Below are 57,671 nucleotides of genomic sequence, written 5' to 3'. Positions count from 1 at the left end.
TTTCGGAGCTTGGATCGCTGTCGCGACGTGGTGAATAAACCAGATTAACATTCCCATACAGATCAGCCCCAAGGCTAAACCAACTGCGGTACCGACATGTGGAGTAAACGGGGTCGATGAATAATCCGGATCACGCACAGTTCGTAATATCAAGAGACAGTAAAGACTTGTCCCTACGTATTGTCCAATGACGATATCAGCAATGCTGTCTGTCATCACATTACGAACCAGCCGTGAACCATATTGGGATGATGCGATAGAAAGTGTGACAACTGTGATTGAAAACACAACGCCAGCCAGGGCAATTGTGGCTCCGGCTACTGACGAGAGTGTGGAACGTGCTGCTAGTGCAGTTGTTGAGAGAAATTCAATCGTATGATGTGACGAAGCCAGCAACTGATCAATCTGGTTTGTTCCTTCAGCGAGAGCAATTGCCAGTAAAGCCATCAGAGTCGGTATAAACCAGAAACTACTGCGAAACGAATCCCAGATATTGATGAGCCGTGCTTTCATGTTTTGCCCTGGTTCTGCATGAAGTTAGAAATCATAGTCTCAATTTCAGGCAACCTTCTGCATGAAAGTGAAAGGCCGCACAGGTTATCGAGATTCATTTATGAGGAGATATCTTTTCTATCACTCTTTAGAATGAATCACAATGCACTGGTATGAAGCGAATTATTTGAAACTTTATCTTAACGATAAACATAAAAAAACGCTACGAGTTGCCCACATAGCAACCCGCAGCGCCCAGAACCCGAACTCTTTCGAGCTGGCCTTCTAGTTCTGGTTTCCTAGTTATTGTTGTTTTTAGTGTCAACTTCTACATCAATTCCACCTACATTTATCTTTACTCCATACCGTTCAAAGAGTTCTTTATTAAAATCGGGGTCAGCGAAGTTGGGCCAGTGTTTTTCGTCGAAACCTTTTGCCCCTTCAAGTTGTTTTTCTGTGACATTCAGTACTAACAAATACTTGTCCTGGTCTTTTTTACTTCGTTGAACCTTGAAAGCTTTGAACGGAACAGCAAACATTTTGTTGCCAACGCCCAAAAATCCTCCATATGTGACGGCAGCGTAGTTAATCTTACCAGTCGAAGCGTTGAGTACGATGTCGTTAATTTCACCAACATTTTTTCCTTTTGAGTTATAGATATTCATACCAGTCATCTGACTGAAACGAATGTTGGCTCCGGTCGTTTTATCGTCCAATTGACCTGCTTTTGACCGGCTCAGATCATGAGCTTTTTTGTTTCGCTTCACTCCATACCGGTGGTCCAGTTCGTGAGTGAATTTTGAATCAGCAAAGTTGGGCCAATGTTGATCATCAAAGCCTTTGGCTCCTTCAAGTTGTTTTTGAGTTACATTGAGCATTAACGCGTATTCGTTCTTATCGTTTGGGTTTTGCCTGTATTGGAAGGCTTTGTATGGAATAGCGAACATTTTACTGCCAACACCCAGAAGTCCTCCGTATGTCACAGCAACGTAGTTAACTTTACCTGTGGTAGCATTGAGCAAAATGTCATTGATTTCACCAACGTTTTTCCCTTTTGAATTCAGGATATTCATACCTAACAATTTGCTTGCGCGAATATTAGCTCCGGTCGTTTTATCATCCAGGTTACCAGCTTGAGTTACACCGTAATTGATAGCTACTAACCGATTCTGACTATAATTATTATCAGCAAGAGAATTTCTTGCGATAATCACTGTAGAAATTCCAAATGCTATTGTCATAGCAAATACAGCATAATGGTTCATGAATTCTTTCCTCATTTAAAATGGGACTCGATTTATGTGAATCGAGTCCCTTGGATTTCTGCTTGATCAATTCTCACTATCAACTGACAGCTACAATACTACTTCATAATTGCGGTTTCATTACCATTGCGATGCGTCGCGAGTAGTCGTACCGATTTCATTATTGACGGAGTTATGGAATTATTTGGCCAAGACTGTAGTTAATTGCTAGTCAGCTACTAGCATCCACAGGAACTTTCAAATTGGCGAACCTGCTTTTCTGCTTCTTCTTTTGCGATTCCATATCGCTCCTGAATTTTACCGACAAGCTGTTCACGCTTTCCGTCAATTTGGTCCACCTCATCGTCTGTCAGGTCGCCCCATTTTTCCTTGACTTGGCCTTTAATCTGTTTCCATTTTCCTTCGAATTGATCTTTGTTCATTTTTTGTTACCTCTTAATTGAGTATTGTGAATATAGACTGAAACGATTCTTGTTTTCTGCCGAATTTTTCAGAAATTGCTTGGCATGTATTTTGGATGAGAGTTCTCTACTTCTTGAACTTATTCCTTCTTATCAACTTCCACATCTACTGCACCGGTGTCGCGGTTGCGTTCGATTTCGATCTCACCACCCGGAGTTTCAACATCGAGTACTTTTTCTTTGTTATCACAGCCTACAAGAGTAAGAGCTACTGTAGACATAAGCATGAGAGCCCCCGCATGTATCAATGACATTCGAATTTTCTTTTTCATTGGATCTTCCTTATAAAATAGATCTAATTGTGTTCGTGTCAGCGCACCGCTATCCCAAGAACGAGAACGCCTTAAATAACCTCGACTTCACATATTATGCATTGGCGAAGGAGTTTAGTTTTGAACTACCAATAGGATGGTCGTCCATAGAAATCATAAAGCTGCGTTTCATACGCGCGATTAACGGGTAATCGTGGATCATAAGTAGGTGCGTTTTTCACTTGATTTTGCGTTAAATCAATATGAACCTTGCGGTCTTCCCACGTAATATGTGTGATCCAGTCAAACGCAATAATCACTTTTTTACTTGGCAGCCAATCACGTGTATCAATGATTAAATAACGCAAACACCAGCTTTCTGTGTCGATAATCAAATCTTCTACATGGCCGACTGCTCCTTCCATACACTGGATATGGTACCCAGTAATTTCAGAAACGCTTCTCAAGTGTGGATCACCCTCAATCTGTTTCGGTTCCACAGTAACACTAGTATTTGTAGATGAATTAATTGAATCCCAATACATGGGCCAGTTGTAGTATAAAGCCATATTATGTTCATGCTGCCGAGAGACCGGAAGATCGCTCTGGATGGCTGGTGAATCCTCGATGTTTTTTTTCGATAGAACTGTTGGAAGTACATAAGAATCAAAATCTGGCTGACTAACGGCGACAGGAGAGATCAGTACTTGACGTTCTATTAACCAGCCACCAGTGTTAACAACAATGTAGCGTGTAATGTTTAAAACATCATCAAACAAAAAATCCTTTACTTTTCCACACTCACCGTCAGTAGCATCGATATGAAATCTACATAATTTATTAGCACTAAAAAACATTGCTGTCTCCTTTCCATCTTCTATTTGAAGACGAAAAGCAGATCGCGTGCCACTAGTAGAGGATTCATTTTTATTTCTGATGAAATTTCGCTTTTTCATACTTATTACAGTTGTTTTCATACGATTTTTCTACGATCGAGTTTTAAACTCAATCGTATTTTTGCTCGGGATTTCAATGAAAAATATTCACCTGGCGAGCGTTAATAAACCAGTTTGCTTGACAATCAACCAATTGGAAGAAAGCAATAAAAAAAGCCCTGCAGCGCATGAAAAAAATGCGCTGCAGGGCTTTCATAGACCTATTGGGGACCTAGCCTTCACGGGTAGGTCACTAAATTAGTTTAACGACAAGTAGTCAACAGTCAATCGATCAAAGAGGAATTTTAAAATTATATATTCGTTCTATAAGATCAATTTCGTCTTCGCTGATTTATTTTCAAATTGATATACTATTATTTGAATTTACTATGTTAGAAATCTAGTAGATATCCGTCTTTAACAACTTATATCAAATCACAAATCAATCTGACTCAGGACAAATTGAATTACTTTTGGTAGGTATTTCGACCAGGAATCCATATGCAGGTTCTCGTGATAACTGTTTCTTTCTATGCGAGAGCCACCTTACTAAAGCGAGCCAGCCTGTTCTAAGCAGATCATGATATCAATTTTATAAAAAAGGATAGGGCCTCTGAATTATGTCGAAAGCGTTGGTTGTAGATGATGACCGCACTGTTCAAGAAATGGTGAGGCGGTCATTGGAAAAAATGAGCATTGACGTCATTTCTGTTGATACAGCAGAAAAAGGAGTCAGTGAAATTGAGGAGCAGTCTCCAGAAGTAATCTTACTCGATATCATGCTTCCCGGAATTTCAGGATTAGACGTTTTTCATCAGATCCAGGAAGCGGATCGACGATTACCAGTCATTTTCATTACTTCATCCAATGATAGCGATATGGCCATCAAAGCCATGCAGTTAGGGGCTTTTGATTATCTCGCAAAACCACTTAACCTTCCCAAATTGAATGAATTAGTCCAGAAAGCAATTGAAACTCGACGGTTAATGAATATACCTGTTGCGTTGCCGGTAGGAGATACGAAACCAAAAAGCGGGGATCAATTTGTTGGGCGTAGTCCGCAGATGCTAGAGGTATTTAAGTCTATCGGACGCGTCGCAGCGGAAAATGTGAACGTACTCATTCGTGGAGAAAGTGGAACTGGAAAAGAACTCGTTGCTCGGGCAATCTATCAGCACAGCCCGCGATCAGATGACTGTTTTATGGCCGTTAATTGTGCTGCACTTACCGAAACCTTACTCGAAAGTGAGCTCTTTGGCTATGAAAAAGGGGCTTTCACCGGGGCAGATAAGCAGCGCATCGGAAAGTTCGAACAGTGTAATGGTGGTACGATTTTTTTAGACGAAGTCGGTGATATGTCACAATTGACGCAAGGCAAAGTCTTGCGTTTGTTGCAAGAGCAAAAATTTGAACGAGTGGGTGGCAACAAGACTATCGAAACAGACGTACGCATTGTTGCTGCTACAAATCGAAATCTTGAAGAGATGGTCAAGGATGGTTCGTTTCGAGAAGATTTATTCTATCGACTTAATGGAATGACTATCTCGCTACCACCATTACGTGAGCGAGGCAATGACATCGCACTCTTAGTCGAACATTATCTGAACGAAGCTTGTCATGAGATGGGACGTTCAGAACTTGAAGGTGTCTCTTCGGAAGCGCTGGATCTCTTAAACAAATACGACTGGCCGGGAAATGTGCGAGAGCTTCAAAGCGTTATTCGACAATCCTTGTTGAATAGTACCAGTCCAATCATTGTGCCATCATTCCTGCCAGACGAAATAAGCAGTCATTCGCAGATAGCCTCCGCAGAGTCAGATGTTGGGAGGGCATCAGCTAATGATGTGCTTTCACTTTCAGATTTACGCCAATTCGTGAATCAACGTTTGTCAGAACAGTCGACTGATCTCTATAGCGAAACTCTCGAAATGATGGAGCGTTATCTTCTCACACGTATTTTGAATGAAACAGGAGGAAACCAAACGCGCGCCGCTGAAATTCTAGGGATTACACGTGGAAAAATTCGCGATCGCATAGCACAGTTTGGTATCTCAATGGATAAAACGGTGAGTATTGATGATGATGTCAGCTAACTGAATTAATGTCTTCTTTTCGTGCTCAAGCAGCGGTCGTTGATCGATCAGGAAGCGATTGCTAATCGACCAGTGCGCGCCTGGCAGATTCATTAACTTGTCATTGCCATGCTTAAAGAACAGCTATAAGCATATGCCAAATAGTACCTTACGTTCTTGCGATCTTTTGATCCTCTTGTTTGGCACAGTACTTGCAAATGTTAATTTTTCATCGCAGTAAAGCAAAAAAGCGAACTGAACGAGCCGGAGTTTTAGTCCGGTTGGCTGAAATTAGCTGACACAGTCGTTGGCGCAGTCAAGTCAGCAATGGAAATCCTGAATTCGGAAATAAACATTCCAAGTTTTGAAAGGGGAGTATCATGTTAAGGTGGGCATTATTATTTTTGGTGATTGCGTTAGTCGCTGGTCTTTTTGGTTTTGGTATGGTCGGTGGTATGGCCTATGGAGCCGCAAAAATCTTATTCTTCGTCTTTCTAGTCCTGGCTATTATTGGTCTGGTCACGGGGCGCCGAGTTACAGTTGACTAATCTCTTGTCAAATAAAAATCAGCTAGTCCCCTGAAATATGCAGTTGAAATGCACATCGGCGGTACACGTTTCGTGTTCCGCCGGTTTCAGTTATGTGTTTTCTCAATTGTATAATTATCGAACTATATAAAGGAGAATTCTGATGCAGTCTTTTACGGTCATATTATTAATTATAGTGGCCATGCTGGCAATGGCGATTGTGGGCTGGATCTCATTTGCTACATTTGAAGATGGTGCGACTATCACAATTAACACCAAAGAAATGCAGGAAGATACTGAAGCTGCCATTGATAAAAGCGAAGAGTTCGTTGAGAAAGCGGCTAGAAAAGGTCGTAAATTGATCAACCAATCCAATCATCCCGAATCATCACAAACAGAATCAGATACATCAATTCATTAGGAAACGATTTAGAAGCTATGAGACATAAAATTTTTTGGCATCGACTCAGGGAGCCTGTATGAAAGATTCATGGAATCTTCCACATTATATGGTTATGATTATAAAACTCTGAATCCCAGTTCATTATTGATGTCAGTCTACTAATTTTAATCAATTACTAGTTAGGTTCTATCAAGGGATGGCTAACTCATCGAATGATAATTTCATGAAGCCTGCATTATGGGCATCGGATGATCGGTTGCAGATAATCATAGACTCAGCACCCGATGCTGTTATCACAATGGATATTGAAGGCCATGTGATTGATTGGAATCGAAGCGCCGAAAAAATATTCGGTTGGTCACGTGAAGAGGTGACTGGTAAAGCTATTAGCACACTGATTGTTCCCCCTCAATATCGAGCCCAACACATCAATGGGCTGCGTTTGTTCAAAGAAACTGGAAAAGGATGTGTGCTGAATCAACAAATGGAATTCTCGGCACTTCGACGCAATGGTCAAGAATTCCCAGTCGAATTGACAGTAACACAAGTTGAGTGGGACGGGCATATTATTTTTAACGCGTTTATCCGTGACATTTCGGCAGCAAAAGAGGCTGAGCAACTCATTGCACGTGAAAAGCTCGAGGCGGCATTGCTGGAACAAGCCAGTTTTTCTTCCTCAATGAACGACGCACTCGAAAATGCATTACGCCTCTGTGTTAACAATCTTTGTGAAATATCCGGTTGGCCTGTAAGTCATGTTTTTGTGAGCAATAATGATGATACTCGGCTGATCTCTTCTCGAATTTGGTATACCACAAATGACAACAATTTTCGCGCGCTCCGCTCAGTCTCAGAAAAAGTATCAATAATACAGGGCGAAGATCTTCCAGGACAGGTCTGGCAAAGTGGTGAGGCAGTTTGGATCACAGACATCGAAAATGATGATACCATTACTCACAAACGTGATTTTACAAAGTTTGGAATTCGATCAGCCTTTGGATTTCCAGTAAAACTAGACGGCAAAATCATTGCTGTGGTGGAATTTTTCAATAACAAACTGACTACCCCGGATCCAAATCTTTTGTCATTAGCTAGTGGAGTTGCCAATAAAATCAGTCAAATGGTTGAACGGATGCAATGGCAGGAAGAACGAACGCGCCTGGCAGCAATTGTCGATTCTTCAGCAGATGCAATTATTAGTAAAGCTCTCGACGGGACCATCACTTCCTGGAATAGCGGAGCCGAAATCATCTATGGCTGGCCGGCTGACGAAGCGATTGGAGAAACCATTACGATTATTCTGCCTCCGGGCATGGCGCGCGAGGAATCGGAAATTCTCGAAGCGATGAAAACCGGTCGACGGCTCGAACAGTTCCAAACTCGACGAATGCGAAAAGACGGCACTATCATCGATGTTTCAATCACCGTCTCTCCAATTCGTGGTCTTGACGGAAAAATAATGGGTTCCTCGATTATCGAGCGTGATACCACAGCCCGACGCAGGCGAGAAGAGGAGCTCCTTAAAGCACGTGATGAAGCGGAACAGGCCAGTCGTGTACAAGGGGAATTTTTAGCTACGGTAAGTCATGAATTGCGAACACCAATGAATGCCATCCTTGGTATGTTGGAACTCACATTGCAAGAAGATTTAACACCAATGAAGCGTGATTACCTTCAAACTGCCAAAGATTCTGCGGATTCATTGCTACTGCTTGTCAACGATATTTTAGACTTCTCCCGATTGGAAGCGGGTCGTTTCGAGCTCGAACCCATTTCATTCAATCTCAGAGATTTGCTAGATGAAGTCGTGAAAACACTGTCATTAAGAGCGCATGAAAAAGGTCTGGAGTTAGCACTTCATATTAAAAAGGGAGTTCCAGAGCGTGTGATTAGTGATCCCGTAAGGTTTCGACAGATTTTGATCAACCTGATTGGTAATGCCATCAAATTCACTGAGCAAGGTGAAGTTGTCATTGATGCAAAATTGTCTGAACCGCCGAGGGATTCTACGACGGAGACAAAGCAAGCGTCTCTCGATATATTACCTGGCGAAACAGTCGCATTAGAATTTCAGGTATCTGATACAGGAATTGGTATAGCACCTGCAGACCAGGAACGGATTTTTGCTCCCTTTGCTCAGGCTGATGCCTCAACAACGCGGCAATATTCTGGATCAGGGCTGGGGTTGGCGATCTGTCAGGAGATTGTTGGTCTGATGGACGGACAAATTTGGCTTGAGAGTGAATTGGGACGTGGAAGCCAGTTTTGTTTCAGGGTCTCTCTAAGGGTCGCAGAGCCAGACGAGATGGACATGAAGCGAGAGCAGGTTACTGTAGACGATCTACGTGAGCTTCCCGTGCTTGTTGTGGATGATAACCAGACTAACCGTGTCATTCTTGAAGAGATGTTGAGCAATTGGTCAATGTCTCCTACCCCTGTCTCTTCGGCGGAAAGAGCCTTGCAGCAACTTTCTGAAGCCAGAAGAGAGAAAAAAGAATATCCACTGGTTATTGTAGATGCATTAATGCCAGAAACGGATGGTTTCATGTTATTGGAACAAGCTCAAGAACAAGGACTTCTCGAATCTGCAACGATTCTGATGCTGTCTTCTACTGACCGTCAGATATTCAATGATCGTTGCGAAGGGCTTGAAATCTCTGCCTTTCTGGAAAAACCCGTTTCGCAATCCGATTTACTTGACGCAATCATGACAGCATTCAAAAGCCCCCAATTAGAACGTGATAGTGTAATGAAAATAGAAGAGACACCACAGTCGCTCAATATTCTCATTGCTGAAGATACTCCCGCGAATCAAAAAGTAATCACAGCAATCCTTAATAAGCGGGGGCACGACTGCACAATTGCCAATAATGGCCGTGAAGCAATTGATTATCTAAGAAGTGATTCATTTGATCTTATGTTAATGGACGTTCAGATGCCGACAATGGATGGTTTGCAGGCAACCACGCTCATTCGTGAACAGGAAGCAGAATCGAATGATCATATTCCGATCATTGCTATGACAGCATACGCGATGCGTGGCGACCGTGATCGATGTCTTAAAGCTGGCATGGACGATTATATCTCCAAACCAATCGATGCGAAGAAGCTGATACGTCTTGTAGAACGTTATGGAAACGAATATTCACAAAATCGAACTCCCATCGATAAAAGTAATACCGAGTCGCGTATCAAAGACGAACAGTTTCCCTCACATTCAAAGCAGCGATCTACAACTCATAGTGATTCTGCTTCCAAGCAATCGGTCATTAATATGCAGACTGCACTCTCGCGTGTTGGTGATGATAAAGAAATTCTCAACGATATGGTGAATTATTTCTTTGAAGATTCTCCCAGCTTGTTAGATGAGATTCGCAAACGGGTCCAAAGTGGTGATATTGATGAAATGGTTCGTGCTGCCCATAGTTTGAAAGGACTCTGTGCAAACTTTGAAGCACATGCAGCAGTACAGTCGGCGAAAACAATCGAGGATATGAAAAATGCGACTGACCTTTCTTCTGTCACTAAGATCATTGATGAGCTTGAGGTAGAGTTGAATCTACTTTCTGAAGAGTTGACTCGCTGGCAGTCGGAAAATTCTGAAAACCAGCGAGATTTATGAGTTTCATGTTATTTATGATCTTGATGTTTCTACACATGAGAGTTTGTTGAGAGTATTTCAATCTCATAAACGAAACGTTTTATCGAACTTGAAAACCTAACCTGATCGATCATCAATCATATTGATCGACTATCAATCAAGTTTTGGAGCCGATCGAAGACTTGCTTAAATAAAAACTTATTGAAGGCTGTTTTCTGGCCTCTAAATAACTGAAAATAATTCCAGCCTGATTTGGTACGCAATATGCTTAATATTTCATAGTTTTACTATAGACTATTGAACCAAAAGGCGTATCACATGTATCCGAACGACGAGAAAGTTTTTCAGCGACTTAATGAGCAAATCCATCTTGAGCTAGATGCCTGGTATGGTTATTTGGCCATGTCAACATGGTGTAGCAAGAATTACTTTCCTGGGTTTGCGAAATGGCTGAATTCACAGGCGCAAGAAGAATATACTCACGCTATGAAACTGCGCTGGTTTCTAATCGATCGTGGTAAATCGGTAATCTTAAAGCAAATTGAAAAACCGAAAATCGAATTTACAACCGTTATTGACATATTTGAAGCGGCTCTCGATCAGGAAAAAGAGAATACTCGTAGTATCAATTCAATTTTACAATTTGCGTTTGAAGAAAAAGCGTATGCTACTTCAGCAGAACTGCAGTGGTTCATCACAGAACAGGTTGAAGAAGAGAGATCAGCACAAATGAATCTGGCACACATAAAAATGGTTGCCGATGATCCTGCGGCCTTGCTCGATCTTGATAAAGCATTCGGAGAGCGTGAAGCGATTTTTCCTGTTCCTGCTGAATAATTATTTTAGATGAATCTTTGACATAAAATCCAATTGCGTTTTCATGGTAGCAGTACTCTGAACATGTAACCGAAAGGACTGAGACGATGCCTTCAAGTCAACCTTCATCCACGGTAGCCGATATCTTGCGTATTATTTTGGCAATCATTCTACCCCCTGTTGGGGTTCTCTTGCAGGTGGGACTGGGAATGCATTTCTGGTTAAACATTCTGCTTACTTTGTGTGGATATGTTCCGGGCTTGGTCCATGCCGTATGGGTTATTGCAAAAAAATAATTTGTTTGGCTGTAATCTTGGATGAAAACCTGACTGGAGAGTTCCATGCCTTATCTGAACGGCCTGCTTATTATCTTTGTAGTCATTGGTGGTATAGCAACAGATTCTACCGCACAAGATGATGTCCCTTCAGAACCTCAGAAAGTAAAGCCCCTTGATGATAATGAAACACTCGAAGCACCAAAATCCGTTAATGTGACGCCGGCCGCTGAGGACTCAGACATTTCTCTACGATTAACGCGAATCCTTGAGGTAACGGAATGGTACTATCAGCCCTCTGTCCGCGTTGATGAAGGTGTGGCCTTTCTTTCGGGATCGACGGATGACATCAAGTATTACACCTGGGCAGGGGATCTCGCACGCAGTACACAAGATGTGGTCGCTGTTGTAAATCGTATCGAGGTTAAAGAACCTGATATATGGGATTTCAGTTCTTCATTTCTCTCTCTGCAAAAGCTGGGACGTAATTTAGCTCAGTCAATCCCGATGATTCTCATTGCAGGCGTGATTTTATTATTAACATTGTTTGGCATGTTTCTTACCGGACTCATTGCCGATCTCACGCTACTCAAACGTATCAAAAATCGACTGTTGCGAAGCGTTCTTCGAAAAGGATTGCTTATGATTGTTTTGCTGTTCGGAGTCTATTTAATTTTGCAGGTTTCGGGACTCACACGCTTGGCTGCAACGGTGATTGGAGGGACTGGGTTATTAGGATTGATCATTGGAATTGCATTCCGTGATATTGCTGAAAACTTTCTAGCCAGCGTACTTATCAGTATGCAGAACCCGTTTCGGTATGGTGATCTGATTGAAGTAGAAGGGATCCAAGGGTTTGTCCAGCGAGTCAATACACGTGGTACATTACTCATGTCGCTCGAAGGTAATCACATTCAGATTCCCAATGCCACAATTTATAAGAGTGTGATTCATAATTACACCTCGAATCCCAAAGTACGTCTCGATTTCATGATTGGCGTGGGTTACGATGTTGCATTAAGCGAAGCTCAATCGATTGCGAAGGATATTATGCTGGACCATCCAGCAGTGCTCAACGATCCTGAACCAACGGTGTTGATTGAAGAGCTCGCTTCATCGACTGTTAATCTCCGAATGTTCTGTTGGATTGATGGAAGTAAATATAGTCACCTCAAAGTGAATTCTGCATTGATGCGTCAAGTAAAAGCAACATTTGAAGAACAGGGAATCTCCATGCCCGACGATGCCCGAGAAGTTGTTTTCCCTGATGCGGTGCCCGTTCGAATGCTTGATGCAAATGACGAGGTTGAGCACCAAGAGGTTTCAAGGCAAAAAGCGGTTACGGAGCAAACGTCAAAGAGTCAAACCGATATATTAGATTCAAGTGGAGAAGGTGACCTCATGAATGAGTATGTCGACATAAAACGCCAAAGCCAACAGGCACGAGATCCTGAAGAAGATTCGACAGATCTACTATCACCTGCATTGACTTGAAAAAATCCTGATAAGAAACTTTTGAATGCCTAAAAAATATATTTTAATTCAGATCAACTGACTGTAATTGCGAGGGATTATGTTTGCTATTGTTTCGCTGATTGTGATTGTCATTATCTCGATGATTGTCGTGCGTGTGGCTACAGTTGCTTTGTCATTGACTGGTCTTTCTACACAACTAGCCCGGTTTCAGGCCCGTTCTGCATTCACCAGCACGGGATTTACGACGAGCGAAACCGAGAAAGTAATGCGACACCCAGTCCGTCGTCGGATCATTATGACTCTGATGATTTTTGGTAATGCCGGGTTTGTTACAGCAATTTCGTCACTCATCCTGTCATTCATGGGAACTGAGTCGAGTAGTGGGCTGTGGTTACGGATCGGAATACTCGCCATCTGTTTGTCAGCACTTTGGGCTATTGCTTACAGCGATTGGGTGGATAAGCACATGTCACGATTGATTCAACGCGCGCTCAAACGCTGGACAGACCTTGAACTAAGAGACTATGCCGGTCTATTACGTCTGACCGATGACTACATCGTTAGTGAACTTAATGTCAATCGTGATGATTGGCTAGCTAACCGTCATCTCACTGACTTAAAGTTAGATGATGAAGGAGTGTTAGTGCTTGGTATCGAAAAGCCTGACACGACTTATATTGGTGCTCCACGTGGGAATACCAGGCTTGAGGTCAATGACACGATTTTGCTATACGGTAAAGCTGACATTCTCAAAAATCTTGATGAACGACGAACTGGCGCATCCGGAAACTGGGAGCATCATAAAGCCGTCGATGAACAAAAACAAAATGATGTAAAAACGCAGTAAGAATCTTCTGATTACATAAAATTGCTCCTGGGATAAAGAAGTCTTGTTACTCATGACTTTATAAATGCTTACAAAATTAACTAGCGAACTATGACTCGAATCAACCAGAGTCGAACTGGTAGTCTCTGGTTATGTTCTCTCCGAAATGTGCACAGGCGATTACAGTCATCAATCTCAAAGGGGCCCCCGGTTCCGAAGATCGTAGTAGCTTTACAATGCTCTATGCTTATGCTTCACAAAGGCCTGTTTTTCAGGGCCATTTAGTTTGATTACGCTTTAATCTAGATTTGCTTTTCCTTGTACAACGTGTATTTGTGGGGGATAAATAGGGGGAATTTTCGAACAGACTGACTAAAGGTTCGAGCGTTCAAAGGTTTCTCCAAAGTTCTGATCAGGTAATCTATTGAATTTGAATGCGTCATCTGGGTGTGATTTCAAATCTCACGGTCTCCGGCTAATTAATTGTTTTCTCTCAGCTGTCCAGCGGGATAAAACGAATGTGTAACCGCTTCCACATTTAGCACACTTTGAACCGAACGGGTGTGTTATAGTAGAGAATCGATTTTTGTGGAATGATTGTTGTGATGTTCTGCTTGACATTAATTCAAAATCGACGGTTGCAATCCTGGAATATTCAGGTCCGCTGGAAAATAGGGACGTTGGAGCTTTTTGAAGCGAACGTGTTTCAATGTTGCCGGTGTTGGTCCTGGTTTATCCAGGACAAATATTGCTTTAGCAATCGTTCCATAAGCAAAACGGTAGTTCATCGGATTTTTAGCAACAATGAATTTAGCATCCAGCGGGGCCAAACCAACAGTACGAATTTGCTCATCAGACCAATCATAAGTGGCTCGACTCATGATGATGACGCGTATCGATCCGATGCAAAATACAGCCGTTGGTCCCCCGGTTCCGAAGACCGGAGTAGCTTTAACCATGCTTTGCTTATGCTTCACAAACGCCTGTTTTTCAAGGCAATTTACTTCAACCACGATTTGACAATACTTTGCTTTTGCTTTGATAACGCGTATTAGTGGGGGGATAAGTGGGGGGAATTCTCGAGCGAACTGACTAAAGGTTCGAGGGTTCGAATGCTTCTCCAAAGCTCTGACTAGGTAATCTATGGTATTTGAACAGGTCATTTGAAGGTGGTTTGAAATTTCACATTCGCGTATCGAATTTTTGTTTTTTATCAGCCATCCAGTGGGGTAAAACGAATGTGTAACCGCTTCCACAATTACCGCATACCGACAATACACTCATGAGCAGAATTTTACACCCACTATTGGCATTAATCGCTTCCGCAACTGATAACGAATTGGCTAAATATGTCGAATACCTCAAACACGAGAATGCGATTCTGCGTTCCAGACTGCCGAAGCAAATCCATACAACTTACGAAGAACGCCAAACTCTGTTGAAGTATGGAAAGGTTCTTGGTCGAGCCATTGAGGAACTGATTTCGATTGTCAGTCCAGCGACATTTGCCCGGTGGGTTAGAGACAAGAAGATTGGCAGACCCAAGCTCAAAAATCCTAAAGGTGGTAAACGAAAGCCTCAGGAGATTCGTGAGTTAGTCATCAGAATTGCCATTGAAACTGGTTTTGGCTACACCCGCATCATAGGAGAGCTTCGAAAACTGGGTATCAAAAAGATTAGCCGACAGACTGTACGAAATATATTGAAGGAAGAAGGTATTGAACCCGGTCCGGATCGCACTTCCGACTCGTGGAATGAATTTCTCAAGCGGCATGGTGAAACACTCTGGGGTTGCGATTTTTTCTCAGTCAAATCAGTGACAACAAAAGGGATGCGTAACTTGTATGTGCTGGTGTTTCTCTGCTTACAAACTCGGGAAGCGATTGTTTCTGAATCCACGGAGCATCCCAACTCAGCCTGGGCTTGTGAACAAACTCAGAAGTTCATAGAGCAGAGCAGGGGGCGAGAAGTCAAACCGTCAATGATCATTCATGACCGTGATGGGAAATATACGAAGGAATTCACAGAGACTTTGCAGCAATCCGACATCAAGGCAAATCCACTTCCGATAGCATCTCCGAATCTTAATGGAAAATGTGAGCGATTCATTGAAATGATTAAGTTGGAATGCCTGGCGAAGTTTATCATCTTCGGTAAACAGCATCTCGACCATCTAGTCTCTGAGTTTACGGAGTACTACAACACATGCCGCTCGCATACAGCGCGAGACCATCTACCACCGATTCGAGAACTTCCAGATGACGTTGAGAAATTATCGTTGGATGAAGTCCAAGTGGTTTCACACATCGGTGGTTTGGTAAAATCGTTTGAGCGGAAAGCGGCTTAAAGTAGTCGGGGGCAAGATATCAATTGTTAAACCACATGCTTTGTAGTGCGCGATTGGTTGATATTTTAGTGTCCCAAACACAATGAATCACAATGTGCATCAGTCTTAGGTATTTGGAATTCGGTGCAATGTGCCTTTCTAAAACAACTTTTTGTTTGGACACTTTTTGAACCGAACGCTATTTAACAGTTCTGCTGTTGATCTGACAAATGTATTTCTGAAAAGAAATATCTCAAGGAGTATTGGAGGAAATAATGAGTGTATTAGCAAGTTTCAACGATTTTTGGAGAACAATAGATCTCAACGAAGAATATTTGCAAATTTATGGTCAAAACGCAGTACCTGACTGGGAAAATCTTAGTTATCGAGATCTGGAAGAAGCATACGAAAATGTAAAGCCATCTCTAGAGCAAGTAAAGAGTGGACAATTAGTACACTTTTTGCCTAAAGGTATGAATTCTTTTACTGCGGAAAATTTTCATAAAGCTTTGGTTATTTTTCTAAACCCTCCGGAAAGGTGGTTTGGAAAATTATGGGTACTAGACTGTGAAGAATATTTGAATTTAAAAAATCTAGTTGTTAAAGAAGAGCGGCGAGTACTTCAGATAATTACGAATTCGGAGAATCGGAGTCCCAAGCAAACTCCACAACATCAATCCAGAAAAAGAAAGATCATAGCAGCGAAGGATGAAGAGTTTTACAAATTTATCAGTCCTGAAAAACTATATACACTTAAGACATTTAAAAAACGACTAGGAGTTTCTGATGCTACATTACGTTCTGCCAGGCGGGCAGGGCTTAGAGTTACCTATTTACATAAACAGGGCTATGTCTATGGACGCGATTGGATTGAATATGTATTGAACTCAAATCCCGAAGATGCCCGTCATCCCACCTCTGAAAGCTAGTACTCACATAATTGGGTATTAAAGATAGCTTGTCGAAGTCAAGGGTTCAGGGAATATGTCAGCAAAAAAACGAGACAAAAAAACTAAAGTCAAACCACTCAAGGTTCGAATTGCGAAACCTGCGAATCGACCATTCCAGGTCAGGTATACTTGCCCCATCGAAAAAAAAGAGATACGGATTTCAGCTGGAAGTCGCGATATTGATGATGCAGAACAATTGAAGTCTGAGATCGAAGCCAAACTATTACTCGGTCTTGAAGTTCAACCTGAAAAAGAAAAAGTATTCGGCCCTGGAATGGATTGGGATAGTTTTCGTGAAGAGTATCGAGTTCTTCATTTGACGTCAGTAAGAAAACGAACGGCTTTGGATATTGAGAATCGGTTAGATATTGCCCAGCGTATAATGAAGCCAAAGACGCTGGGTGACTTTGCTCAGCCATCTTCACTTCAAAAATTACAGGCGAAGCTTCTCGCGGGAGAACTGAGCATTAAAAAGAAGCCTCGTTCACCTCACACAGTGCGAGGTTACATGAAAAGCATTTTAGCTGCGCTCAATTGGGCCTATTTACAGGATTGGCTTTCCAATAAGCCTAAGCTGCCTCGTATTAAAACTTCAAGAATAAAGTCAATGAGAGGTAGACCAATTACAGAGAGCGAATTTCAGGAAATGCTCAATGTCGTTGAAAAGGTTGTTGGTGCGGAAGCGGCAACCTCGTGGGACTATGTGATTCGAGGACTTTGGGAATCTGCGTTCAGAATTGAGGAACTGATGCATATTTCCTGGGATCAACCTGGGACTATTCGGCCCATTTGGCAACAAGGTCAACACCCGATACTTGAAATACCAGCGGCCATGCAGAAGAACGTCACACATGAAACTATTCCAATGCTATCTGGCTTTGAATCTGTTTTATTGGAAACTCCTGAGAGTCAGCGAAAAGATTGGGTGTTTAATCCAAAGTCGCTCCAATTGCGCCTTGGAAGAAAGATAGCTCATAGACGTCCTGATGCTGATTGGGTTGCAAAGGTCATTGGCCGAATCGGGAAAGAAGCTCAAATCATTGTTGAAGAAGCTGATAAAAAAACGGGACGGGATGTCAAATTTGCTTCGGCTCACGATCTAAGACGTTCCTGTGGAGAGCGTCTGAGAAATGCGGGTGTACCACCTCTAGTAATCTGTAGAGTTATGAGACATTCTTCGTGGGAGACCACACGCAAACACTATGCTCCAGGCAATGTTCAAAAAGATACTGAAGTCCTAAAACGCATTATTGGGGAAAGATAATTTCTCTTTCGACTCAGTGATTTTGAGGCCCCAAATGAAAAAAACTCTCGTGCGTACCTAGGTACACTCGAGAGCCTTATTTGACGTAAGTTAAGTACACCCGAAGGGATTCGAACCCCTAACCCCCGGTTCCGAAGACCGGTGCTCTATCCAGTTGAGCTACGGGTGCTTATTTTTTAATAGACAGTTTTACGATTATCTGGTTACTAAGAAAACTCAGAATTGGTTTTCTCAGTATCCATATATTTTAGTTTTGCTGGTGCAACTTGTTGTTATTCCTTATGTTACTGGAATAGAATCAGGATGCAACTGTTGCAATGAGGGATTCTAGCAATCCCTGTCTAAAAAACAAGCCGTGTGGGGCTATGTGGGATTGATACCCCTTTATATGCATCGAATTTAGGCTTAAAACGATATAAAATTGATTTGGACGAGAACGTCTTTTCTGACACTCATTTCTTTTAAATCACCTTCACTGTCGGATCGAAATCGGTTGCCGCTTGACTCTCTAAACAGATTTGGTTGTTATAGTATCTAATTAAGTAAGAAAGTTAAATTGTTGTGTTTCAGTATCATTTTCTTCAAATTTGATTGTGAATGCTGAGGCATTCCAGTGTGCACTTAATTCCTTCAACTGCATCTGCTTCAAATTAACGAGAGGTCCTGCCTGCTATGAAACGTTCTCAAATTGCTTTTGCGTTTTCCTTCTTTTTTGTCACTCTGCTGATCAATTTCAATTTGAGCTTCATTGCTGCTGGTCAGGAAAATTCAAACTCTCCCATTAAATCAAAACTGGCTGGTTCCCGTCCTGTGATTCATGCGATCAATTATGCATCAATTCAAGAGGCCATCGATGCGATTCCTGCTGAAGGGGGAGTCGTGCAATTACCGCCTGGCAAGTTTGAGATCGAAGAACCTCTGGTCATTACTAAAGGGGATGTCCTGTTAATCGGTTCCGGCTCGGCAACACACATTCATAATAAAAATGAAGCTGGTAATGATGCGATTGCTATTCATCCGCCGCAAGATGCCAAGCTGCCGAATGGTAAGAAAGATCCGAAGCCTCGAATCTGGCGTGTGCAGTTACAAAATTTTCGACTGACGGGAAATGAAAAAAGTGGACGTGGTATCAATGCAAAATGGGTTCAGGAAATCTACATCCATGGAGTAACCTGCAGCTATCACGGTAACGATGGAATTTTTCTCGATTTCTGTTTTGAAGATCCGCGTGTTTCTGATTGTCTGATTACCTATAACAAAGCCACGGGACTAAATACTATCGGTTGTCACGATATCGTTGTATCGGCAAATCATTTTGAGGAAAACCTGGACGCACTGCGTTGTGCCGATGGTTTTAATCTATGTATGAGTGGTAATAACCTGGATGACCATTTACGCGATGGTGTGATTATTGAAAATACTTATGGCTCTATAGTCTGCGCCAACATGATTGAAGAGTGTAAGGGCAGGGCAGTGGTTTTGGATAAGGAATGTTATGGTATCACACTGTCTGCGAATGTGATTGCCCATAATGGGAGTGGAATTATACTTGACGATGCACATGGCTGTGCTGTGAGCGCGAACACATTTACTTTGCTAGCGGCAGATGCACTTAAGATAGGGCCGAAATCGGGAAGGATTACCGTGACAGGTAATAATTTCTCGAATAGTTATATTGGCAATGGAAAGGTCAAGCGTCGTACTAATGACCTGAAAGCTGCCGGGCTGATTCTAGATAAAACACGCGGTGTGACAGTTTCTGGAAATCTATTTTCTTCGGTGCGTCCTAAGGCTGTCGAAGTGATTGAACCGACGACACATGTTATCTTTGGAAATAACTTGCTGATTGATGTTGAGTCAGATCACGAAAAACTGAAGGAATCAATTATTAAAAATACATTGGTCGCACCTGCAGAGCCTGTGAAAGAGGAACAGAAACAGGCAAAAGTTAAATAGAGCTTTTCCGAGAGACTGCCTGAACTGTATTTGTTTCCTGACCGAAAGGCGAGCCCAGGATGTTGAGATTCTTTGGACTAGTGATTTGTTTTTTGGCGAGTGTATCCTGGCTCATGGCTTCGGGGCAAAAGCAGGTGGAGAGTAAAAGGACTCCTGTTTATCAAGAGCACCTTGATCTATCTTATTATCTGGATCAAAAAGGGGGAAAACAGCCGATCAAAACGTGGAACGATTGGGAAAAACGCAGGAGCCATATACTAGCGAATATGCAAACCGTTATGGGAGAATTACCTCATCCTGTGAAGCCAATCCCATTAGATATGAAAGTACTCGAAGAAAACACGATTGGTTCCACCAAACGATTCAAGATTTCCTATCATACGGATGACCCCAAACAAAGAGTGCACGCTTATTTGTTTGTTCCTCAATCCGCCACGAAACAACATCCGGTGCCGTCAGTATTGTGTCTGCATCAGACCAATTCAAAAATTGGCAAAGAAGAACCATCTGGCATTCGAGGTTTTCCCAATCTGAAATATGCACTTGAATTAGCCAAGCGTGGCTATGTCTCGCTGGCTCCCGATTATCCTTCATTTGGTGAATACTCATATGATTTCAAGGCACATCCTGAATATCGGAGCGGAACGATGAAGGCGATCTACGACAACATGCGATCGATAGACCTTTTGCAGTCGTTAGATTATGTTAATCGAGACAAGATCGGTTGCATCGGGCACTCGTTGGGTGGGCATAATACGATGTTTACGGCTGCCTTTGATGAGCGGATCAAGGCATTGGTTTCCAGTTGTGGTTTCACGCGTTTTCACAAATATTATGGAGGAAAGCTGAAAGGCTGGACCAGTGACCGTTATATGCCTTTGATTAATAGTCGATATCAGAATGATCCCGATTTGGTACCTTTTGATTTTACGGAAATCGTGGCAGGTTTTGCACCACGGGCCTTCCTGGCTTGTTCGCCGATTAGCGACAGTAACTTCGAAGTGTCTGGTGTGAGAGATGTCATTCAAATCGCAAAACCAATTTATAAGCTAGCTGGAAAAGAAGAAAACTTACAGGCGGTTTACCCTAAAGCAGGACACGACTTTCCTGTTGAAACACGTGAAACTGCCTACCAGTTTTTTGATACGCATTTGAAGTAGTTAGTGTAATCACTGATCGAACTGACTTTACTCGTCTATTGTGAATTGATCTTTTTCAGGCCAGTGTTCGATTTGATCAATCCATTCATGCATCGGACCATCAATCAGCGAGGAGAGACGCTTCTGGTCTTTGCCATTTCGTGTGTTAAATAAGATGGCCCAGTTGATCCGGTCGAGACGTCTCACCAGCAGAGTGGATGTTCCTGAAAGAGATCCCGCGTGCCAATGGTTTGCATTGCCTGCACTATCAATGGGTCTCACCATCCACCCACAAGCATAGTAGGCCGCTTTAGGATTACCATTTGCATCATAACCGGCAAGTCCAGAGGGGCGTTCAAACATTTGTGAAATGGTTGGTGCTTTCAAAATCGGACATTGATCAGTTCTGTCAAAAGCAGCAGCAAATCGTACTAAATCGGGGGCCGATGCAATCCAGGCACCGTGAGAATCCATTGCTTCCAGATACCATGCGCCATAGGGAGATGGTACCCGCTTTGGGTTGTTCTGATCAAATACGGAAGTACCAAGCGAGGGGCTATAATACTTAACTTCATTTTGCTTGCGGTGTTTCAAAAGCGTTTTTCCCATTTTCGTATTTGTTATGTGTAGTGGTGTGAACACGGCCTCTTCAACATACTGTTGATAGGGGTGCTTCGTTACGGCTTCGATGATTCGACCTAGTAAACAATAACCAAAATTTGAGTAGGCGTAACGCTCTCCGGGATTAAAATCGAGAGGCTGCTTGATCATCATTTGAATAATGTCTTCGATTTCCGCAGGAGGCGTTTTGCCAAGTTGCTTTGCGAAATAAACAGAGCGGAACATAGGGTCAAATGAAACACTTCGGTCCCAGCCAGCTGTATGATGTAATAAATGACGAACCGTAATCTCTTTCAGTCTCGAATCAACACCTTGTTTGGCGAGCTGTTTCTGATAATCTTTCAAAATGTCAAAGACTTTCGAGTCCAATGACAGTTTTTTTTGCTCGATGAGTTTCATAGTAGCAACCGCAGTAATGGGCTTTGAGATGCTGGCAATTCGGAACATGTTGTCGGGCTGCACAACCTGTTTCAGTTCCTTGTCCGCATACCCAAAACCACGGGCATAGACGAGTCGACCACGATAACTGACTGCGATGGAGGCTCCTGGAGGATGGTGTTCCAGAAGAAATTCCTTGATGGAAGTATCGAGGGAAGAGAGTTCTTTCTGATCTAATCCTGAGATCGGAATTTCGTCTGCTGTGTTCCAGGTTGGGAGGGAAAGTTCCTGGTTTGGCTCAGGCTGTTCCCAGATTGTAGTGAAATAAGGCTTGTTGTTAACGCGATATCCATCGATGTTAGCTAATTGGTATTTGTCGGCTTTCATTTTTTTTACCGTCTTATGAAAGTCAGCTAACGATAAATGGAATTGCGCAATCCAGGCAGGGTCAGTCTCTTTTAGCCAGAGCGCGTGATAAAACGGTTTCTCGTTGACTGTGAATCCACAGAGATCTGAGAGACGAAATCCGCGAGAAGCAAAATCTGACAGTACCTTGGGAAAATCAGTGATGGGAATATTGCAGGTTGCTTCCCAGGCTGTTTTTGTTTGTTTGGTCCAGATACCTGCATGCATGGGTTGGTTTTTCAGCGTGTAGCCATCCATTTTGACGGGGGCGTAACCTTGCTGTTTTAATTCTTCTAATGTTGTCTGTAGTTTTTGATCTGTTAAGGAATGCCTCAGAATGTGATCAGCTTGATATAACTTTTCCCATATTACGGCGAATCGAGATGTCCCTTTTTTTTCATAGCCACTGATGGCAACAGGTTGAAATCCCTCTGCGGCGTATTGTCTTACTTTTTCATCAAGTTTCTGTTTGGTCAAACCATGATGTGATTTTCTCTCTCTCTGGTTTCGTCGTCTGATGCTGAGGGCAGCAAAGCGATCTCCTTTTTTACCAGGGTATACGCTGGCATCTAATAGAGAGTAGCCCTGTTTGGCTGATCGTGTGATGTGGTTCTGATAATTATTTGCTGTTAAGTTCAACTGAATTTCAACCTCTTCAGCAAATAAAGAGTTTGTCATGAATGTCAGAGCCAGAAGCAGCGATGTTTTGTATTTCATGGTGTTTTCCAAAGTTGGTGTCATGATCAAGATGAACCGTTAATAAGATGATAGATGGGACTTGAGTGTGACATCAAGGATAATCTTTGATCAAGTGACCTGCTTTTTATCTTCGAGTTCTTTATTATTGTACTAGTGATTAAGAGTTTTCAAGTTCAAGACTTTCGTATGTCAGACGAGGATGTTGATGAAATTTCAAGTTTTTTTCCACACGGCAATCGCTTTTAGTTTTTTGATCACTTCTCAGATAATGATGGCTGCTGATCCTGTATTGATTGCACACCGGGGATTGTTACGGCATGCCCCTGAAAATACCTTACCGGCTTTTCGTGCCTGTCTGGATTTGAGGATTGGTTTTGAACTTGATATTCGTACAACAAAAGATGGTGAGTTAGTCATTATCCATGATGATAGCCTGGCACGAACAACGAATGGGGGAGCAAGGTCAATCCAAAATATTACATGGGCCGATGCGCAGCAACTTGATGCTGGGAGTTGGTTTGATCCTTTTTTTTCTGAGACACGGATTCCCTCATTGGAACAAACACTTCAATTGATCAAAGCTAGAAAAAAAGATAGTACGATCATCGCTCTTAATATCAAGCAGGTGAATTTCAAAGGGGAAAAGAAGCTCGTTGATTTGATTGAAAAATATGCTCTATTTGATGATTGTTTTGCCTTCGACCAAAGTGCAGCAATGAGCAAGCGTCTGAAGCAGTTGAATCCTGGTCTTCGGATTGGTCAGAACGTGAACCGAAAGAGTATCGATGCTCGTTTACAGGAGAATTTGCTGGATGTTTTTCTGCTTACTTATATTCCTGAAAAAGCGGAAGTGGATCATCTCAGAAAACAGGGAAAACAGATTCTTTTTAATTTTGCAGGGTCTGGTGAGGCGCGTCAGAACCCTGTTGTTTGGAATCAAGTACGAACTGCTGGAATCGATGGGATGTTGACGGACTATCCTTTGGAGTGTCGTCAGGTTTGGAGAGACGTTGATCAGGATGCGGAAAAATAACAGAATGCATTCAAATAATTGTCATTTCTGATTAGGTAGTATCTCAATATTTTTTATCCCTGTTGCTTTGAATCTCCAGGGAACGGAATCTCGGTTTTTGTAAACGTCCTTGTCTCTCGGAATGGCATGGAGTCCACTTAAGGCGTATGAGAGATCCGCATTGAAGGATCGGATCCGTTGATTTCCATACATGCCTCCTTCAAACAGAAATTCGACATAACCGATGAAAGGGAGATGTTTCGAGAAGAAGTCAGGTTGCTGCTTCAAAATCCAGTCGACCGCTGCTTCCTCATCACTTTTCCAGGGAACATCCTGTTTCGAATATTCGGAAAGTAAAAGTCCATATGGATGTCTCGCACGATTAGGGACAGTCAGTCTGCCAGAGAAGTGCCTTCCTGATTTTTTCGGAGGATTTTGACCAAGATCGGTAGACTGTAATTCCTGCCAGGTCGACCAGTGTTTCATGTCGGGAGAATACCGCGCAAAAACCCGTCCTGCGTAAGGAGTCGATTTTTGACCATTGGGCAAAATGAATTCTTTAGGTTTTGGATCAATGGTGACTTGCAGAGAGATCGAAGTCGCAGTTCTCCACGACAAGCCAACGGCCAGTGGTTTCGTTTGAATCCATCCATCTACGGAAGCATTGGCTGGTCCGTCCCATCCGAGTCCTTCATCGGTTATCGATAATTTATTGGCAGGAGACCAACTGGCTTTAGCCGAGGCGTCTTTAGGATTCGTAAAGTCGATTTTAAGTGACTTAAACTCAACAATGACTGCCGCATGAGAGACAGAGGTCGCCAGCAGAGTACAGACAATAAGCAAACAAACAGTTGTGGAAGTCGTAAGTCTGGGCATGATTTCTGATAGCCTCTCTAATATGAAACAAATAACAAGACTGTTTCATATTAGAGATTAATACTCCTGAAAAAGTTCCTAAAATCTCTTCGATTCGCTCTCCTGTCAAAAAATGTGACTGGGATATCAGGCCTCTCTACTTGTGTGCAAAGGCATGGGCGATCAGTGACTGATCAAATTGTTGTGGGACTTCATCTTCTGCGGCAAACATATAAAGTGCTGCGATGAGAATAGAATGAATGGCTGATGAAACGAGCGAGATTAACAAGATTAATATCAGTCCGATGACCATGAAGATGCTTCCCATGACGACATTTCCTGACGCAATGACAAAGCCACCAGAAACTATAAGCAAGATGACTGGAATCATCACGAGAAAGACAATCATGCCGATCCCAAAATTGGCAACGAGAGACTCTCCCCAAGTTTCACGAAGAATCCCGACGGAACGTTTCATGGCTTCAAAGGGATTTTTCTTTTCCACAACCAGAACAGGGATAACGAAGTAGGTCGTAATTGACCAGGCCATGCCGAGCAGGCCAGCAACAAACTGTCCCATTTTTTCGGAGCGGGATTCGATCATTTTTAAGATGAACCCTACTGTGGCACTCACCAGTGCCCATCCTGCAATTTGTGGCAGTCGATTCATCGCAGCTCGGAATCCGTCGCCAACGGTTGGATTTCCTCCTTTCAGTCGAATAATCGCACATGCCATCAAACCTGAATTAAAAAAGATGATGACGAAGTAATTCACGAAATAAAATGCAAAGAGAATCGCATACGCGATCGGATCATGGGGGACCTGCTGATCATTCATGATCACATTGATATATTTACTGTTCCAGAGAGGTGCCGCAAAACTACCAAGTACCAACAAACAGGAAAAGCCACTCATGAGTGGGAATAGAAGTAGCTCTTTATCCAGCATCAAAACACGATAGCTTTGTTTCGTTAATTCCCATCCATTGGCGATACGAGTAAACATAATCTGCGATCTTTCTGAGATTCATATTTCATTAATGTAACAGGCTGCGTCTGTGTCATGGGCTGGCCCATCTGTTTCAGGTTGTTGACGTTTTATAACAGAAAGGAACGAAATTGCGAAATCAATTTTTATTCTCATCCAAATTTCATTGATATGGTATGAGAGTTCAACGTTATGATTTCGTTTCCGGGAGCATCAGTAATAGAGCAACTGTTGCCCAACTACCGGCAGTAACTGAAATAAATTGATCTTTGTTATGCGGGTAACCGGTCTCGAAATAAGTTTGAAAAGGTTTTGCCCGGCTGATGATATGCCAGGAACCATCTGGGAGCTGAGAGTCTAGGAGATATGCAATCCCTCGTATAATTACGGAATCATCTGTTGGAACTTGTCCGGAACGCAATAGTGCGACGAGTACGGTTCCGGTGGCATACGCGTCACTGTTCATACTGGGGAGTTGCGACCATCCTCCGTCTTCGTTTTGCAATTGAATCAATTCTCTGATCGAGGTCTTGACGATTGATTCTTCTACGTCCAGATAGAGATAGGATCGCAGTTGAAACACCCGTTCTTCTGTTGAATCTGGTTTTAACTTGAGCAGCCATTGTTGTGCCTGTTTGATGCGTGTTTCAATGAGAGGAGACTGATCTTCAGTGCCATAAGTTTTCAGTGCACGAATCACAAAATAATTCGTATTGGTATCACTGGACATGGAAGGGGGGCGGGTGGAATTTCGAATCCAGTGCACTTTGTCTTTGTTTCGCTCTAATAGATAGCTTGTGACAGCTGAAGTGATTGTATTTGGTTTATAATCTGACAGTTCGAGCGCCCAAAGGGCATAACTAGCAGTATCGGGACCGCCACCTTGTCCTTTCCCGGAATGATAGTTTTTCAATCCTCGTTTGAGGTGAGCGACTGTATGATCAACCTGCAACTGAAAGTTGGCTTCGTCAATGGTAAAGCCGCGTTTCTTTGCTTCAGCTAGCACTAGCACTGCCATTGCCTGATTATGACAGGTAAAGCATTTTCGCTCGCGCGCAGAGCCAGCAGATGCCTTTTCAATAAGAGGAATCGATTTCTGTATTGCAGTTTTGATTGCTGAGGGACTGACTGTTTTGTCTCCCGCCAGGAGTGAGGGAGATAAGTTACATATCAGAGAAAACAGTAATGTGACGATTAAGCTTCTGCCCATCTTGACCTCGTCGTGTTATTGATTTCGAGTCTGGATCTTGATCTGGGAATACCAAAACCGTTTTCATTTTAACCATTCGGTAGATTGAGAAGCCAGTTTCTTATCCAGTATTTAATCTGAATCAAATTGACTTTTGTTAAGTCGTTGTGGCTGTTTCCTTAGGAGCCCGCTCTGGAGTCTGGATATGTTCGGGCAGGAAGCCGAGGCCAATGATTTTGCCTGCTTTTTGTCTGAGAAGAGGAGCGAACAAACCTGCTACTTTTCGAAACCCCCAGGAAATTGAGACCGGTCTACCGGCTGGTGTCTGTTTACCAAAGAGCCGTTGGTGAGCGAAAACCTGCATTCGTTGCGTTTTGAGTGCTGGTGCCTCACGCCGGAGTTGCACCTGTTTCAGGTCATCGAGTGTGACATTACCTTTATAGAGCTTGTCGGCAAGCAAGTTTGCAGTAGCGACTGCATCTTGTACTGCCAGATTTACACCGACTCCACCAACGGGAGACATCGCGTGTGCTGCGTCTCCTATAAACAGCAATCCTGGTTGCGCCCAATTGGTAATATGGTTTAATTGAACACTCAGCAGTCGCACCTGATTCCAGTCAACAATCTCTGCGATTCCCTCCGCCAGATGCGGAAGCATGTCAGTAACCTTGTTTCGAAATTCTTCAAGTCCTTCCTGTTTCAGTTCATCGAAATAACCTTTGTGAATGATCATTCCCGTTTGAAAGTAGTCTCCACGATCAATCGTGACCAGCATTCGACCATTTTTGATACGTCCCAGCGTATGATCGATTGAGTCACCTGATTTTTTGATTCGAAACCAGAGCACATCGATGGGAATTCCCTTTTCAACAATTTTCACTCCCGCGTCGATGCGCATTTGAGAACCTCGTCCATCGGCGCCCACAATGAGGTTGGCATGGATTTCATATTCTCCATTAACACCATTTACCTTCACTCCTGTAATCTGATCACCTTGACGAATCAGGTCTGTTGCCTGAGCTTGCATGTGAACTTGAAAGTTGGGATATTTGCTGGCATGTTCGGCGATGAGATTGAGAAAATCCCATTGCGGAGCAAATGTGATAAATTTGCATTTGGTGGGCAGATGAGTAAAGTAAGGCCCTTCAATTTGCTTACCTTCGAGATTAAGTGCGAGTGAATCAAAGTGCTTATCCGCAATTTGGAGAAATTCCTCAAGAATGCCCAATTCATGCATTAACTCTAGAGTCGAGGGATGAATCGTGTCACCGCGGAAATCGCGTAAGAAATCTTGATGCTTCTCTAACACAATCACTTCAACGCCGGCTCGTCCCAGCAGATAACCCAAGAAGAGGCCGGCAGGACCACCGCCGACAACACAGCAGCGAGTTGTTAGCTTGTCTCCAGCTTGCGGCGGATGAAATTCACTCACGGCCCGTTACCTCCTGTAAAGCTGACGTTTTGAACTCAGTTTCAGAGACGATACAAAAGTGTAGGTGATACAGGATGAGCACACAAGATGAATTTACGTTACTGCTTTTGATAATCGTCTCTCGATGTATGAATTGAAAAAAATGAATTGAGGTTCAACCAAACGACTCTATTCTTTTTCGTTCGAATCAGTTTGATTTTTCTTTGATTCCGAATCCTCACTCGTTTTACGTTTAATAAGACGACGGGACAATATGACGATGACAAACAGAATCATCAAACTTCCGACGATTTCGGTGGTACCATCCATTTGTATTTCTCACAGTTCTGGAAAAGTCGTTTCGATGTTAAAAATGCTAAAATGATATTATTGTGGATTTCGAATCAGCACCACTACCGAACGCCCCTGGACATTGTATTGGGCCGTCGAAAGGGGCTTGGCTTCTTCAAGTTCGAGAATGTCTTGCGGGTTGGGAAGCGATGTATCGACGATGCGTTTCCAATCACTGGGTGTTCCTTCATGAATTCCGAATGCGCCGGGTGTGGGTGCGGCGTTAATCATAACATAAATATCATTGTCCTTTTCTTCCGCTCCCTGTAGGCAAAACGCCAGGGCCTTTGAAGCGGTTGAGAGGTCAACATCGCGAGCCTTTCCATACCAGTGTATATCTTCGCGCCAGAAATGAGAACGACACAATGATGAATGTGATTTGCGAAACGCAATGATTCGCTTCACAAAACGGAATATATCGCGATGGGTATCCAGTCGGCTCCAGTCAAGCCAGCTTGTTTCGTTGTCTTGATTATAAGGGTTATTATTGCCTCCCTGGGTTTGTAGAAATTCATCTCCCATACGAAACATGGGAGATCCATTTGAAATCATCAGCAGACAGAAGAAGTTTTTGACTTGTTGTTTTCTTAACGTCATGACCTCTGGTGAGACGTCAGCTTCTCCTTCACAGCCACAATTCCAACTATAGTCGTGAGTGCCGTCAGTATTATGATGGCCGTTTGCCCAATTTCGTTTTTCATTATAGGAGACCATATCATACAGTGAAAAACCATCGTGTGATGTAATATAATTCACGCTTTGATAAGGCCTGAGTGCATGCATGCAGTCATCGGGAAATAAATCGGAACTACCATAAAGGCGTGTCATTAAATCGGCAACGTGTCCTTCATCGCCACGCACAAATTGTTGCAGTGTGTCGCGATAGGCGGCATTCCATTGCATCCAGCGATGGCCAGGGAATCGGGATCCAAGTTGAAATCCTCCTCCCGCATCCCACGGCTCTGCAATAAACCTGCGGTCTGCTAAAGATGTATCCGAACCAATCTGTCCGAGTGTGGAGGGATTGGTTTCTTCAATACTACCATCAGTTTTTCTGGTCAGGATACTGGCTAAGTCAAAGCGAAAGCCGTCGACATGCATCTCTTTTGCCCAGAAATGCAGGCTGTCAACAATCAGTTTTCTGACAGCGCGATTCGAGGTATGTAGTGTATTACCCGCACCAGAGTAGTTGGCGAACGGAGATTCTGGTTGGCCTGTAAGTGAATAATAGGTTGTATTATCAATGCCTTTGAAGCAATAAGTGGGGCCAGATTCATTTCCTTCACCGGTGTGATTATAAACGACGTCAAGAATGACTTCGATTCCTGCACTATGGAGTGCTTTCACCATTTCACAAAATTCGATGTGTCGTTCACAAGTCTCTTCAGACATGCAAAAACCATCGTGAGCGGCAAAGAAACCGAGCGGCATGTACCCCCAATAATTTCCGTCTTGTGTGTCAAATTGAAAAACCGGCATCAACTCAACGGCTGTGATCCCCAGCTCTTTGAGATACGGGATTTTTTCGATCACACCTGCAAATGTTCCTTGTGCGTCTTCTGAAACTCCGGAATTATCTCGATTTGTAAAACCTCGTACATGCATTTCATAGATAATGAGGTCTGACGTATGATGAATCGGTTCATCATTTTCCCAGTTGAAAACACATTCGATAGACTGTAACACTGAGAGCGGTGCACGTCCCATATTAGGTCCCGGTCTACTGGCGATTTCTCGATCAAAATCAGGAGGGAAGAAAATATTTCGCGAATAAGGATCAAACAATAATTTTTCCGGATCGAAGGCATGCCGTTCAAAAGGTGCTTCTGGTGGAGGCCCGTCGATTTGATAGGCATAATATTTAGCATGCTCGATCTCAACAGCGGAGATACGGCAATGCCAGATTTCTGCGGTCTTGTTGCGGTGCGGCTCAAACTGAAATACAAAAACCGGTTCGTTCAGATTTTCCTCTGTGAAGAATAATAGGGAAACGTGCTCAGCGTGTTTTGAATAGATTGCAAAATTAAACGCATTTTCTGAAGGAATCCAAGTCTCTCCCAGATGGACGGGAGACCCTTCGATTTTATCCCAGTGATCCATGGCTTGTTGTCCGTTTTGAATTCGAGTTTGGCTTTCCAATCAGAGTAACAACGTCAGTCAAAATTTGAGGAAGTGCGAGTCCGCCAGGAGATGCCAGATACTTGGGAGTCCAGACCGGATCAAATTTTTCTTTATAGTTTCGTAATCCTTCAAAGTTGTAGAAATGATCTCCATGGCGAAAAATCAGATCAGCCGTGCGATTCCAGATCGGTGCTAATGGTCGATTTTGAATCCCCGATAATGGTGCCATTCCGAAATTAAACCAGGCATATCCTTGTTGTCTGCCCCATAACATCAATTCAATAAACAGGTATTCCATGACACTCGGAGGTGCATCGGGCAGATATCTCATCAGATCCACTGAAAGCTCTTCTTTGTTGGCGCCTTCCATAACATTGGCGAACGCGATGATTTTACCATGTTGCCTGATAATGGCGATGGGAAAATGATTCAGATAGGTTTCATCAAAAGATCCTAGTGAAAAGGATTTTTCAGTGACATTTTTTTCTTTCAACCAGGCATCAGAAACTAATTTCAGCTCAGGAAGCAGAACTGGAACCTTATCGACAGGAATGATCGAGAATTGACATTGTTCTTGTTCACAATGATTGACTGTTTTGCGAAACTTTCTGTGCCTGGTTCCTGAGAGTTCAAACGATTCCAAAGAAACACGGGCTTCCTCTCCCAGTTTGAGTGTCGTCAGCCCTTGATCAAGATAGATCGAAAGGTTTTCTGCTGACACTTGATAAAAGATGGGCCAGCCATCGAAGCGGTCCACCATTTCGCGAAACTGCCATACTAGCTCCACCTGTTCCGTCTTCGGGCCAACGGGTTCACCCAGTGAAACCCAGGAACGTTTTTGCACTACATACATAATGAACGCTGTATGTTGATCATTAACCAATAGGGATTTATCTCCCATAAATGCCAGGTAGGCAGACGTTTTTGTTGATGATTTCACAATTTGTGTGACAATGCTCAGTTCGTTTTCAGAAGGGGGTAGAGACCGTGGTCTATGGGCGGCAATTAGTTTGGACAGCGCAAATAACAGTAAGAAAATGACGGCACCAATGCTGCCGCGCATAAAACGGGAAGCGTTTCCTTTAAACGTAAACATCCACCATAGTTCGTTTGAGTACTCAATATGCTTATAGGCAAACATGCCGATCCAGATTGAGCAGGCCATGATTACGAGAATCGTACAAATCCAGCTAAGTTGGAATCGTTCGTGGATCAGTGCTCCCTTGCGATAAAACTGCTTACGACTCGCTAGCAAAGCCAACAGAATCACTGCCAGGAGTGTCGCTTCCTCGTAATCAAATCCCTTTAATAACGAAACAATGATTCCCACGCCTAATAAAAGCGTGATGAGCCACCAGGCAGAATCGAGTCTGCGTTGAAGACCTCGGGAAAGAACAAGCAAAGCGGCACCTGTCAGACTGCCAATAAAGTGAGAGACCTCAATCAATGGTAAGGGTATGGTATGGTGTAAAGGTCCAATCCGCGCAGTGACAGTGGGAGTTGCTCCTGAGAAAAGGAGAATGGCGCCTGCCAGTAGAGTTGACCAGGAGAGAACCATTGGGGCGATGGAAACCGACCAGCGATTGACCTCTTTGACGAACCGTGTTGCCAGCCCACGGTTGAGGGAAAGCTCATGCAGTGCTAACAGAATAAGTGCTCCAAACAGAGGGAGCAGATAATAGATGACACGAAAAACTAACAAACCAGCTAAAATCGTAGCCGATGATTGTGAGGCTACGAGAGTGAGGATCACTAATTCGAATACACCCACACCACCGGGAACATGTGAGAGCACAACTGTGACCGTTGCCATCAGAAAGATTCCCAGGAATTCGACGTAACCCACTGATAAGTCGGGTGCTAAAATCGTATAGAGGATCATGCCTACGAGTACAAGGTCTGCAGCGGAAACAGTCAGCTGTAGAATTGTCATTCCCGTTTTGGGTAATTGTATTTTGATCCCTTTGATCACGATTGGTGATTTACGGATTAATGTAAGAGAGGTGTAGCAGACAGCAGTCGCCAGAAGTATGTAGCCCAGAGGTTGGACATTACTGAAGGGAAGATGTAGTGAATCGGGAATCGGGAACGGTTGTGCGATAAATACAACACCAGCCAGAGCAAATACGCCGACCCAATACGTGGTCCCTAGCATGATTATGAGTTGCAGGATCTCGACAGCCGATAGCCCCCAGGCCGAATAGAGCCGGTAGCGCACTGAGGTTCCGCCGAGTAACGCACCAAAGTTATAACTGGTGGCAAAACCGGTAAACGAGGCGAGAGAAATCTTGTTGAATGGGAGGGGATGTTGAATGGCTCGAATTGCCAAATAGTCATATCCGATGAGAATCAGATAATTAAAAACAGTTAACCCGGCCGCGGCCCAGAGACGCCAGGTCGGGATGTGTAAGACGGCAGCACGAATCTCGTGAATGTTGTAGTGCTTCAATTCCTTTGAGAGTAACCAGATTGCTCCCATAAAAATCGCAATCACGAATAGGGGAGCTAGTTTTTTGAGGTAATGAAGCATGAACGGTTCTTAAAGATAAAAGGCACGTGATACCGTAAAATTGAATAAGGAGATTGACGTATCAATTTCTGTGCATTTATTGAAAATCAAAAAATGTACGAACGAGAGATCTCGTTCATGTTAAATTCTTTGTATTTGAAAGAGTTTCCATCAAAAACGAAATAAGAGTAATGTAAAAATATTTATCTAAATTCTTTTTTTTGTGTAGTTGTTCGGTAAAGATTCCGTTAAGGAAGACGGCACATGAATTTTCTGAAAGAGATCATAAATAATGCGTGCAATATTGAATAGCCGCGAATAGAATGAAACTTAACGACAGTTGGTACTTAAAGTGCCGTTTATCTCTCTCACATAAAAATCTAATTTCTACACCATTTCTGAAAGACATCAGAATGAAGATCCCCAAAGACAAAACTCCTTTTTGTTTTACAATTCCATTTTTCACGCTGCTGTTTATTTTTAACAGTTCTAACTTGTTTGCTCAGTTTCAAAGGTCTCCTTTAGCAGAGAATTTGGGAGTGACATCACCCCCCTCTCAACCTACTCCACAAACAACAGATCTTAAACGAGCCATTCAAAATTTATCCACAGCCTTTAAAAATGCATTCGACCAGGGAAATGCCAAGGCTGTTGCCAGCTTTTGGTCTCCTGAGGGTGAATATATTGATGCTAATGGATTGCGACTGGTAGGACGTCCTGCGATTGAAAAAGCATATGAGACCTACTTTAAACAAAATAAGAATGCAAAAATTCAGATCGCCGTTGATTCCGTTCGTCAGATTGGTAACAACCTGGCAATTGAAGAAGGACGTACGGCTGTTACGGTTCCGAATTCTGCTCCGGATTTAAGCCAGTATACGGCAACGTATGTCAAAAGTGATGGAAAATGGAAAATGGTCAGCGTGAAAGAGTCCAGTATGACCGTTTCTTCTGCACATTCGGGGCTAAAAGATTTGGAATGGATTATAGGTACCTGGGTCGTTGAAGACCAGCGGCTTGCACTGGCAACGACGTACCAATGGTTACCAGGTAAAAAATTTGTTGAACGGACTTTTTCCGCAAACGTAAAAGGTTCCTCAAAACCCATTGGAAAACAGATTATTGGAATGGACCCTCTCAGTGGCCATCTAATGTCTTGGACATTTAATTCTGATGGGAGTCATGCCGTTGGAATTTGGACCGCTATCGATAATGGTTGGGTAATTGAATCGCGGGGTGTTACCAGTAACGGAAAGATTACAACTGCTGATAACATTCTAACAAAAATAGATAACAATGGCTGCCGCTGGCAATCGGTCAATCGGACTGTGAATGGAGTCGAAATGCCGGATGCACTTGAGGTGGTTTCAAAACGAAAATAACGATCTGAATTAACTTACAAATATCGTTTGTAAAAAATTAAATATAGGAACAAGTATTATGAGACTTTTCATCAGCTTCCTTGCAATTACGGCAGTCTTCTTCTTCTCGCAGGAACAATCTATTACCTGGGCGAGAGGCTTTGGGGGAGGCGGTTTTCACGGAGGTGGAGGCTTTGGCGGCGGTGGGTTCCGCGGTGGCGGTGGTTTTAGTGGCGGTGGCTTCGGTGGTTATGGTGGAGGTGGCTTTCGACCTTCTGTAGGCGGTTATGGTGGTGGCTTTAATAGTGGGCGATTCGCAAATTATGGAAGTCGCTTTGATCAGCCCAGTCGGTTCAATGACAACACCGGGTTTAATCAAAATTTTATGAATCAAGCCAGATCATTTGAGCAATCCCGAGGAGATGGTTTCAATCGATTAAATAATGGTAATTTTAACAGAGGAGATTTTAATCGGCTTGGTGGGAATGGTGTGATTAGTCCTCGTACAGATGGCCATCTTGATGTCGGTAACATGAATTTCAATCAAAGACCAACTCGCCAGGGCCTGGATAACTTTCTCGGACTGCCCTCGGATGCAGGTCATCATACCGTAACAAATTTTCATCCTTACGTTCAGGACTTTACTGGACGTAACACCGTGAATCGATCAATTGATTCTGGTTCTGCCTCCGGAAAAGTTATTCATGGGCCTGGTGGCGGAATTGCAGCCGGTGGTAGTTACACGGGACCACGCGGAAATACGATTTCAGGTGGAGGCGCCATCGGACCAGATGGAGGTCATGCCGCTGGTGTCAAAGTTGATGGTAAAGGTGGCGGCAAGGGAGGTGCCGGGCGCATCGTTGGTCCAGGTGGTGCTTCTGCCGCTGGTGGACGCATTGTTGGTCCTAATGGAGGACGTGCCGCCGGTGGTGTGGTACACGGACGCGGTGGCGGAACAACGGCTGGTGGATTTATTCGGGGACCCAATGGTGGGTTTGCTGCCGGGTTTGTGCATGTACCACCTTCCACTCGTTATTACCATGCCGTTGTGATTCGAGGTGGTTTTTATGGTTACGGGATGTATTATCCTGGCTGGTATGCAGCCAATCCGGGAGTCTGGTATGCCTCCACTTGGCCTCCCGGGTATGCCTGGACCGTCTCAACCTGGGATGCCATTCTGGCCTGGTTAGCTTGGGAGAATATGCAGGCACTTTATTATGACTATGGAAATAACGTGCTCTATCGTGATGGCAACGTGTATGTGAATAACAAAGATGTCGGTACTTCAGAGCAATATACCCAGCAGGCCAGTCAGTTGGCAGCGACCGGTGCAGACGCTGATGCTACCGAACAGGAGAAATGGATGCCGTTGGGTGTGTTTGCACTTTCTCAGAGTGGTCAAACCAAATCTGATTCTGTAGTGGAACTGGCTGTAAACAAGCAGGGTATTATCAGAGGGAACTTTACCAACGAAAAAACGAAAAAAACACAACAGGTTCAGGGTTCCGTTGATAAGAAAACTCAACGTGTTGCCTGGACTGTAGGAAATGATAAAAATACGATCTATGATACGGGGGTTTATAATCTGACCAAAGAGGAAGCACCGTTGCTGGTTCATATTGGCAAAGATGAAACGCAACAATGGCTGATGGTCAGGCTTGATCAGAAAGATAAAGGGAAAAAGCCGACTGTTAGTGAATAGCTTCGCCCAATTCACTCACAGAACACTCTTGTTTTGAATCACGAAATAACAGAGTTGGACTTCACTGACCAACTCTGTTTTTTTTCGCTTATGCAAATGGTTTACTTTGCTAATGGAGCCAGATAATCAATTCGATAATCTTTGGGGAAGGGGAGTACAAAGTTTTCTTTCGCCCAGACATTCCACTTTTGCGCCATTTGCTTTGTGAGATCAGGATATTGTTGAGCTAAGTTGTTTAATTCAGTACGGTCTTGAGAAATATCATAGAGTTCCCAGGGTTCTCCACGTAGGGCAGAGAGTTTCCAGCGTCCTTCACGAAGGGCTCGATTCCCTTGATGCTCAAAGTAAAGTGTACGTGCTGTTTGTTTCTGTCCCTTGACCAGCGGCATCAAACTTTGTCCCGGCAGTGGCAGCGTGGCGTGACCATCCCACTGAGAGGGATAGCTGACCTGTGCAGCCTCTAACAGGGTGGGAGCAATATCAATGATGTGGGCTGGATTTGATCTGATCGTTCCCGTCTGTTGTACTTGGGCGGGCCAATGTACGATACCCGGCGAGGCGATGCCTCCTTCATGGTTGTAATGTTTGTAGAGACGCCATGGTGTATTAGAGGCATTTGCCCAACCTGACCCTACGCTATGGTGGGTGTCCGGGCCTCCCATTTTGTCGAGTTGGTTTCCCCAATAGAGTGTGTTATTGCGGCTGGACTTGATGTCAAATCCATGAGGGTCCCATTCAGCACAGGCACCATTGTCAGAAGTGAAAATAATCAGAGTATTTTCAAGTTCGTTATTTTGACGCAGGCTGGTTAAGACACGACCAATGTTTCGATCCATACGGTCAACCATCGCAGCAAAAATGGCCATACGACGCGCTAAGTCACCACGACGGTCAGTGGGTAATGAATCCCAGGCCGGATTGACGCGCGATTCTGACTCGCCCCAATCCCAATAGCGTGATCGTGGAGACAGTTTTGTATTCTGTGGGACAATACCCAGAGATTTCATACGAGCAAGCCGTTGTTTGCGCACTTGATCCCAGCCGATATGATAGCGATCTGCATATTTAAGAATGTCCTCCTTTGGAGCATGTAACGGGAAGTGCGGCGCATTATAGGCCAGATATAAAAACCAAGGTTGATCGGGAGTTCGTCTGCCCATATGCATGAAGTCAATTGCATAATCAGTCACGGCATCGGTACCGTAAAATTCACCTTTAGGATAGGTATGCGTTGCTCGTGATGCAGGGAGCCGTGTGAAATGATTGACGTCCCAAAATGTTTTGGCACTGACAAGCGTGCCATAAAATTCTTCAAAACCGAGTTTCGTTGGATCTTCCGTTCCTAAGTGCCATTTACCTGAGAGAAATGTACGATAACCTCCACGTTGCAGAATTTGTGCGATGGTAATGGCTTCATCAGCGATGTGTCCCTGATAGCCTCGCTGATTGAGATTTCTCGTCATATGTCCCAACCCGATGCGGTGCGGGTATTGGCCTGTCATCAGCGAACCACGTGACGGGCAGCAACGCCCTGTGTTATAAAATTGAGTTAATCGAACTCCTTTGGCCGCTAAGGAATCTAAATGAGGAGTTTCAATTTCACCGCCGAAGCAGCCCAAATCACTATAACCCAAATCGTCGGCGACGATTAGAAGAATATTGGGACGTTGTTGTTCGTTCTCAGCGCTCCAGACTTGTCTAGAACAACAGATATCGGTCAGGAATACGGCAACAAAAGCAATGAGTCCCAACTTCAAGTAAGACAGTGCGGAAGAATTCATGGTGATTTTTCTTTCTCATTTTGAAAGAGTACATCTGGGGAGGATTATTTGTTTTTGTCTGACTGTTGCGTAATTAACTGATAATATTCCACGCGGCGGTTGATGTCAAAATTGAGAATGCCTTCTTTGTAAGGAATGGTTTCGTCCAGATCACAGGTGTGAATGATTAATTCGTCTTTATTGGTTTTTGCTACGGCTCGAATTTCTCCCGAGGGGGCGATCACGCAACTTTCCCCGAGTTGTTCTACACCCTCTTCCCACCCCGTCTTAGCCGCTCCTAAAACCCAGGTACCGTTTTGGTAGGCACCTGCCTGCATACTGAGCTGATTATGAAAACCGACCAGTGGATTGAGTTCGGGATATTCCGGGATCTGCAGTGGTGTGTTGTAACCCAGTAAAACGAGTTCGACTCCCTGTAATCCAAGTACACGGTAGGTTTCTGCCCAACGACGGTCATTGCAAATGCACATGCCGATTTTACCGCCAAATGCATTCCAAACCTGAAAGCCAAGATTACCAACATCAAAATAACGCTTTTCCAAATTTTGAAACGGATTTTTTGGTCGATGCTCTCGATGGCCGGGTAGATGAATTTTTCGATGTTTGCCAACAATTCTTGCATCGCGCTCCACAAGTATCGAAGAATTGTATCGGCGGGTTTGTCCCTGCTCGTCGACGATCTCTGCATAACCGAGACAGAAGCCAATCTTGAGACGTTTGGCTTCATCAAATAGCGGCTGTGTAACAGGGCTCGGCATTTCTCGTTCAAAAAACGTGTCGATCTCAGCCTGATCTTCAATGAACCAATGGGGAAAGAATGCAGTCAGGCAGCACTCAGGAAACAGGACTAACTCGCTACCTTGTTGAGCTGCTTCACGTAGTAAGCCGATCAAACGCTCCACAGCGTCAGCTCTTGTTTGTGTGAGAGGAATCGGTCCCATCTGTGCCACAGCAATCGTAATCGGTCTGCTCATTGTCAACTAAGCTCTTTGCGTTTCGGGCTGTTAATCGTATTAGGTGTTTAGATTGCATGATATCAATTTGGGGAAGTGCGTCCATTGAAGGCCCGAACTCTGTGTGATATCGAACTTTCATTGCTACAACAGATTTGGGAGACGCCTGGCCTCATTTCGCAAAAAATATGACGTTGCAAATAATCAACATTATGCGATTTCTCAGTTTGACATGCGGTTTGCGTAAGCTAGGATAGGGTAAATAGGTTGAGTATATTGGCATTGGGGATCCCCTCAAATCGAGAAGCTCAGCAAACGAATTTTCATGCGTGTCGTAATAGAATGAGAAAAGGGTTACTACGATGAATTTGCAGAAATCTATGTCAGGCAAGGGTTTGCTATGCCTTCTCGCGTTGTTTTTGGTGCTGAGCTATGAATCACAGGCTCAAGAAGGTGCTCCTCAGAAGAAGGCGGCTTCAACTGCCCGCCAGAAATATGCGGCTCTGATGAGCGAGGCTCATAAAGCTCACTTAAATCAACATTATTCAAAATATTACAAAGCGACGTTGGGAATTGTGGCGACTGCCGCTTCCGGGCCATTGGCTGCTCATTTGACAAATGGGGCACCCGACTGGTGGACCGGAGTGGGTACGGACCTGGATGGAAATCCTGGATATGGTGTTGTCATTATGCACGTAGCCCCTGGCTCTCCCGCGGATCAAGCAGGGCTGATGAAGTACGATATCATTTTGTCATTCGGTAAACATCGCCTGGCTTCTGTTCGTCAATTAAATGCCTTGCTTGAGAAGGCACAACCTGGTCAGAAGGTTGCCCTGAAAGTCATTCAAGTCGGTGAGCAAGGCGCTGTGAGTGATGTCGAAGTGACACTCGGTTGGGCAGAACGTATTAACGCACCAGCTAACGGGAATCCTTCACGGGTACATACGCCATACTTTCCACCGGCATCAAGCTTTGGAAACGATGATCAATATCTCATCAATCCTAAAGCCCCTTTGAAGTATCAATATGCTGCTCCCTATGAGTATGCTCCCAAATTGAATCAAGCACCTCCTATTGATTTAGGACCAACTCCGCTTCAATAGTGTTTGGGTCAATAATCCAAAAGATCATAATTCACAGGCTATGCACTTTTTTGTGCATAGCCTGTTTTTTTGTTGCAGGCATATTACTCAATCATAAGGTATCTATCCTTATTTGAAGAGTTATGTTTGTGTCTTCAACACGTGAGAACTAATGTGATGTGAGTGAATTTATAGATCAAAAAGATAATAGCAGTTCAGTAAAGCCTGCGGGTATTAATAACGGTGAGATACCGAATTAAGCTTTTGTTCCAGACAATCTAAATGAGTTCGAACTAGCGAAATCAAGCAAGATGTAGTAAGCTGGGATCCAAGATAAAAGTGGAGTTGCCTCGAAGCGAATCGGACGAGATTACAACAAAATGACTAAGGTTAAGAAGCCTGCATTACCTTCAATTGGTTGGCGCGAATGGGTCAAGCTCCCTGATTTGGGGGTGAAATCAATTAAAGCAAAAGTTGACACTGGAGCTCGGTCTTCATCCTTGCACGCATATGATTTGTATCAATTCGAACGTGATGGGGAGAAGTGGATCCGATTTAAACTCCATCCCGTTCAAAGAAGTACGCATGAGATCGTGCAAACAGAAGCAAAAATTCTCGAATTTCGATCTGTTCGCAGTTCCAGTGGCAAAGCGAGTTTAAGGCCTGTAATTGTCACCAATATTGAATTGCTTGGTCTGAGATGGCCGGTTGAGCTAACGCTGGCGAATCGTGATGAAATGGGATTTCGAATGTTATTGGGCCGCGAGGCGTTTCGGCAGCGATTTCTTGTTGATGCAGGGAAATCTTACTATGGTGGGAAACCCCCACGAAAGAAAAAATCAAAGCGAAGGTAGCAGCTACTTTGCTTTTGTATGAATATAGACAGAAAGAGAATCGATGAAACTTGCCATCCTTTCCTGCAGTCCGAGATGTTATAGTACACGGCGACTCCACGAAGCGGCGGAGCAACGAGGTTTTAAGGGTAAAGTTCTCAATACTCTCAAATTTGCAATTGATTTGAAGCAGGCCGAGCCAGATCTTTATTATAATCAAAAGCCGCTTTCTGATTATGATGCCGTACTCCCCCGCATCGGGGCATCGATTACCTATTTTGGTACGGCAGTCGTACGCCAATTTGAGCAAATGGATATCTTTTGTGCCAATTCGTCCGCCGGCATTTCCAATTCACGTGATAAACTTCGTAGCATGCAGATCTTTAGTCGCCATCAGATCGGGATTCCGCAAACAACATTTGTGCGCGATAAAAAGGATGTGTTACCAGCGATTGAGCGTGTTGGAGGCGCACCCGTTGTTATTAAGCTCTTGGAAGGGACACAGGGAATAGGCGTGTTACTTGCTGAGTCGGTAAAGTCTGCTGAAGCTATTATCGAGATGTTGCAAAGCCAAAAACAAAATGTATTAATTCAGAAATTTGTTGCGGAAAGTAAAGGCCGTGATATCCGGGCGTTTGTGGTCGGTGATCGTGTTGTTGCCGCCATGCGCCGCGTTGCTCAGGGACAGGAATTCCGTAGTAATGTCCATCGAGGAGGGCTCACAGAGCAGGTAGAGCTTGATGATGCCTATTGTAAAACTGCAGTACGAGCCGCGCAAATTATGGGTCTGCGTGTGGCGGGTGTTGATATGCTAGAAGGTAAAGATGGTCCTCAGATCATGGAGGTGAATTCATCACCTGGGTTGGAAGGAATTGAACGTTGTACGCAGCTCGATATTGCTGGGGTGATTGTGGATTATATCTCTGCTCAGGTTGACTTTCCGGAAATCGACTTACGCCAGCGATTAACAGTCAGTACTGGATATGGAGTGACTGAAATTCATATTCCAGAAGGGTCACATTATGTTGGCAAAGAAATCAATCAATCCGGATTACGTGATAAGGACATCAATGTGCTCACACTCTATCGAGGGACAACGGTCATCCCCAATCCCCGCTCTAATAGGGAACTAGAATCCGGTGATCGGTTACTTTGCTTCGGCAAACTTGAATTGATGCGTGATTTGATCCCAGCAAAGACGAGACGCAAACGACGACCGAAGGTTCAGGATCTGCCCGAACTACCTGTTGCCGATGAAGTTCTTTCGGAATCACTTAAATCAGCCACTGATACCTAGCAATTGAATTAAAAGGCCAGTGCTACATGACGAAGTCTCGCGAACGGAAGCCCATTGATCAATGGAATGGAGAATCAATTCCAGCTGGGGAATCGCGCGATGTGAAACTCGCTGTGAGCGAGAGCTACAGCAGTATGACGGTTCGGATCCCCATTCATATTCGCCGTGCAAAAGAAGAGGGACCTGTCGTTTTTGTCACCGCGGCTTTACATGGTGATGAAATCAACGGCACGGGAGCAATTCGTGAATTGATTCAAGACTCAGAGTTTCATCTGCTCCGCGGGTCCGTGATTTTTGTGCCAGTTTTGAATCTTTTGGCCTTTGATCGACACTCTCGCTATTTACCTGATCGTCGCGATTTGAATCGTTCCTTTCCAGGTTCCGCAAGCGGCAGTCTGGCAGGTCGCATGGCACGGATCATCTTTGATGAAATCGTTTCACGTTGTGATTTTGGCATTGATTTACACACCGCTTCTGTACGCCGTACCAATTATCCGAATGTGCGAGGGGATATGACAAATCCTGAAGTGCAACGGATTGCGAAAGCCTTTGGTTCCGAAATCATCATGAACGGGAAGGGGCCTGCCGGCGCGTTTCGTCGTGAAGCCTGTAGTAGCGGCTGTCCCACGATTATTATGGAGGGGGGTGAAGTCTGGAAGGTCGAGCCAGGGATTGTCGAATCTGCGACAAGAGGGGTCAGAAATGTGCTTCGCGAACTTGGAATGCTTGACGGTGAACCACAAAGTCCCGATTATCAAGTCGTCGTTAACAAATCGACCTGGGTCCGTGCTGAACGTGGTGGTTTCCTGAAATTTCATGTGAAACCTGGCGACATCGTCGAAAAAGATCAGCCGCTCGCGACGAATACGACACTGCTTGGTCGGGAACGCAGTATGCTTTATTCTCCCTTTAACGCAGTTGTGATTGGCATGACCACTTTGCCTGCCATTAGTCCTGGTGAGCCAATTTGTAATCTAGGAATGCTTCCCAAAGGAACCAAACCATCGCAAATTCGACGTTTCCGTCGGGAGGAAGCTGGACTTGAGGGACAAGTGGTTGAAGAGCTGTCTACCAATTTGGTTGTTGTCGAACCGAGTGAAGAAGTGCATCAACAAAAGCCAAAACATCAAAAGTCTAAGTCAAATTGATATTTCTGTTGCATTTACAGCAAAAAAGTCTCTCTTTACTTTAATCGGTAAAGAGAGACTTTGAATCAATTCACCTGAATGAGTTCTGATTTAGAACTCACCAACGATTTCTCCTGAGTCTTTTGTTCCCAGCGCGCCCCATGTGCCATAAGGACTGGCAGTGTTTGTGCTCGGACTTGGACTGGGCTGACTTAAATCTCCGGTATCAATGTTTTCAGAGATGAAGCGAACAGCGCCATCTGCCATGAGAGCGTGAACCCCTCCAACGTGGCGACTGGAAGGGGCGAGTGCTGCATGGTGGGAGTCAGCGTTACCATCTGGTCCTTCTGCACAAGAAGGACCATTCGGAGGTAGAATTGTTGTAAATCCACAGCGTTCCGCTTGCCCATCCCAAAGTGATGTGCCATGTCTTCCTTTTACATTGGTTCCGGCAACCCAGTTGGCGCCTGAAACTAAAGTCATGCAAGCTCCTGGATTCGTTTGCGGATCTTGTGACATGGCAATCCCCTCAACTCTGGGGCGACCTGCATTACTTGCATTTGGACCATAGTTTGCGCGCACATGTTCGCTCATGGCGATGGTATTACTGGTTCCATCGGTAATGTCTCGAATTCTTGTGCCCACTCGATTCGGAAACATTCCACGCGAAACGGTACCGTCTCTGACCCCTGTTGCAGAGTCACCCATACAAAACACGTAGCTCTGCGCCCGTATCGTCTGTTTATTACGTCCATCAGAGGGACACATCAGCATGGGTAGAGAAACGTTCCAGACACTCCAACCACTCCAGGCATTAGGGCCAAATGGAGGCTGAGCCGAATCCCCTGCAGAAATTTGATTAAATAAAGGGGCTTGATCCATATAAGGCAGGAGTCCCACAAATCCACTGAGACGATTGCTGTTTGTACTAGTACCTCCTTTTCGGAGGACAAACATCCCAAAAACATCGTGGTAATTGTGCAGAGCCAACCCAAGTTGTTTTAAACTATTCTTACAGGTAGATCTACGGGCTGCTTCGCGTGCCTGTTGCACTGCGGGTAATAAGAGGGCAATTAAAATCGCAATAATGGCAATGACGACTAGCAATTCAATCAACGTGAATCCTTTTCGCCTGTCTTTCGATAAACTTTTCACCAAAGGTTCTCCTTATTTCAAAATAGGATCAAACTCTTCTATTTCTTAAATTCTTAAATCAATATAGAAGCTGGAACTTCTCGCTATGTGCATCTTTATCGCATGTGTAAAACTGATTCGTATCGCTGGAAATTTTGTTTGAGGTTAAAAGCGAAATGCAATATTTGAGGAATGCTGCACTCTTAGGTAAGAAAACGCTTCAAGGTCACCTGTCATAATACAAAACTACTAATGCGTGATTAGTAATTAGTAAATAAAATAATGTATTCCTTTTGGGATGTTGTTATCTAAACAGCTTCAGAATCCTAGTTGAATTCCAAGCAATTTCAACTAACATAATCTCTAGATTAATAAATTTTGATGTGCTTTGTGCAAAACATCCTATGGGTGTTGGTTTTAAATTTCTATAGCCCAACTTAATTAAAATTGTTACTAAATTTGTGAGTTCTTAGACAATTGAGGAAGTGAGTTTTTGTAATGCGTAATGATGTGTTAAATCGAATGAAACAAGTAACCAGTTATATTGCTATTAGCTCGATTCTGCTCTTGCAGGGGTGTGGTGGTGCAGAAGATACACGCCCAGCACGAAATGTAGTTTCAGGTGTTGTAACTTATAATGGTACACCCGTTGAAGAAGCAATTGTTGTTTTCCGACCTGCTGAACAAGCAGGGGGACAGACTGCCAATGGTCGAACTAATGCAGAAGGTGCTTTTACAATGGGGACCTTTGAAGGAACTGATGGTGTCGTCGCAGGAGATTACAAAGTGATGATCTCCAAGATGGAAACAACGGGTTCAAGCGATGCTCTGCCTGAAGATGATCCCAATTATGATCCTAATCCCAAGCCAGAGCCACCTCCCAAAAATCTTCTTCCCGAGAAATATGCCAGTGTAGATACCTCAGGATTAACAGTGTCAGTTAAGGATGGGGAAGATAAGAAAGATCTGAAGTTCGAGCTAACTGATTAGTACATTGAGAGTGACAAACTGAAAACGTCCGGTTTTCTTTTATGGATCCTGTAATGCAAATTCCAGTGATTGAAGGCATTATTGATCGCCGCATCCTGGCGAATTATCGTATCGATCCTGATGTGATGTCTCGTGTCTTGCCAGCCCTTTTTCGTCCGAAACTGATTCATGGATCTGCGATTGGCGGTGTCTGCTTGATTCGTCTCAAAAATGTGCGCCCTCGGTTCTTGCCTTTTTCATGTGGCATTCGTTCTGAAAATGCGGCCCATCGTTTTGCGGTGGAATGGGATTCCGATGGTCAGACGCATGAGGGAGTCTTCGTGAATCGTCGCGATACCGATTCCTGTCTGAATGCATTGGCGGGGGGACGAATCTTTCCAGGTACGCATCATCATGCAGCCTTTTCGGTGGCGGAATCAGAAGATCATTTCTCAGTAGAAATGCAAAGCAAAGATGGTGAAGCGCATATGAAAGTGGTCGGTTCGATCACAGACCATCTACCTGAGACTTCTGTGTTTCCTTCCTTAGCGGCTGCTTCCGATTTTTTTGAGCAAGGCTCGCTCGGATATTCGGCCAGTGATGCCGAAGGCCACTATGATGGGTTGGAATTACGATGTCAGGATTGGGCCGCAGAGCCACTCCGCGTAGAAAGTATAGCATCCAGTTTTTTTGATGACTCTGATCGCTTTCCAGAAGGTTCGGTAGAGTTTGATTGCGCTTTACTCATGCGCGGCGTTCAGCATGAATGGCATAGTCGACAGGATTTATGCTGTCCTGTGACAGTTGAAACATAGTTTTGTCATTTTTCTTCCCTGAATGCAGTCCTCAAGTCAGTTTCATTATCATTCTGGATCAAAGCATATGTCAGAAGAGATCGAAAAGATAGAAAAACAACTCAAAACGATTGCGATTCTCTATTTTGTTTTCGCTGGTTTTACGTTTTTGATGCTTCTGTTTCTGCCACTGCATTACAAAATGATGAGTTTGGTTTCCACTATGGAATTTCCAGTCCGAGAAGGAGAGCCAGATCCTGCGAAAATGTTTGCACCCATGATGGATGTGATGATCTACATGTATCTTGTGATAGGGATTTTAGGAATTATTTTTGCTGGAGTGACACTTTTTACGGGCCTATTTCTATTTCAGAAAAAGAACCGTCTCTTCTGTATCATTGGAGCGGCCATTAGTTGCCTGTCTTTTCCGTTAGGGACAGCACTTGGTATCTGGACTTTACTGATTCTGTTTGATAACAAAACAAAGCCGCTTTTTGAAGGATCAGCAGATTTGAATGAGGCAGATTTTCTGTCTTGAGTCATATGAGAATTATCGGATTGAAAGAGATCGCTGAGAGACAATTTTGTGGTTCAATATGATCGTTTCTTGACTAGGACTTTATTTCGGGTGATAATGAACAAATTAAAGTAAGCTTACTTTCTGCATACCCGGCGATCCTCATCAATTTCTTTCCTAAGAGATTTCACAGTGCAAAAAAAGAAGTTACGACACTTAATGAATTGCGAAGGAGTCTCGCGTCGTAGCTTTGTGCAGGCAGGATTGCTCGGAGCAGGGGGGCTGGGGATAGCCGATCTGCTCAAACTTAAAGCAGAAGGGGCAATTAACCAGAGGCAGCAAGACACAAACGTGATTCTGTTCTGGTTAAGTGGAGGCCCCGGTCATATGGAGACCTGGGACCCCAAACCGGAGGCCCCTTCAGATTACCGCGGTCCGTTTGAATCAATAGCAACAAGTCTGGCTGGCGTTTCATTCGGCGAGTTGATGCCTGAGCAGGCAAAACTAGCTGATCATCTCGCCGTATTGCGAACAGTGAATCACGGATCGGGCGATCATACCAAAGGGAACCATTGGATGTTAACCGGCTTTGAGGGGCCTGCATTCAATGCACCAGACAATCGTGTGCAAAGACGGCCTTCGATGGGTTCTGCCGCTGCGTTTTTGCGCGGTGCCAATCAAAAGGGGATACCACCTTATGTGGGTGTGCCGCATTTACGTGGGGGAACTGATAATCTCTTTCACTATTCTTCTTACATTGGAGGTGGGAGTAATCCGTTTATTGTCAATTCCGATCCCAACACTTCACAGTTTGGTGTCAAAAATCTGACATTAGCAAGAGGTTTGACTTTAGACAGATTGAGGAATCGTCAAAAACTGCTGGGCTCACTTGACGTTTTGCCTCGTTCTCACGAAAAGTCAATTCGTGATCTCGATGAACATCAACAGAAAGCCTTCACACTGCTCTCTTCAAAAGGTGTGCGATCAGCATTTGATATTTCTGCAGAACCAGATGCACTCCGTGACAGTTACGGCAGACATACTTTTGGGCAAAGTGCATTGCTGGCGCGTAGACTGATCGAACATGGAGTCACATTCGTCACGGTGAACTGTGTTCCCTGGGATCACCACGGATCCGCTGGCCGTTATAAAACAGAAGAGGGAGCGCACAAATTAATTCCTCCGCTTGATGCCGCCATTGCAGGGCTCGTGCGAGACTTGATGGATCGTGGCTTATACGAGAAAACCCTGGTCGTCGCGATGGGAGAGTTTGGTCGCACGCCTCGCATGAATCGCTACGCCGGTCGTGATCATTGGGGGAGAACCTTCAGTGTGCTGATGGGGTGCGGTGGTATGAAAATGGGGCAGGTTGTAGGACGCTCCAGTGCTCGCGGCGAACATGTGGTCGAACGTCCTGTCACTCCCCAAGACGTCGCGGCAACCGTTTATCGACATTTGGGAATCGATTCACAACGGGTTGTCATTCATGATCGCCTGGACCGACCGATGCCTTTGCTTGATACTGGTGAACCGGTTGCTGAGTTGTTCGGCTGAAATTTACTGCAACTGCTTTCGTGCTTGCAACGAGTTCTCTTCACGTGAATCAGCTTCTTGAATAAAAAAGCGCGTTGTGCGATTCACTCTTCAAGTTCTTACTGCCTCTAACAATCTATACCGAGAGTTGTCTTGGCAGCAGAATCTGTTAGACAAGTGCTGGACTTAAGTCTTGTGAATTGCGACTGCGCTGCCTGCGTATTATTAGTATGCTCGCACACAAAACTTTGATAAGTGGATCAGGTTGTATTGTTTTTGCTTCACATATGCCAACCGGAAAGATGCAAATAGAACAAACACATATCTGTCTGGAGTCATCAACCGTTAAAAACAGTAAATCTCCTAAAACGGCGGTAATCTTATTGACTTAAATGATCCTACAAAACTAGTGAGAAATCGCTTGAAAGACTGCTGTTTTCGTTGTCATTCAAGTCTTTTCTTCATTTCTTTACCCCATAGTTGTGTAGGGTTTTACCCCATGGTTAGGTAGGTGATTCTACTTAAATGTTTGATCAGTTCACATTGTCAATTTGCAGGATATTTTATTATGCAGCTCTATCAACTTATTTACGTTAGTAAAAGTGCTTATCCAATGTCCAAAACTGACTTGGCAGAAATCTTAAATACGTCTTGTCATAGCAATTCAGAACGACTTATCACAGGATTATTAGTATATGACAGTGGTCATTTTATCCAAGTGCTGGAAGGCGAATACAATGAGGTAGAATCTTTGTTTGCCCATATTCAACAAGACAAACGACATAATCGAGTCAAGCGAATTCTGTCCTGTTATATCAAAGAGCGATTCTTTCCAGAATGGAATATGGGATTTTACAATCTTGAAGAAATGGTAGAATTTGACTTTTTTAAACTGAGAAAGCGTATCGAGTCACTTTATGAAATCTGTTCACCAGAAAAAAAGAAATCACTGGGAATGTATGCATTAAAAATGTTCTTCGAGCTTAAAGAAAAAACAGCCGTAGCAGTCTGAGTTGTGTTGCGATTACCTGACTAGATTGTCTACTTCTTAATAACGAGTATGAGTCAAAGTAAACTCATCTAGAATCTGTTGAAACGTTTTGCTTATAATCGCTGCCTTTAAAACGGAAGACGGTATTCTTGAATGACTTGTCTGCCTTTATGAACAAGTCGCTCTAAGGCACAGTATTAATTCCTCACATGCTTGTGTATGAGTTCAAGAATGCTCATTCGGAAACGTTCAACGAGAAAATTTATGCCTACTTCTTTAAGCAACGCTTCAGAAAAATTGGGAATGCCGCCTGGTTCGCTTATCCATGTGGGTGATATTCAGGAAGAAGACTCGCGAATTTCAGTGATCGATTTTAATCGGACAGAGCTACAGGAGCCAGTTGTAGAAACTGTTGAAGAATTATTAAAATTCAGAGAAAAAGACTCGATTACCTGGGTTTGTCTTGAAGGGTTGAAAAATGTCGAAATTACGGAATTGATTGGACACTATTTTAAAATTCATCCGTTGGTGCTCGAAGATATTCTGAATACACATCAAAGACCGAAATTCGAAGAACATGACGATTACCTCTACATCGTACTCAAAGGATTGTCATTAGATCGGGATGCTGCATCTGTTAATGGAAGTTTCGCTGTATATCATGAGCAGATTAGTATCTTGGTACTTAATGATTTCGTTTTCACATTTAAAGAAAAAAAAGACGATCTGTTTTTACCTCTCGTTCAACGGATTAGAAATGGTAATGCCAGAGTTCGTAATTTGGGTACAGATTACTTGACCTATGCCATTTTAGATATGATTGTCGATCAGAATTTTTTGCTTTTGGATTCGCTCGATGAAAACATTGATGCAGTAGAGGAAGAATTATTATCGAACCCGAATTCGAATACTTTAGTGGCAATTCAACGTATCAAGCGGGAGCTAATTGATATTCGTCGTTCGATTACACCTCTACGGGAATTATTATCCTCGGTTCAGAGAAGTGATACGAAACTCATTGGAGAAAAGTCTCAGATCTATTTCAGGGATGTTTATGATCACGTGCTTCGAATCACTGAGACAACGGATTCGTATCGCGAAATGTTGTCTGGTTTACTGGATATTTATGTTTCCAGTGTCAGCAATAAAATGAATGAGATTATGAAAATTTTGACCGTGTTTGCTTCCATTTTCATTCCACTCACTTTTATTGCAGGAATCTATGGGATGAATTTCGAGTATATGCCGGAACTGAAATGGAAATGGAGCTACCCGGTGATTTGGGTTGTCTTCGTTACTGTTCCCATCTGCTTAATCCTCTTTTTCAAAAAGAAGAAATGGCTCTGATTTTTTATCAGCGCATAACTGCTTTGGTTCCTACTGTTCTTGTATCAACTGTCGGATGTTTATCTCCTGTGAGACCGTGACTTTCGAGTAGAATTCTGAGTGATATTCATAATTGCTTTGTGGTGGTTGTTCACCCTGGCTACCTGGAACGCTCTATTTTGATTATTGTAAGTGGGGGACCGCTTCAATTTGATACTCTGTTTTCTTTGTGCTTTATCTATTTTGTTTTTAGTTTAATGAATGTCTTAAAACATCATTCCAGTATTGTGAATGGCGTTATTGGGTCAAGAGGTGATTGGTGTGTGAACTGCTTCCGATCCCATGATGATCTCATCTGAAGACTTCTCATCAAGGTTTGAAACGTTTTGATAACAGTCAAAAATAGGTGTTCATCTGGAAGCAGTGATATGGTTTCTTCTCAAAAGCTTGAAAAACAAGGGACTTTGTTAGTGATAATAACAACAGGGACAGGAAGTTTCACTATGCAGAAAAAACTCCCACGCGCGCGACGCAGATCGCGCAGTTTCGACAAAGGCAGGGCAGAGTCAACATGAAAAAATAGACCTTACTTTTAGAAATGATGATGTGATTTAAAACCCTTAGAGATGTCAATAGTTTTTCAATCTCAATAACCTTGCGATATTCAATTGAATCAGTAGAAACAGAAATGGGACTCACTTTTCGTGAGAAGAATGATGTTTGTATTAGATGAAAAGATGGAAAGGAACAGCAGTAATTTAAGTTGAACAGAGAACACATTTTAAAACAAAGACGCCTCAGAGAAAGTCTCCCTGAGGCGTTTTGCGTCATTGCGTTTCAGCTTAGTGATTAGTGTTTTCCGGCAGTAATCCCTGTCCAATCATCGGTGCGGAAAGGTGTTAGTGGTAGCCCTTCCTTATTCTGAACATTAAGGATTGGGTTGTCAGCCCAGCCATAACGGACTGAAGCAGGTTTCGCGACCGCATCACTCCAGACTTCAATTTTATTCTTGCCAATAATCTTGGCACTGGCATTCAAAAATTTCTTGTCTGCTCCGGCGATTGTAAATCCTACGGGAGTGTTGATGTCAAAGAGATCCAGACCGCCACCAACATGATCGAAGGTCAGGATGGCTTTGTTACCTTCAACCTCCATCGATTTGTATTGCGGGCTGCGGTAGACAATTTTGACGCCATAATCATTAGCGAGCGCCCAGCGAGCCAGTCGTTTTCCAACATCCAGCTTATTTTTGGGGTGAATGTCGACCGCTTCGCCCAGGTCGATAATCACAGCTTCTCCTGTATTGGGGAGTTTACTCATTGTCATCGTTTGTGCCTCGCGCAGTTCAGCCCAATCGCTGTCGGCTGGTTCTGGTTTTTCACCACGGAAGTCGGCAAGTTGGACCCAGTAGAACGGGAAATCTCCCTGGTTCCATTCATCACGCCAGTTCTGAATCATAAATGGGAACAGTTCACGATATTGATAGGCGCGACCAGCATTGGATTCTCCCTGATACCAGATGACACCTTTGATACCATATCCAATTGTAGGATGGAGCACTCCATTATAAATATTTGAAGGGCGATGATTGCCGGTCAATGGGTTACGTGGAGCACGCGGACGCCTGGGCAGTGGCTTGCCGGCAGACTTGGCTTTTTTAACCGCTGCCTTCCATTGATCCAGGCGTTTTTTGTAAGCCGCCATCGATTTTTCATGATCATAATTTTTTTCGGTTTGTTGCCAGCGTTCCATTAATCCTTTGAATGCAGGTTCTTCTTCCAATCGCTTACGATTGACCCAGGCTTCTGCTGCGGAACCACCCCAGGCATTATCTATCAGGCCGATAGGAACGTTTAATGTCTGATAGAGTTGCCGTCCGAAGAAGTAACCGACTGCGGAAAAATTGGCGACGGTTTGAGGCGTACAAGCTTCCCATTTACCATTAAAGTCGTCCTGTGGTTCTTGTGTGCCGACCTGAGGTACCGATATCAATCGGATTTTAGGATAGTTGGCTGTCATAATTTCAAGGTCAGCATCGTTGGAGTTAGATACGGTCCAGGCCATATTCGATTGGCCTGAGCAGATCCAGACTTCACCAGCGAGAACATCTTTCAACGTGATGGATTCTTTACCTTTGATCGTAATTTCATAAGGACCACCCACTTTCAAAGGATCAAGCGTTACTTTCCATTTACCTTTAGCGTCAGCAGTTGTTGTATGAGTTTGGCCATTTACAGAAACGGTGATCTTCTCACCAGGCTCGGCCCAGCCCCAAAGTGGATTTTTCTGACCTTGTTGAAGAACCATATGATCGCCGATAATGGCGGGAAGTTTCAGCTCTGCTTGAGCCTGACGGTTATTTAAAATGTTCAGACTGGCCAGCATAAGCAAAGCTGCTAAAAGTTGTTTTGCGGGGGGACAATTCATTTGTGATTCCTTGCAGGATGAGTAAAATAGTGAAGTCGAATTGATCGGTGTCTCTCGATATAGCTTGATCGCAGTGAGGGTATTTTTCAAGCGATTCTCTTCAAATCGAAGAATCAAATCTGCATTTTCATTTCTTTTAAATCGGTGTGTGAAATTATGAAAAGACAATGGTACCTCTACTTATCGTTTTTGATTTGTCTGACATATTCCACTTCTGTTCAGGCTGAAAACAAAAAGCCGGATGAAAAGCGTTATGTGATTATTCATGCAGATGATGCAGGAATGTCTCATTCTGTGAATCGTGGAACGATTGAAGGAATGGAAAAGGGAATTGTCTCTTCAGCAAGTATTATGGTTCCCTGTCCCTGGTTTAAAGAGTTTGCTCAGTATGCGAAATCTCATCCCGATCTCGATTACGGAATTCATCTTACATTGAACTCCGAGTGGAAGAACTATCGTTGGGGTCCCGTTGCTTCGCGCGATCAGGTTCCCAGCCTGCTTGATAAAGAGAATTATCTCTGGGACAATGTGGGTCAGGTGATGGCGCATGTGAATGTGAAAGATGCTGAAAAAGAGTTGCGTGCTCAAATTGAACGTGCCAAAAAATTCGGCGTGCCACTCACACACCTTGATACTCATATGGGGGCTGTTGTGAGCCGTCCCGACTTACTGGAAATGTACGTGAACCTGGGGATTGAGTATGACTTGCCAGTTTTGTTTGTAGCAAATCTCGACCCCAAGAAATACGGTTTGATTGCAAAGAAAGGGCTGGAGCTCAAAGCGGTTCTTGAAAAGAACGGATTGCCCGTACTCGATGAATTAGTTCAGTTCTATGGCGAGCGCGATTATGAGAAGCGAAAAAATGCCTATTTGGAAACGCTACGCAATCTTAAGCCAGGGGTGACACAGATCATTATTCACTGTGGCTTTGACAATCAGGAATTGCAAAATATCACAAGTAGTTCCTCAAGGCGTGACGGAGACCGTCGTGTTTTTACCGATCCTAACGTCATGAACGAGGTCAAAGAACTGGGGATTGAAGTCATAACCTGGAAGCAATTTCATGAAATGGCTCGAAAACAAGTTACAAGCGCTCAATAAACGTGGTTGTTGATTTCACCAATTTCTTAGTTGGTTACAGTTGCTATGCGATGTTATTAATTACAAAGTGATTGGACCATTACCGCCAAAGTTTAACCTGATTCGAAAAAAATCCCTTGTAGACCGCACACGCTGCCTACAAGGGATCAGTTTTGAGATCGATTTTAACGATCTCGTCCAGGAACTTACGTTTGGATGCTATTTTCCACTGCTTCTACTGTGCAGCATTTTGCACCTGATTCACAGCAGGAACGCTGAGTCTCACAGCATTCTTTCTCTGCTATGCAACATTCTAGTGCCTGCTCACAACAGTCCAAACTTTGTTGGCAACAATTCGGTTTGGCATCTGCTTGGCAGCATGCAAGATTTGCTTGACAGCATTTCAGATTCAGGTCGCAACAGTTTTGACTCGCAGGTTGAGTGCTTGCTGTTGCTGCTGTCATTCCCAGTCCGACTGATAAAAGGCTCGCAATCATTACTTTTGAAAACATAGTAGTACTCCTCGTGTGAATTGATGAGTTAAAAAATACTGATTTAAATAGTTGAAATGTTTTAGAATTCCACTTCAACGAATCAGCAAATCCACACGCAATGCATTAGATGCAAAGGCCGAGACTGGTCAGAAGGACCGTGGTTACCAACAGCATGTCTTGTTTCAGTCTGAATTGTCTTCAACTGAGAATTGCTGGAATAGAGGGGTGTCTTATGTGAGTCAATTTTCGCTTTCGTTACATTTGTGAAGACGTTCGTATCGCAGCATGCGCAGTTATTAGTTATGGGGTTAACTGGTGCGGGAGGCTGCTCATTTTGATTGGTCTTTGGAACGCAGCAGTTCTGTTTCGCGGTGATGAAATTTGACTCTAGCTGTTCATTATCCGCACAACACCATTTCATAGGCACCATGAGACTGGTAACTAAGATAAGTGATAGACAGATTTTAAATAAGTGGTCAAACATCGTCTGAAGGCTCAAGTGAACAGAAAAAAACGTTAGTAAAACCCTTCTGGAGCATACTACGGGTTAGTGACAGTTTCTGTTGGGATATTTCTCGCAAAAAGGGTCTTGAGCTTCAGCGAACTTATTCAGCTGGAGTGTGTCAAAATCCCGTGAAGAAAAAGTAATTTTTTGTAAAACTAGTGCCGAAAGAGACTTTACAGCACGGACTTGAGAGGACAGAATACGCGTCCTCTTATTGGGGCGTATAGCTCAGTTGGTTAGAGCGCAGCTCTGATAAAGCTGAGGTCCGTGGTTCGAATCCACGTACGCCCATTATCTTAAACTTTAAGAGGAAACCTCTCTCATTTTGTAATTTTATGTTGCATGATTGAGGTTTGCCGGCAATAGTATTGTTGGCGTCTGTTGGGGGACGTAGCTCAATTGGGAGAGCGCCGCCCTTGCAAGGCGGAGGTTGCCGGTTCGATCCCGGTCGTCTCCATTAGTTTTTTAGTGCAGATACGGTATTTTTCAGCTTCTGAAGATAGCCAAATCTGACTTTCAAACTTTCCAAAAACTTTCAGGGAATTTTTTCTCCCTGGGTTGACGGGTGGTTTCTAACTGATTAAGATCCCGCTCCTTCACTTGGTTGAGGTTTTGCTGTTGCCAAGTGGTTGTCGTGAAAGAGGTTGCAGCAAAAAGATTTGAGGAAGTTTAAAAAAGTTTGACTGATTCGTTTCTTGGACGGTTGACTTTCTGAGGGGCGGTTATAAGATTACTCTCTCGGCTGACTTAAGTCGATTGAATCAGCTTCAGCAGTGCTGGGTCTGATTCAGCTGATTTTGGTTGGCTGTTTTTCTCTGAGGATAACTTAGAGAGACAACGATCTTTGACAATTTGGTAAAAGTAATAAGTGGCATCTATAAAACGATAGAGTTCTCAAGTTGCGATATTTGTTCTTCGGAACAGTATTGCTAACCGAGATTTGTTCTTAGGCAAATCGAACTCAACTGCAAGGCAATTTATGCAAGCTTTGTGAATTGAGATCGGGTTGTAATGTTTTTGGCTCCCGCTGGTCAATGTGATTGGTGTGAGGTAAAAATTATTACGGCTAAACTACTAAGGGCGTATGGGGGATGTCTTGGCATCAGATGGCGATGAAGGGCGTGGAAGACTGCGATAATCTTGGGGAAGTTGTCAAACGAGCGTTGATCCCGAGGTTCCTGAATTATCATATGCTGAATACATAGGTATATGAGGCGTACGCGGCGAACTGAAACATCTCAGTAACCGCAGGAAAGGAAAGCAACAGCGACTTCGTGAGTAGCGGCGAGCGAAAGCGAATCTAGCCTAAACCGTCTTGCTTCGGCTTGACGGGGTTGTGGGGCTTGTCATTGTGAAGTTACAAAACTGTTTATTAGAAGAATTCGTTGGAAAGCGAAACCATAGAGGGTGACAGTCCCGTATTCGAAAGTAATCAGACTTCCGACAGGTACCCGAGTAGGTCCGGCCACGTGGAATCCGGATTGAATCTGGGAGGTCCATCTCCTAAGGCTAAGTATTCTCTGATGACCGATAGTGAAAAGTAGGGTGACCGAAAGATGAAAAGAACCCCTGTTAGGGGAGGGAAAGAACCTGAAACCATACGCTTACAAGCTGTCGGAGCACGATTATCTTCGGATACGTGTGACGGCGTGCCTTTTGCATAATGATCCGGCGAGTTACCGTCAATGGCTCGATTAAGGCCTTCCGGGCCGAAGTCTCAGCGAAAGCGAGTCTGAATAGGGCGTTTTGTCAGTGGCGGTAGACGCGAAACCAGGTGAACTACCCATGAGCAGGTTGAAGCGCGGGTAAGACTGCGTGGAGGACCGAACCCACCTAGGTTGAAAACTGGGGGGATGACTTGTGGGGAGGAGTAAAAGTCTAATCAAACCTGGAGATAGCTCGTTCTCTCCGAAATAGCTTTAGGGCTAGCCTTGAGTTAACTACGTAATGGGGGTAGAGCACTGATTTGGACTGGGGGGCTTCCCGCCTACCCACCCTAGTTAAACTCCGAATACCATTGCGACTATCTCAGGAGTCAGTCCACGAGGGAGAAGCTTCGTGGTCGAGAGGGAAACAACCCAGATCGCCTGCTAAGGTCCCAAAGTCTTGCTAAGTCACTAAGGATGTTAGGATACTGTGACAGCCAGGATGTTGGCTTAGAAGCAGCCATCATTTAAAAAGTGCGTAATAG

General features: G+C 43.8%; 45 protein-coding genes, 3 tRNA genes and 1 rRNA gene (2 of these 49 cut by a window edge). 31 read left to right on the top strand and 18 right to left on the bottom strand.

Features of this window, described 5'->3' with window-relative positions; all coding sequences use genetic code 11:
* From V202x_RS15415 to V202x_RS15400, 5 genes are all read right to left on the bottom strand, one after another.
* Positions 1-513, bottom strand: partial view of a DUF2254 domain-containing protein gene (locus V202x_RS15415; RefSeq protein WP_145176631.1) — the start only. 900 nt of this gene lie to the left of the window's left edge; 513 of the gene's 1,413 nt are visible here — the first part of the coding sequence; its start codon is at positions 511-513; its stop codon lies beyond the left edge, outside the window.
* Between the two features lie 278 nt (positions 514-791).
* Positions 792-1,757, bottom strand: a complete 966-nt coding sequence (locus tag V202x_RS15410; protein ID WP_197992897.1) for a PRC-barrel domain-containing protein — start codon at positions 1,755-1,757, stop codon at positions 792-794.
* Positions 1,758-1,975: 218 nt separating this feature from the next.
* On the bottom strand, positions 1,976-2,179 hold the full coding sequence (locus V202x_RS15405; RefSeq protein WP_145176624.1) for a CsbD family protein: 204 nt from the start codon (positions 2,177-2,179) through the stop codon (positions 1,976-1,978).
* 119 nt (positions 2,180-2,298) lie between these two features.
* Positions 2,299-2,490 carry a hypothetical protein gene (locus tag V202x_RS27550; protein WP_232098521.1) on the bottom strand — a complete coding sequence of 64 codons (192 nt, stop codon included), beginning with the start codon at positions 2,488-2,490 and terminating at the stop codon, positions 2,299-2,301.
* Positions 2,491-2,615: 125 nt separating this feature from the next.
* A complete protein-coding gene (locus V202x_RS15400) occupies positions 2,616-3,446 on the bottom strand; it encodes a PRC-barrel domain-containing protein (RefSeq protein WP_145176621.1) in 831 nt (276 codons plus the stop codon).
* Positions 3,447-4,024: 578 nt separating this feature from the next.
* On the opposite strand from V202x_RS15400, the gene V202x_RS15395 reads away from it, so the two are divergent.
* The 9 genes from V202x_RS15395 (at position 4,025) to V202x_RS27545 (ending at position 13,690) form a co-directional block, all read left to right on the top strand.
* Entirely contained in the window at positions 4,025-5,497 is a 1,473-nt protein-coding gene (locus tag V202x_RS15395; protein ID WP_145176618.1) for a sigma-54-dependent transcriptional regulator, read from the top strand.
* A 359-nt stretch (positions 5,498-5,856) separates the two neighbouring features.
* Complete coding sequence (locus tag V202x_RS15390) at positions 5,857-6,024, top strand: DUF1328 domain-containing protein (protein ID WP_145176615.1); 168 nt, start codon at positions 5,857-5,859, stop codon at positions 6,022-6,024.
* 142 nt (positions 6,025-6,166) lie between these two features.
* The gene (locus V202x_RS15385) at positions 6,167-6,424 is read left to right on the top strand and encodes a hypothetical protein (protein WP_145176610.1); all 258 of its coding nucleotides are present in this window, start codon (positions 6,167-6,169) and stop codon (positions 6,422-6,424) included.
* A 205-nt stretch (positions 6,425-6,629) separates the two neighbouring features.
* Entirely contained in the window at positions 6,630-10,028 is a 3,399-nt protein-coding gene (locus V202x_RS15380) for a PAS domain S-box protein (protein ID WP_197992895.1), read from the top strand.
* 297 nt (positions 10,029-10,325) lie between these two features.
* A complete protein-coding gene (locus V202x_RS15375) occupies positions 10,326-10,844 on the top strand; it encodes a ferritin (protein ID WP_145176604.1) in 519 nt (172 codons plus the stop codon).
* A gap of 86 nt (positions 10,845-10,930) precedes the next feature.
* Positions 10,931-11,119, top strand: a complete 189-nt coding sequence (locus V202x_RS15370; RefSeq protein WP_145176601.1) for a YqaE/Pmp3 family membrane protein — start codon at positions 10,931-10,933, stop codon at positions 11,117-11,119.
* A gap of 45 nt (positions 11,120-11,164) precedes the next feature.
* On the top strand, positions 11,165-12,592 hold the full coding sequence (locus V202x_RS15365; RefSeq protein ID WP_145176598.1) for a mechanosensitive ion channel family protein: 1,428 nt from the start codon (positions 11,165-11,167) through the stop codon (positions 12,590-12,592).
* Between the two features lie 79 nt (positions 12,593-12,671).
* Positions 12,672-13,421, top strand: a complete 750-nt coding sequence (locus V202x_RS15360; protein ID WP_145176595.1) for a TrkA C-terminal domain-containing protein — start codon at positions 12,672-12,674, stop codon at positions 13,419-13,421.
* A 131-nt stretch (positions 13,422-13,552) separates the two neighbouring features.
* Complete coding sequence (locus V202x_RS27545) at positions 13,553-13,690, top strand: hypothetical protein (RefSeq protein WP_197992894.1); 138 nt, start codon at positions 13,553-13,555, stop codon at positions 13,688-13,690.
* A gap of 330 nt (positions 13,691-14,020) precedes the next feature.
* On the opposite strand, the gene V202x_RS27540 is transcribed toward V202x_RS27545, so the two are convergent.
* Positions 14,021-14,563 (bottom strand): MlrC C-terminal domain-containing protein, encoded by a 543-nt coding sequence (locus tag V202x_RS27540; RefSeq protein ID WP_232099015.1) that lies wholly within the window; start codon positions 14,561-14,563, stop codon positions 14,021-14,023.
* Positions 14,564-14,682: 119 nt separating this feature from the next.
* Here V202x_RS27540 and V202x_RS15350 point away from each other — a divergent pair, with 119 nt between their 5' ends.
* The 3 genes from V202x_RS15350 to V202x_RS15340 all read left to right on the top strand — a co-directional run bounded on the left by V202x_RS15350 (position 14,683) and on the right by V202x_RS15340 (position 17,940).
* Positions 14,683-15,747 carry an integrase core domain-containing protein gene (locus V202x_RS15350; RefSeq protein WP_145176590.1) on the top strand — a complete coding sequence of 355 codons (1,065 nt, stop codon included), beginning with the start codon at positions 14,683-14,685 and terminating at the stop codon, positions 15,745-15,747.
* A 254-nt stretch (positions 15,748-16,001) separates the two neighbouring features.
* Positions 16,002-16,655: a hypothetical protein gene (locus tag V202x_RS15345; RefSeq protein ID WP_145176587.1), complete on the top strand. Its 654-nt coding sequence runs from the start codon at positions 16,002-16,004 to the stop codon at positions 16,653-16,655.
* Positions 16,656-16,710: 55 nt separating this feature from the next.
* On the top strand, positions 16,711-17,940 hold the full coding sequence (locus V202x_RS15340) for a site-specific integrase (protein WP_145176584.1): 1,230 nt from the start codon (positions 16,711-16,713) through the stop codon (positions 17,938-17,940).
* A gap of 95 nt (positions 17,941-18,035) precedes the next feature.
* Here V202x_RS15340 and V202x_RS15335 read toward each other — a convergent pair.
* Positions 18,036-18,109, bottom strand: a tRNA-Arg gene (locus tag V202x_RS15335).
* 503 nt (positions 18,110-18,612) lie between these two features.
* On the opposite strand from V202x_RS15335, the gene V202x_RS15330 reads away from it, so the two are divergent.
* Positions 18,613-19,896 carry a right-handed parallel beta-helix repeat-containing protein gene (locus V202x_RS15330; RefSeq protein ID WP_145176580.1) on the top strand — a complete coding sequence of 428 codons (1,284 nt, stop codon included), beginning with the start codon at positions 18,613-18,615 and terminating at the stop codon, positions 19,894-19,896.
* Positions 19,897-19,955: 59 nt separating this feature from the next.
* Complete coding sequence (locus V202x_RS15325) at positions 19,956-21,056, top strand: alpha/beta hydrolase family protein (RefSeq protein WP_232098520.1); 1,101 nt, start codon at positions 19,956-19,958, stop codon at positions 21,054-21,056.
* A 27-nt stretch (positions 21,057-21,083) separates the two neighbouring features.
* Here the strand turns inward: V202x_RS15325 and V202x_RS15320 are convergent, their stop codons facing one another.
* A complete protein-coding gene (locus V202x_RS15320) occupies positions 21,084-23,156 on the bottom strand; it encodes a serine hydrolase (protein WP_197992892.1) in 2,073 nt (690 codons plus the stop codon).
* A gap of 187 nt (positions 23,157-23,343) precedes the next feature.
* On the opposite strand from V202x_RS15320, the gene V202x_RS15315 reads away from it, so the two are divergent.
* Positions 23,344-24,171 (top strand): glycerophosphodiester phosphodiesterase, encoded by an 828-nt coding sequence (locus V202x_RS15315; RefSeq protein ID WP_197992891.1) that lies wholly within the window; start codon positions 23,344-23,346, stop codon positions 24,169-24,171.
* Between the two features lie 21 nt (positions 24,172-24,192).
* On the opposite strand, the gene V202x_RS15310 is transcribed toward V202x_RS15315, so the two are convergent.
* The 6 genes from V202x_RS15310 to mprF all read right to left on the bottom strand — a co-directional run bounded on the left by V202x_RS15310 (position 24,193) and on the right by mprF (position 33,595).
* A complete protein-coding gene (locus V202x_RS15310; RefSeq protein WP_145176571.1) occupies positions 24,193-25,026 on the bottom strand; it encodes a hypothetical protein in 834 nt (277 codons plus the stop codon).
* A gap of 136 nt (positions 25,027-25,162) precedes the next feature.
* A complete protein-coding gene (locus tag V202x_RS15305; RefSeq protein ID WP_145176568.1) occupies positions 25,163-26,011 on the bottom strand; it encodes a DUF6159 family protein in 849 nt (282 codons plus the stop codon).
* 172 nt (positions 26,012-26,183) lie between these two features.
* Entirely contained in the window at positions 26,184-27,203 is a 1,020-nt protein-coding gene (locus V202x_RS15300; RefSeq protein ID WP_145176565.1) for a prenyltransferase/squalene oxidase repeat-containing protein, read from the bottom strand.
* Positions 27,204-27,339: 136 nt separating this feature from the next.
* Positions 27,340-28,614 (bottom strand): FAD-dependent oxidoreductase, encoded by a 1,275-nt coding sequence (locus V202x_RS15295; protein WP_145176562.1) that lies wholly within the window; start codon positions 28,612-28,614, stop codon positions 27,340-27,342.
* Between the two features lie 366 nt (positions 28,615-28,980).
* Positions 28,981-31,044 carry a glycogen debranching protein gene (locus V202x_RS15290; RefSeq protein ID WP_145176559.1) on the bottom strand — a complete coding sequence of 688 codons (2,064 nt, stop codon included), beginning with the start codon at positions 31,042-31,044 and terminating at the stop codon, positions 28,981-28,983.
* Positions 31,028-33,595 carry a bifunctional lysylphosphatidylglycerol flippase/synthetase MprF gene (mprF, locus tag V202x_RS15285; protein WP_145176556.1) on the bottom strand — a complete coding sequence of 856 codons (2,568 nt, stop codon included), beginning with the start codon at positions 33,593-33,595 and terminating at the stop codon, positions 31,028-31,030. Before mprF ends, V202x_RS15290 begins: the two co-directional genes overlap by 17 nt.
* 392 nt (positions 33,596-33,987) lie before the next feature.
* On the opposite strand from mprF, the gene V202x_RS15280 reads away from it, so the two are divergent.
* Together V202x_RS15280 and V202x_RS27535 are read left to right on the top strand one after the other, a co-directional pair.
* On the top strand, positions 33,988-34,956 hold the full coding sequence (locus V202x_RS15280; RefSeq protein WP_197992890.1) for a YybH family protein: 969 nt from the start codon (positions 33,988-33,990) through the stop codon (positions 34,954-34,956).
* Between the two features lie 58 nt (positions 34,957-35,014).
* Positions 35,015-36,637 carry a hypothetical protein gene (locus tag V202x_RS27535; RefSeq protein WP_197993443.1) on the top strand — a complete coding sequence of 541 codons (1,623 nt, stop codon included), beginning with the start codon at positions 35,015-35,017 and terminating at the stop codon, positions 36,635-36,637.
* Between the two features lie 101 nt (positions 36,638-36,738).
* Here the strand turns inward: V202x_RS27535 and V202x_RS15275 are convergent, their stop codons facing one another.
* Together V202x_RS15275 and V202x_RS15270 are read right to left on the bottom strand one after the other, a co-directional pair.
* A complete protein-coding gene (locus V202x_RS15275) occupies positions 36,739-38,418 on the bottom strand; it encodes an arylsulfatase (protein ID WP_145176551.1) in 1,680 nt (559 codons plus the stop codon).
* Between the two features lie 44 nt (positions 38,419-38,462).
* Positions 38,463-39,392, bottom strand: a complete 930-nt coding sequence (locus tag V202x_RS15270; protein ID WP_145176549.1) for an N-carbamoyl-D-amino-acid hydrolase — start codon at positions 39,390-39,392, stop codon at positions 38,463-38,465.
* Positions 39,393-39,733: 341 nt separating this feature from the next.
* Between V202x_RS15270 and V202x_RS15265 the strand changes: the two genes are divergently transcribed.
* The 4 genes from V202x_RS15265 (at position 39,734) to V202x_RS15250 (ending at position 43,731) form a co-directional block, all read left to right on the top strand.
* Positions 39,734-40,474, top strand: a complete 741-nt coding sequence (locus V202x_RS15265; protein ID WP_145176545.1) for a PDZ domain-containing protein — start codon at positions 39,734-39,736, stop codon at positions 40,472-40,474.
* 359 nt (positions 40,475-40,833) lie between these two features.
* Entirely contained in the window at positions 40,834-41,307 is a 474-nt protein-coding gene (locus V202x_RS15260; protein WP_145176542.1) for an ATP-dependent zinc protease, read from the top strand.
* A 43-nt stretch (positions 41,308-41,350) separates the two neighbouring features.
* On the top strand, positions 41,351-42,583 hold the full coding sequence (locus V202x_RS15255) for a RimK family alpha-L-glutamate ligase (RefSeq protein WP_145176539.1): 1,233 nt from the start codon (positions 41,351-41,353) through the stop codon (positions 42,581-42,583).
* A 26-nt stretch (positions 42,584-42,609) separates the two neighbouring features.
* A complete protein-coding gene (locus tag V202x_RS15250; protein ID WP_145176536.1) occupies positions 42,610-43,731 on the top strand; it encodes a succinylglutamate desuccinylase/aspartoacylase family protein in 1,122 nt (373 codons plus the stop codon).
* Between the two features lie 90 nt (positions 43,732-43,821).
* On the opposite strand, the gene V202x_RS15245 is transcribed toward V202x_RS15250, so the two are convergent.
* A complete protein-coding gene (locus V202x_RS15245) occupies positions 43,822-44,865 on the bottom strand; it encodes a DUF1559 domain-containing protein (protein WP_145176533.1) in 1,044 nt (347 codons plus the stop codon).
* A 477-nt stretch (positions 44,866-45,342) separates the two neighbouring features.
* Between V202x_RS15245 and V202x_RS15240 the strand changes: the two genes are divergently transcribed.
* The 6 genes from V202x_RS15240 to corA all read left to right on the top strand — a co-directional run bounded on the left by V202x_RS15240 (position 45,343) and on the right by corA (position 50,995).
* Complete coding sequence (locus V202x_RS15240; RefSeq protein ID WP_145176530.1) at positions 45,343-45,834, top strand: carboxypeptidase-like regulatory domain-containing protein; 492 nt, start codon at positions 45,343-45,345, stop codon at positions 45,832-45,834.
* Positions 45,835-45,887: 53 nt separating this feature from the next.
* Positions 45,888-46,628: a DUF2071 domain-containing protein gene (locus tag V202x_RS15235; RefSeq protein ID WP_145176527.1), complete on the top strand. Its 741-nt coding sequence runs from the start codon at positions 45,888-45,890 to the stop codon at positions 46,626-46,628.
* Positions 46,629-46,695: 67 nt separating this feature from the next.
* Entirely contained in the window at positions 46,696-47,145 is a 450-nt protein-coding gene (locus V202x_RS15230) for a hypothetical protein (RefSeq protein WP_145176524.1), read from the top strand.
* 198 nt (positions 47,146-47,343) lie between these two features.
* On the top strand, positions 47,344-48,678 hold the full coding sequence (locus V202x_RS15225; protein ID WP_145176521.1) for a DUF1501 domain-containing protein: 1,335 nt from the start codon (positions 47,344-47,346) through the stop codon (positions 48,676-48,678).
* A gap of 547 nt (positions 48,679-49,225) precedes the next feature.
* Positions 49,226-49,669 carry a BLUF domain-containing protein gene (locus V202x_RS15220; RefSeq protein ID WP_145176518.1) on the top strand — a complete coding sequence of 148 codons (444 nt, stop codon included), beginning with the start codon at positions 49,226-49,228 and terminating at the stop codon, positions 49,667-49,669.
* Positions 49,670-49,912: 243 nt separating this feature from the next.
* Positions 49,913-50,995 (top strand): magnesium/cobalt transporter CorA, encoded by a 1,083-nt coding sequence (corA, locus tag V202x_RS15215; RefSeq protein ID WP_145176515.1) that lies wholly within the window; start codon positions 49,913-49,915, stop codon positions 50,993-50,995.
* A gap of 828 nt (positions 50,996-51,823) precedes the next feature.
* Here corA and V202x_RS15210 read toward each other — a convergent pair.
* A complete protein-coding gene (locus V202x_RS15210) occupies positions 51,824-53,401 on the bottom strand; it encodes a sialate O-acetylesterase (protein ID WP_145176512.1) in 1,578 nt (525 codons plus the stop codon).
* Between the two features lie 156 nt (positions 53,402-53,557).
* On the opposite strand from V202x_RS15210, the gene V202x_RS15205 reads away from it, so the two are divergent.
* The 4 genes from V202x_RS15205 to V202x_RS15190 all read left to right on the top strand — a co-directional run.
* Complete coding sequence (locus V202x_RS15205) at positions 53,558-54,502, top strand: polysaccharide deacetylase family protein (protein WP_145176509.1); 945 nt, start codon at positions 53,558-53,560, stop codon at positions 54,500-54,502.
* Positions 54,503-55,697: 1,195 nt separating this feature from the next.
* Positions 55,698-55,771 (top strand) — tRNA-Ile (locus V202x_RS15200).
* Positions 55,772-55,864: 93 nt separating this feature from the next.
* Positions 55,865-55,937, top strand: a tRNA-Ala gene (locus V202x_RS15195).
* A gap of 607 nt (positions 55,938-56,544) precedes the next feature.
* Positions 56,545-57,671 (top strand): 23S ribosomal RNA (locus tag V202x_RS15190) (it continues 1,763 nt past the right edge of the window).

The organism is Gimesia aquarii, assembly GCF_007748175.1.
In the GTDB taxonomy this organism is placed as follows: domain Bacteria; phylum Planctomycetota; class Planctomycetia; order Planctomycetales; family Planctomycetaceae; genus Gimesia; species Gimesia aquarii_A.
This window is presented reverse-complemented; position numbering and strand designations above follow the sequence as displayed.

Coding starts and splice junctions, on each gene's coding strand:
- V202x_RS15410 (WP_197992897.1), bottom strand. CDS start 1,757: ATGAACCATTATGCTGTATTTGCTATGACAATAGCATTTGGAATTTCT.
- V202x_RS15405 (WP_145176624.1), bottom strand. CDS start 2,179: ATGAACAAAGATCAATTCGAAGGAAAATGGAAACAGATTAAAGGCCAA.
- V202x_RS27550 (WP_232098521.1), bottom strand. CDS start 2,490: ATGAAAAAGAAAATTCGAATGTCATTGATACATGCGGGGGCTCTCATG.
- V202x_RS15400 (WP_145176621.1), bottom strand. CDS start 3,446: ATGAAAACAACTGTAATAAGTATGAAAAAGCGAAATTTCATCAGAAAT.
- V202x_RS15395 (WP_145176618.1), top strand. CDS start 4,025: ATGTCGAAAGCGTTGGTTGTAGATGATGACCGCACTGTTCAAGAAATG.
- V202x_RS15390 (WP_145176615.1), top strand. CDS start 5,857: ATGTTAAGGTGGGCATTATTATTTTTGGTGATTGCGTTAGTCGCTGGT.
- V202x_RS15385 (WP_145176610.1), top strand. CDS start 6,167: ATGCAGTCTTTTACGGTCATATTATTAATTATAGTGGCCATGCTGGCA.
- V202x_RS15380 (WP_197992895.1), top strand. CDS start 6,630: ATGAAGCCTGCATTATGGGCATCGGATGATCGGTTGCAGATAATCATA.
- V202x_RS15375 (WP_145176604.1), top strand. CDS start 10,326: ATGTATCCGAACGACGAGAAAGTTTTTCAGCGACTTAATGAGCAAATC.
- V202x_RS15370 (WP_145176601.1), top strand. CDS start 10,931: ATGCCTTCAAGTCAACCTTCATCCACGGTAGCCGATATCTTGCGTATT.
- V202x_RS15365 (WP_145176598.1), top strand. CDS start 11,165: ATGCCTTATCTGAACGGCCTGCTTATTATCTTTGTAGTCATTGGTGGT.
- V202x_RS15360 (WP_145176595.1), top strand. CDS start 12,672: ATGTTTGCTATTGTTTCGCTGATTGTGATTGTCATTATCTCGATGATT.
- V202x_RS27545 (WP_197992894.1), top strand. CDS start 13,553: ATGTTCTCTCCGAAATGTGCACAGGCGATTACAGTCATCAATCTCAAA.
- V202x_RS27540 (WP_232099015.1), bottom strand. CDS start 14,563: ATGACCTGTTCAAATACCATAGATTACCTAGTCAGAGCTTTGGAGAAG.
- V202x_RS15350 (WP_145176590.1), top strand. CDS start 14,683: ATGAGCAGAATTTTACACCCACTATTGGCATTAATCGCTTCCGCAACT.
- V202x_RS15345 (WP_145176587.1), top strand. CDS start 16,002: ATGAGTGTATTAGCAAGTTTCAACGATTTTTGGAGAACAATAGATCTC.
- V202x_RS15340 (WP_145176584.1), top strand. CDS start 16,711: ATGTCAGCAAAAAAACGAGACAAAAAAACTAAAGTCAAACCACTCAAG.
- V202x_RS15330 (WP_145176580.1), top strand. CDS start 18,613: ATGAAACGTTCTCAAATTGCTTTTGCGTTTTCCTTCTTTTTTGTCACT.
- V202x_RS15325 (WP_232098520.1), top strand. CDS start 19,956: ATGTTGAGATTCTTTGGACTAGTGATTTGTTTTTTGGCGAGTGTATCC.
- V202x_RS15320 (WP_197992892.1), bottom strand. CDS start 23,156: ATGAAATACAAAACATCGCTGCTTCTGGCTCTGACATTCATGACAAAC.
- V202x_RS15315 (WP_197992891.1), top strand. CDS start 23,344: ATGAAATTTCAAGTTTTTTTCCACACGGCAATCGCTTTTAGTTTTTTG.
- V202x_RS15310 (WP_145176571.1), bottom strand. CDS start 25,026: ATGCCCAGACTTACGACTTCCACAACTGTTTGTTTGCTTATTGTCTGT.
- V202x_RS15305 (WP_145176568.1), bottom strand. CDS start 26,011: ATGTTTACTCGTATCGCCAATGGATGGGAATTAACGAAACAAAGCTAT.
- V202x_RS15300 (WP_145176565.1), bottom strand. CDS start 27,203: ATGGGCAGAAGCTTAATCGTCACATTACTGTTTTCTCTGATATGTAAC.
- V202x_RS15290 (WP_145176559.1), bottom strand. CDS start 31,044: ATGGATCACTGGGATAAAATCGAAGGGTCTCCCGTCCATCTGGGAGAG.
- mprF (WP_145176556.1), bottom strand. CDS start 33,595: ATGCTTCATTACCTCAAAAAACTAGCTCCCCTATTCGTGATTGCGATT.
- V202x_RS15280 (WP_197992890.1), top strand. CDS start 33,988: ATGAAGATCCCCAAAGACAAAACTCCTTTTTGTTTTACAATTCCATTT.
- V202x_RS27535 (WP_197993443.1), top strand. CDS start 35,015: ATGAGACTTTTCATCAGCTTCCTTGCAATTACGGCAGTCTTCTTCTTC.
- V202x_RS15275 (WP_145176551.1), bottom strand. CDS start 38,418: ATGAATTCTTCCGCACTGTCTTACTTGAAGTTGGGACTCATTGCTTTT.
- V202x_RS15270 (WP_145176549.1), bottom strand. CDS start 39,392: ATGAGCAGACCGATTACGATTGCTGTGGCACAGATGGGACCGATTCCT.
- V202x_RS15265 (WP_145176545.1), top strand. CDS start 39,734: ATGAATTTGCAGAAATCTATGTCAGGCAAGGGTTTGCTATGCCTTCTC.
- V202x_RS15260 (WP_145176542.1), top strand. CDS start 40,834: ATGACTAAGGTTAAGAAGCCTGCATTACCTTCAATTGGTTGGCGCGAA.
- V202x_RS15255 (WP_145176539.1), top strand. CDS start 41,351: ATGAAACTTGCCATCCTTTCCTGCAGTCCGAGATGTTATAGTACACGG.
- V202x_RS15250 (WP_145176536.1), top strand. CDS start 42,610: ATGACGAAGTCTCGCGAACGGAAGCCCATTGATCAATGGAATGGAGAA.
- V202x_RS15240 (WP_145176530.1), top strand. CDS start 45,343: ATGCGTAATGATGTGTTAAATCGAATGAAACAAGTAACCAGTTATATT.
- V202x_RS15235 (WP_145176527.1), top strand. CDS start 45,888: ATGCAAATTCCAGTGATTGAAGGCATTATTGATCGCCGCATCCTGGCG.
- V202x_RS15230 (WP_145176524.1), top strand. CDS start 46,696: ATGTCAGAAGAGATCGAAAAGATAGAAAAACAACTCAAAACGATTGCG.
- V202x_RS15225 (WP_145176521.1), top strand. CDS start 47,344: ATGAATTGCGAAGGAGTCTCGCGTCGTAGCTTTGTGCAGGCAGGATTG.
- V202x_RS15220 (WP_145176518.1), top strand. CDS start 49,226: ATGCAGCTCTATCAACTTATTTACGTTAGTAAAAGTGCTTATCCAATG.
- corA (WP_145176515.1), top strand. CDS start 49,913: ATGCCTACTTCTTTAAGCAACGCTTCAGAAAAATTGGGAATGCCGCCT.
- V202x_RS15210 (WP_145176512.1), bottom strand. CDS start 53,401: ATGAATTGTCCCCCCGCAAAACAACTTTTAGCAGCTTTGCTTATGCTG.
- V202x_RS15205 (WP_145176509.1), top strand. CDS start 53,558: ATGAAAAGACAATGGTACCTCTACTTATCGTTTTTGATTTGTCTGACA.